We start from the raw sequence: 57,671 nt of genomic DNA on the forward strand, positions 1-57,671 counted from the left end.
GTCAACGAATGTTGCGGACACCTAATCAATTTCTTTGAAGTTTGTTCAGAGGGAGATTGGGAAAAAGCAGCAGAAATCCGTGCTCAGATCTCACATCTAGAGAAAGAAGCGGATGTTCTAAAACGTGAAATTCGTCTGAAACTTCCTCGCGGTTTGTTCCTGCCAGTCGATCGTACTGACATGCTTGAGCTACTGACTCAGCAAGACAAACTCGCCAACTTAGCAAAGGACATTGCAGGCCGTGTTTACGGTCGTAAGCTGATGATTCCTGAAGCACTCCAACCAAATTTCATTGCTTATGTTCAACGTTGTCTTGATGCGGCTAACCAAGCGCAAAACGTGATCAATGAGCTTGATGAGCTTCTTGAAACTGGATTCAAAGGGCGTGAAGTCACGCTGGTTGCAGAAATGATTAATCAATTGGATGTCATTGAAGATGACACTGATGCGATGCAAATCGGCCTGCGTCAGCAACTGATGACCATTGAGTCAGAGATGAACCCTATCGATGTCATGTTCTTGTACAAGATTCTTGAATGGGTAGGCGGCATTGCAGACCAGGCTCAGCGTGTAGGCGCGCGTCTGGAATTGATGCTATCTCGATCTTAATTTTTTAAGTCAACGAAACATAACGAAGAGCATTATCGACCCATCCTGTTTTGGCCAATAACAGTTTTCTGGCTAAGGCAGGATAACGTCTGTTTGATATTGCTCCGCTTGTTATAAATCAACTAGGTATTACGATGGATATCCTTGCGAACTACGGCACTGTCCTGATTATTGTTGCAGCTGTTTTTGGTTTTATGATGGCAATTGGTATTGGCGCGAACGACGTTGCCAATGCGATGGGCACATCGGTAGGCTCAAAAGCACTTACCGTAAAACAAGCGATCATCATTGCGATGATCTTCGAATTTGCGGGTGCATATCTTGCAGGCGGTGAAGTAACCGACACTATCCGTAAAGGTGTTATCGAAACATCTCTCTTTGCTCACCAACCAGATGTTCTTGTCTTCGGGATGATGTCTGCGCTCCTAGCAGCAGGTACATGGCTACTGTTGGCTTCTTACATGGGTTGGCCAGTATCGACCACGCACTCTATTATCGGTGCGATCATCGGTTTCGCCTGCGTTTCAGTCGGCACTGAAGCGGTAGACTGGAGCAGCGTACAAGGCATCGTGGGAAGCTGGATCATTACACCACTGATCTCTGGTTTCTTCGCTTACGTCATTTTCGTCAGCGCACAACGCCTGATTTTCGATACAGAAAAACCATTGATGAACGCCAAGCGTTTCGTACCTGTGTACATGTTTATTACCACCATGGTGATTGCACTGGTTACCATCAAGAAAGGGCTAAAACACGTTGGTCTGCACCTGAGCAGCACCGAAGCGTGGTTCTGGTCTGCCGGTGTTTCTGGCCTTGTTATGCTAGGCGGCTACCTCTACATCCAGAAGAAATTCGCTAACCGCGAAGACGATCATGGTTTCGCTGGCGTAGAAAGCATCTTCAGCGTTCTTATGGTCATCACCGCTTGTGCAATGGCATTCGCACACGGCTCAAACGACGTAGCAAACGCGATCGGTCCACTGTCTGCCGTTGTATCAACCATTGAGCACATGGGCGAAGTAACCGCGAAAAGCACTATCGCTTGGTGGATTCTTCCTCTTGGTGGTTTTGGTATTGTTGTGGGTCTTGCGACCATGGGCCACAAAGTAATGGCAACGGTGGGTACAGGTATCACTGAACTGACTCCAAGCCGTGGTTTTGCTGCTCAGCTTGCCACTGCCTCAACCGTTGTACTGGCTTCTGGTACTGGTTTACCAATTTCGACCACACAAACACTTGTGGGTGCGGTATTGGGTGTTGGTTTTGCACGCGGTATCGCAGCACTCAACCTAGGCGTGGTTCGTAATATCGTTGCTTCTTGGGTTGTAACACTACCTGCAGGTGCACTGCTTGCCGTGGTGTTCTACTACGCAATGCAAGCGATCTTCGGTTAATTTTCTCGTCATGAGAATGTAAGGCGCGCCGCGATTGTGTAAGCGCCTTGTCATATTTGACTCAAACGCACATTAAGGGAGGCTTTGCCTCCCTTCTTTGTTGCATGCGTCAGGGAAAGTTTTTACTATTCGTTAATCCGAATTTTTATCGCCGACTCTGATTAAATCGTTAAGGGATTTATTGTGAAAAAACTCATCGTCACGGTGTTACTGACTATTCTGGCTGTACCATCCGTTTTCGCCCAAGACCGCTACATCGCAGATGAACTGTTTACCTACATGCACTCTGGCCCAAATAACACGTTTCGTATTATTGGTAGCGTTGATGCGGGTAGCAAAGTAAAACTCCTTCAAACCAACAGCGAAACTGGCTATAGCGAAGTGGTCGATGAGCGAGGCCGCAAGGGCTGGGTTCAAGCAAAATTCATCACACGCCAAGAAAGTATGGCTGTGCGCCTTCCTCGTCTTGAGAAAGAGCTGAAAGAAGTAAAATCTCAATTGGCGAATGCGCGCCAAAATGCCGATACCGAAAAGGCAGGCTTGGTGGACTCCCTTGACACTCGCAACCAACAAATTTCAGATCTAGAGAAGAAATACAGCGAAATCAGTGATCAACTTGCTTCTGTACAAACAGAAAATCGCCAACTGCGTGCAAAACTCGACACACAAAAAGACGACCTACTGTTGAAATACTTCATGTACGGTGGTGGTGTGGCTGGCATTGGTCTTCTGTTCGGCTTGATTCTGCCTTACATGATCCCACGTCGTAAGAAGTCAAACTCAGGCTGGGCATAAACATCAAAACGGGCCGCATTCGCGGCCCGATTTCTTTCTCACTCTTCGGCTGATGAACCCTTGCAGTTCCTCTTTAGCCTTTCCATTCATAGAGCGCTGGAATTTCGATCTGCTCTCCTTGGAACTCAACAATCACCGACTGCGCTGAAATCTCCACCAGTTGAATCTGGTTATCGATCCACTCACCTTGATGGAACTCCGCACCATTAATCTTCAACCAGCGACGTTTCGGATCGCTCGAATACATGTGTGTCTGCAAATTGAGTGGCGGCAAGCGCCCATGCCATTTTTCCGCGCTCAGATCGAGCCTTGAAACCGTTGACTCTGCTTGCGGTGAGTTGTCAGTTTGTGTCTCCACCAGCAAGGCATTTTCGACTTTTTGCGCCAGCTCTGGCGATAAGCCTGACAGGTCGAGGTTTTCAAACAGTCGCTCGTCCTCTGTTTTCTTTTCTTCACTCGGAATTGATGGGCTCGCCACCAAAGTGGGGCTTGTTTGATCGGCCACGTTGATAACGTCGCCAGTTTCCGCCAACGGATATGTTCTGAGAAGGGGCGCGAGCGAGGGAAACTCAGGATAGCGCATCACCTGCTCTTCGCCTTGTTTCTCAGCCTGAGAGAGTTCTCGCCACGGCTCGGACAATGAGACCATGTGCTGCAAACGCGCCAAGGTACGCTGACCGGCGATGCCATCCTCGGTCATCGCTTGCCAACGTTGAAACCATTCCACTCGCTGCATCAGCTCTGCATTAAACTGCGTCGTCATTAACGGTTCATCATTGAGTGCTTTAGCGAGCAATTGGTCCAAAACTTCAATGGCCTCACCGTGCATACCCAGGCGCAATGTCTCTCTCAGAGGCATAGGCCATAGATCGGTGACTTCGCCCCGCCATAATGACATCAACTGTGGAACCGTGAAGGTGAGGCGTTGCTCGCCTGTAAGCAGAACGACGCGCTCTGAGTTGACTTCCAGCAAGACAACGTAAGCCCGTTGCCCTTCATGCTGCAGTGTCAGCAACAAAGGGTGTGGCGTTTGCTGCAACTCTTGCCAATTAAGCTGCCGAACTTGGCACTGGAAAATCGACGTGGATGGCTGTTCACATAAGGTATCGATGCGCGTTGCTCGATATCCCCATAATTTGTAAAGCTCTTCTAATCCTTGCGCTCGAGTGGTCATCCGCGCGACAGCTGACTCGCCGAGCCATTGTTCATCATTCACCAAGATTGCTGGCACTGAAGCTGGTACAGGCAACTCGGTTGCAGGCCTGTCTAGCTCGACCTGAGGCGCAGTGGAAACGACATTGTCAGTGGGGATCAAAGGCCAATAAGCGGCCATGGCCAACACTCCGGCAACGCAAACGGCCAGTACAGAGACTTTCCCCCAAGGGAAAGACAAACGGTTTGAGGTTTGCTGATAGATCTCAGCCTGAAATGCCATCACATTTTGGCAAGCACGCTCGACCGTCGCTTTAGTGATTTTTTTGTCGCCTTGGTGATAGCTCAATTGCAACGCTTTATCGCAAATCAAGTTAATCAGGCGGGGAATACCATGACTATACTGAGCAATCACTTTGGCGCTGGCGTGATCAAACAGGGTACGATTTCCCCCAGCGGTATGAATACGAAACGCAATGTAGTCTGCGGTTTCTTGAGGATTCAGTGGCAATAGGTGGTAACGGCCTGTAATGCGCTGAGCAAGTTGCCGCAATTGTGTGGTCTGCAGTAATTGTTGCAGTTCAGGTTGCCCCACCAACAACACTTTTAACAGCTTGCGTGTTTCCGTTTCCAGATTGGTCAATAAACGCAACTGCTCCAATACATCCGCCGCCAAATGTTGTGCTTCATCAATCACCAACAAGGTTTGGATATTTTGCTGATGATTTTCCAACAAAAACTGATAAATGCGTTGGTTGAGCTGTTTAAGGGAAGCGTTGGCCGTGTAGCTCAAGCCAAACTCATCACAAATGGCTTCAAGCAGTTCGACACTGGAAAAAGTTGGGTTGAGCAGCAAAGCGGCACAGGTTTGGCCGTCAAGGTTGGCCAACATTGATTTTGCGACTGTGGTTTTCCCCGTCCCCACTTCCCCAGTCAGCATGGCAAAACCGCCCCCATCCCCGAGGCCAGCCTGTAAATGTGTGATGGCTTCACGATGGCGCTGACTTAAATAGAGATAGCGGGAGTTGGGCACTATCGAGAAAGGCAGCTCAGAGAAACCAAAAAAATCCTTATACATACACAGACCAAATGCAAATACGTCAATTGAATAGAGAGCAAAGTACCATTGCTTGCTACAATGTCCAGTCAGATAAGCAAATATTCGAGGTCACACGCGTGGAAGTTTACTTAGTGGGTGGAGCGGTAAGAGACAAGTTATTGGGTATTCCCGTTTACGATCAAGATTGGGTTGTCGTCGGTGCAACTGCGGAACAAATGCTCAATGCTGGGTACTCTCCTGTCGGGAAAGATTTTCCAGTTTTCTTGCACCCCAAAACCAAACAAGAGTACGCGCTGGCTCGCACCGAGCGAAAAACAGGCCAAGGCTACAAAGGCTTTGAGTGCTTCTTCTCTCCTGATGTGGCTTTAGAAGAGGATCTCCTCAGACGCGACCTGACCATCAATGCCATTGCTATGGATAGCCAGGGCGTGCTTTATGACCCGTATGGTGGACAGCAAGATCTGCAGAATCGTATTTTGCGCCATGTGTCAGAGGCCTTTGTCGAAGATCCTCTGCGCGTGTTGCGAGTGGCTCGCTTTGCGGCCAAACTGGCACCACTCGGGTTTCGCGTGGCCGATGAAACCATGCAGTTGATGCAGTCCATTGTCGCTTCTGGCGAGCTGTCTGCACTGACCGCCGAGCGAGTTTGGCAAGAATGGCACAAATCGCTACTCACGCCTGCGCCACAGCAGTTTCTTGCTGTCTTGCGTCAGTGTGGTGCTTTGGCCGTGGTACTTCCCGAAATCGATGCTTTGTTTGGTGTCCCTCAGCCTGAAAAATGGCACCCAGAGATCGACACAGGCATACACACCTTGTTGGTCGCAGAACAAGCGGCGAAGCTGAGCTCGTCTGCAGTGGTGCGCTTTGCAGCCCAAGTGCACGACTTAGGCAAAGGCGTGACACCGCCAAGCGAATGGCCAAGCCACAAAATGCATTGCCATACCGGCCTTAAGTTGATTAAACAGTTGTGTGAACGCGTGCGCGTACCGAATGAGTTTCGCGATCTGGCTTTAATGGTGTGTGAGCAGCACTCCAACATCCATCGCGCAGCCGAGCTCAAGCCGCAAACCATGGTCAAAATCTTCAACAAACTGGATGTGTGGCGCAAAGCGGAGCGATTAAACGATATCCTCCTTTGTTGCCAAGCCGATCATGCGGGTCGCCAAGGTCTGCAAGATCACCCTTACCCTCAAGCAGAACGGATCCAGTTAGCGTATCAAGCCGCGCTCTCTGTCGAGGTGCAATCGATCATTCAGGATGGGTTCAAAGGGCCAGCCATTCGTGATGAACAGGAAAGAAGGCGCACTGAAGCGGTAAAAGCGGCGCTGCTCAACGCTTAAAAAACATAACGCCCACAGTTTCCTGTGGGCGCTATAGTGATTGTGCGATCAAGCAGCTCGAGATTAAGCCATTAACAGGTAAGCAAATAAGCCGACACCTAAGATCAATCGGTAGATCACAAACGGCGTCATTCCCATACGTGAAATCATCTTCAAGAACAGGTGAATACACAGATAGGCACTAATAAAGGAAGTGACAATACCGGTTAGCAAAAAGCCGACATGAACGGGCTCGCCACTGGTCACTAACTTCAAGCCAAGATAAGAACCCGCCAGCGTAATGATGGGAATCGACATCAGGAAAGAAAAGCGCGCGGCCGCTTCACGAGTAAAGCCCAAGTAAAGCGCAGCAGTAATAGTCGCCCCAGAGCGAGAAGTGCCGGGAATCATCGCCAATGCTTGCGCAATACCAATAAACAGAGCTTTCTTCCAACCCGCTTGGTATTCATCATCCAGCAAAGAGGCATTCTTATCGACCCACCAAAGCAACAGACCAAAAATAATGGTCGTTGTGGCAATCACATAGGCACTACGCAGATAAACTTCGATGACATCTTTCATCACCAAGCCAAAGATACAGGCTGGGATCGTCGCAATCACAATCATCCACGCCAACTTGGCTTCTTTACTTCGTTCTCCTTTAAAAATCGACGCGAACAAAGCAGCGAAGAGCGTGATCACCTCTTTACGGAAATAGATCACCACGGCGGCTAAGGTACCGACATGCACCGCCACATCAAAAGCTAACCCTTGATCTTCCCAGCCAAGAATGGCGGAAGGCAGGATCAAATGCGCCGAACTGGAAATCGGCAAAAACTCGGTCAGGCCTTGAATCAAAGCCAACACAAACGCTTCAAAATAACTCATGGTTTACTCAGTTTTTTATAATGAAAAATCAACCGCTTTCAATGTGTCGAGATCGCGTGCAGTTTGCCAAATCTCTTCCACGGTACGGCCATCACCTGGAATCACCAGATCCGGCTGCAAATCATAAAGCGGTTGTATGACAAAGGGATATTTAAAGATATCACTGCGAGGCAGTTCAGGCTTTTGGCTCGAAATGCATTCGCCGAACAGCACAATATCAAGATCCAGTGTTCGATCCTGATACTTCGCTGCATTTTCTTCTCGGCCCCATCGCAGTTCGATTTGGCGGAGCTGAGAAGCCAATTCCTCTAACGTCATAGACGTATTGAGACGAATGACAAAATTGAAAAAGGCATGGCTGTCGAAACCAACAGCGGCACATTCATATATCGGTGAGGCTTGTAAGGCTTCGCCAAGCAAAGTGAGCTCTTGCCAAGCGGCTCGTGCGTGCTTTTCTCGCTCAATATTGCTGCCTACGCCGATATAGACGGTGTTCATGCTTGGCCTCGCTCAATCACCACACCCACAGCGCGAGCTTGTGGAACAGCTCCCGGCTTAGCTAAGCGAATGCGAATCCAAGGCACTGAGAATTGAGTCATGATGAGCTCAGCCACTTCTTCCGCGACGCGTTCCACCAGTAAGAAACGACCGTTTTCAATGTGATTCAATACCGCCTCGCTCACTTGCGCATAATCCAACGCATCGGCCACATCATCACTTTTGCCTGCAGGACGATTGTCGTGCGCCATTTCGATATCCAACACCAATTTTTGCTTAATTTGCTGTTCCCAGTCGTAGACACCAATGGTGGTAATCACTTCCAACTGTTCAATAAACACTTTATCCAGCGCCATAATTTGTCCTTATAGAGGTCGGATACCCGAATGGGGTAAATTCATCGTATTATTTTTGCAATCGCGCTATGATAGCAACTACGCGAAAAATGAGCATTACTTTCCAATCATTTAGGGACTCACATGGACGCAATGGCAGTGACAATGACCATCATCGCCTACCTGCTGGGATCAATTTCCAGTGCGGTGCTGATTTGTCGTGTGCTGAGATTGCCCGATCCTCGAGGTGTGGGTTCAAACAACCCTGGTGCTACCAACGTGTTGCGCATCGGTGGCAAAGGTGCCGCCGCGGCCGTACTGCTGTGCGATATGCTCAAAGGGACCATTCCGGTTTGGAGTGGTTACTACCTCGGCATTGAACCCGTACTGCTTGGCGTGATCGCCATTGCGGCCTGCCTTGGTCATATGTACCCATTGTTCTTTCATTTCCAAGGTGGTAAAGGGGTGGCGACAGCGCTGGGAGCCATAGCACCTATCGGTTTGGATTTGACAGGGATGATCATGGCGACATGGCTGTTGGTCGCGATACTCTTCCGCTACTCTTCATTGGCCGCTTTGGTCACCGTTTTACTTGCCCCGATGTACACTTGGATGATCAAGCCCCAGTACACCTTGCCCGTAGGCATGCTCTGCTGCTTGATTGTGTTAAGACATCACCAAAATATCCGCCGTTTATTTACTGGTGAAGAACCCAAGATCGGTGAGAAAAAACTGCAAATGCCCAAGTCACAGTAAAGCGAAATAAGAGACGACGATAGACGTCAAAGGAATAGAAAATGGCCCCTCATGAGGCCATTATCGTTCGCTTACTTGGCGTAAACTGCCGCGAGAAACGTCTCAAGCATTTGGTTAACAAACTCAACCTGCTCTAAGTTACTGATGTGGCCAGCGTTAGGAATTTCCACCAATTGACTGCCGGTGATCACATCGTGCATCAAGTAAGATTCAAACACTGGGCGAGGTTTGTCCTGCTGACCAACGGCGATCAAGGTTGGCAAAGCAAATTTTTCCGCATCCTCAATCACATCGCGACGACCAAACACCATACGTCCAACTCTCGCCACTTCCACCGCACGTTCACCGGAAAGTGACGCTAAGCGTTGTTCGAAATCCGAAACCAATTGCGGGGTTTGCTCTTTCGCATCGTTGGCAAAAAACAGCGGCACAACTGCTTCCACAATCGGTGCTGGCACCATTTGGGTTTGCGCAATAGCATCCAACATGGCGAAGTATTTCTGATGTGTCACTTCCGGCTCTAGGCCAATGAAGGTGTCCATCATGACTAAAGAAGTCACGCGTGCTGGTGCTTGTGAAACCAGTTCCGCTCCCCACATCCCACCGACGGATAAACCGACAATAGAAAACGTCTCAATGTGTAGATGGTCCATCAACGCGAGCAGGTGTTGAGCGTAATCCACCAATGAATTGCAGTGAGTTGGTGCGGACTCAGATTCCCCATGCGCCCACAAATCCGGCACAATACAACGATAAGACTGACTTAAAAATTCAATTTGTGGCGCCCACATCTGGCTATCCCACAAATAGCTATGACCAAATAACAAGACCGGACCTTGACCCACATCTTGATAAGCCATGCTTTTGCCATCTATGACGAATGTTTTCATTATTTTTCCTAAAATCAGCAGAACCTAACATAGGCAACACAAGATGCCATTCAGTTCCATGTGAATAAAAAGCAGCAAAGTAAAAAAACGGCCGCCTAAGCGACCGTGATTATACTGAGTTTATTTCATCACTGGCGTCAATTGATCAATTGGCCAACGAGGTCGGGCCTCTACCGCAAGATCTGACACTTCATTGTTCTTCAAACGCTGCATACCTGCATACGCGATCATTGCACCATTATCAGTACAAAACTCGGTACGTGGATAATAGACATCCCCGCCCACTTTGTGCGCCAGTTTTTCTAGTTCAGCACGAAGACGACGGTTGGCACTCACCCCACCCGCAATCACAATACGTTTCATGCCCGTTTGTTCTAGTGCGCGCTTACATTTGATCGCCAGTGTAGCGCACACAGCCTCTTCAAAAGCGTACGCAATATCAGCACGTGTTTGTTCATCATCACCATTCGCCGCAATGGTATTCGCGGTAAAGGTTTTCAAACCAGAGAAGCTCATGTCCAAACCGGGTACATTGGTCATCGGACGCGGAAACTTAAAGCGACCCGGCGTCCCTTTTTCGGCCAATTTAGACAGCAATGGACCACCGGGATAATCTAGCCCCATGAGTTTCGCCGTCTTATCGAATGCTTCACCCGCCGCATCATCAATGGATTCGCCTAGAATTTTGTACTCACCAATGCCTTTCACTTCCACCATCATCGAGTGACCACCCGAGACCAACACCGCCACAAATGGAAACGGCGGTGGGTTGTCTTCAAGCATAGGTGCGAGCAAGTGACCTTCCATATGATGAACCGGAACGGCTGGCACTCCCCAAGCGTAAGCGAGGCTTCGACCGATCGTTGCCCCCACCAAAAGTGCCCCCACCAAACCTGGCCCTGCTGTGTAAGCAACACCATCAATATCTTTTGCTGTTAAATTGGCTTCTTTCAACGCCTCTTTAATAAGAGGAATGGTTTTCTTCACGTGGTCACGAGAAGCGAGCTCAGGCACGACACCGCCGTAATCGGCATGCAGTTTAATTTGGCTATATAATTTATGGGCCAGTAGGCCTTTTTCATCGTCATAAATGGCGATTCCTGTTTCATCACAGGAGGTTTCAATGCCGAGAATGCGCATAGTTTTCTCTGTATGCTCAGTGCTAATAGAAAATTTGCCGACATATTACCTCGCGCAGCCCAGACAAACAAATTTTGTACAGACAATAATCGACAAAAGGCTTTACAAAGGCGCAGGGATCGGATTAAAATTCCGCACCATTTTTGATCAAGCTGGTTAGAGACCAATCGCTAGTGATTTGTCTATTTATTGCCAGCGTTAACGAATAACCCCTGAGGTGAAAGGCATATGCCAGTAGTTAAAGTACGTGAAAACGAACCGTTCGACGTTGCTCTACGTCGTTTCAAGCGCTCTTGCGAAAAAGCAGGTATCCTTTCTGAAGTGCGTCGTCGTGAGCACTACGAAAAACCAACTACAGTTCGCAAACGCGCTAAAGCAGCAGCTCAAAAGCGTCACGCTAAGAAGCTAGCTCGCGAAAACGCTCGTCGCGTTCGCCTGTACTAATAACTGAGCTCCGGAAAGGAATTTAGTTATGGCTCTTATTGAACAACTCAAAGAAGAGCAAAAACTAGCGATGAAAGCCAAGGACAAACAGCGCCTTGGCACTATTCGTTTAGCCCTGTCTGCTATCAAGCAACGTGAAGTCGACGAACAGATCACTCTGAACGATGACGACATTCTTGCTGTGCTGACAAAAATGGTTAAACAACGTCGCGACTCTGTTACGCAATTTGAAGCAGCAGGTCGTCAAGACTTAGCTGATGCGGAAAAAGCAGAAATTACGGTGCTTGAAGAATTCATGCCTCAACCGCTGAATGAAGACGAAGTAGCCGCGCTGATCGACAGTGCGATTGCGGAATCTGGTGCAGCAGGCATGCAAGACATGGGTAAAGTAATGGCTGTTCTGAAACCGCAAATTCAAGGCCGTGCAGATATGGGTAAAGTAAGTGGTTTAGTTCGCGCTAAACTGGCTTAGTTCCCGCACCTGTTTGCAGCAAGCCGTGCTATCCTCTGGAACGCACGGCTTGTTTGTATCTACCCTTCTCTTTTTTATTAGGTTTTATGGCAGGACACATCCCACGCAGTTTTATTGATGATCTCCTTGCTCGACTTGATATCGTCGACATCATCGACCCACGGGTGAAACTTAAGAAAAAAGGCAAGAACTATGGGGCGTGCTGCCCATTCCACAACGAAAAAACCCCCTCTTTCAGCGTTAGCCAAGAAAAACAGTTCTACCATTGCTTCGGTTGCGGTGCACACGGCAATGCCATCGATTTTATGATGGAATTTGAACGATTGGAGTTTGTGGAAGCCATTGAGGAACTTGCCTCTTATCTTGGTCTCGACGTTCCACGCGAACAACGCTCAACCAACACTAAGTTTAGCCAAGCACCTCAAGCCAGCAGTAGCCAAAAGCGCAGCCTCTACGATTTAATGGCCAGCATTAGCCAGTTCTATCGCAATCAACTGAAGCTTTCTTCAGGCAAAATCGCGATCGATTACCTAAAAAATCGCGGCCTATCAGGCGAGATCGTACAGAAATTTGGCATTGGTTATATTGCCGATGAATGGGATTTGGTGCGTAAAAACTTTGGTCAGCATCCTGAAGCACAAGAGATGCTGGTCGCCGGTGGTATGTTGATCGAGAACGAAAAAGGTAATCGCTACGATCGCTTCCGTGGCCGTGTGATGTTCCCTATTCGCGATCGCCGTGGGCGTGTTATCGGATTTGGCGGGCGAGTGCTTGGGGATGGCACCCCAAAATATCTCAACTCACCAGAGACCCCAATCTTCCACAAAGGCAAAGAACTTTACGGCTTGTACGAAGTCCTACAGGCATATCGAGAGCCACCTCAAATTTTAGTGGTCGAAGGCTATATGGACGTTGTCGCGCTAGCCCAATATGGCGTAGATTATTCCGTCGCTTCCCTGGGAACGTCCACCACGGGTGATCATCTACAAGTGCTGTTTCGTCAAACCAGCACCGTCGTCTGTTGTTACGATGGTGACCGGGCAGGAAGAGAAGCCGCTTGGCGAGCCATGGAAAACGCATTGCCTTACTTAAATGATGGCCGACAATTGAAGTTCATGTTTTTACCTGATGGCGAAGATCCCGATTCGTATATTCGTCAATTTGGTAAAGCGCAGTTTGAGCAACAAGTGGCCAATGCCATGCCCTTGTCAGAGTTCATGTTCAGCTCGCTTGCGCAACAAGTTGACATGAGCAGCAAAGAAGGTATGGCGAAGCTCACAACCTTAGCGGTTCCTTTGATCGATAAAGTGCCAGGCGGCACTTTGCGTCTATACTTGAGGGAATTACTTGGCCGCCGTTTAGGCTTGGTGGATGAACGACAGCTGCAACAACTGATCGATCGCCAAGGCCAAACCGACAAAAAGCCACAGCCCCACCGTGAGCTAAAAAGAACACCCATGCGTGAAGTGGTCGCCCTATTAATTCAGCGTCCAAGCTTCTCGCAGCTGGTGCCGGATTTAACCCCGGTCAAACATTTAACCATACCCGGCTTGAGTTTATTGATAGAAGTGCTTGAAAGATGCCAAGCACGCCCCAATATAACCACAGGCCAATTGCTAGAAAGCTGGCGTGGCAGCCAGAATGAACAACTTCTGTCTCGTTTAGCAGGTTGGGAAATCCCCCTCGACGATGACAATGAAGAAGACATATTTTTAGACTCGCTGGACAAGATTCTTGCTCAGTGTGTTGAAAAGCAAATTGAGAACCTGCAGGCAAAAGATAGAAGCATCGGCTTATCAGCCGATGAAAGAAGGGAGCTTATGGCACTCATGCTAGATTTAAAAGCGTAACCCTGTTTAATTAGTCAGCAACAATTTTATTTGCTATAGTTAGTGGTTTGCATTTCGCATACTAATTCCTTCACCAGATTACGAAGTTGGATACCGTCTATGGATCATAATCCGCAGTCACAGCTAAAACTACTTGTCATCCGTGGCAAAGAGCAAGGCTATCTGACCTACGCCGAAGTAAATGACCACCTACCTGCTGAAATCGTAGATTCAGAACAGGTGGAAGATATCATTCAGATGATTAACGACATGGGTATCAAGGTAGTAGAAACTGCTCCTGATGCCGATGACCTAGCACTGAGTGATGAAACAAACATTACCGACGAAGATGCTGCCGAAGCAGCCGCTGCTGCGCTTTCAAGCGTAGAAAGCGAAATTGGTCGCACTACAGACCCAGTGCGCATGTACATGCGTGAAATGGGTACCGTTGAACTTCTAACTCGTGAAGGCGAAATCGACATCGCTAAACGAATTGAAGATGGTATCAACCAAGTACAGTCGTCTGTTGCTGAATACCCAGGAACCATTCCTTATATTCTTGAACAGTTCGACAAAGTACAAGCGGAAGAACTTCGCCTAACTGATCTTATCAGTGGTTTTGTTGATCCAAATGCAGATGAAACGGCAGCTCCAACCGCAACACACATCGGTTCAGAGCTTGCAGAATCTGATTTGGAAGATGAAGACAACACCGACATCGACGATGAAGACGAAGATGAAGACGAAGATGGCGATTCAAGCAGTGATTCAGAGGAAGATGTCGGCATCGACCCTGAAATGGCGCTAGAGAAGTTCACTCAGCTTCGTAACAGCTACCAGAATCTGCAACTTGCCGTGAATGAACATGGTCGAGAGAGTGCTCAAACAGCTCAAGCCCATGAACTGATGCTCGATGTGTTTAAAGAGTTTCGTCTAACACCGAAGCAGTTTGACCATTTGGTTAACGAACTTCGCACCGCCATGGATCGCGTTCGTACGCAAGAGCGCTTGATCATGAAGTCTGCGGTAGAAATCGCGAAAATGCCGAAGAAGTCGTTCATTGCACTCTTTACTGGCAACGAATCTAACGAAGAATGGTTAGATCAGATCCTCGCTTCTGACAAGCCATACGTAGAAAAGATCAAGCTGCACGAAGAAGACATTCGTCGTTCAATCGCCAAGCTAAGAGCAATTGAAGAAGAAACGTCGCTTTCAGTGAACAACATCAAAGACATCAGCCGTCGTATGTCTATCGGTGAAGCAAAAGCTCGCCGTGCGAAGAAAGAGATGGTTGAGGCGAACTTACGTCTCGTTATCTCTATCGCGAAGAAGTACACAAACCGTGGTTTACAGTTCTTGGATCTAATCCAAGAAGGTAACATCGGTCTGATGAAAGCGGTTGATAAATTTGAATACCGTCGTGGTTACAAGTTCTCGACCTACGCAACTTGGTGGATTCGTCAGGCAATCACGCGTTCAATCGCAGACCAAGCACGTACGATTCGTATTCCGGTACACATGATCGAAACGATCAACAAGCTAAACCGTATCTCTCGTCAAATGCTACAAGAGATGGGTCGAGAGCCGTTACCGGAAGAACTGGCAGAGCGTATGCAAATGCCAGAAGATAAGATCCGTAAAGTACTGAAAATTGCTAAAGAGCCAATCTCAATGGAGACGCCAATCGGTGACGATGAAGATTCGCATCTAGGTGATTTCATCGAAGATACCACGCTAGAGCTACCTCTTGATTCTGCAACGGCGACCAGCCTAAAAGCAGCGACAAAAGATGTTCTTGCAGGTCTAACACCTCGTGAAGCAAAAGTACTGCGTATGCGTTTTGGTATCGACATGAACACCGACCACACTCTAGAAGAAGTGGGCAAACAGTTCGACGTAACGCGTGAGCGTATTCGTCAGATCGAAGCAAAAGCACTGCGTAAACTGCGTCATCCAAGCCGCTCAGAAACTCTGCGTAGCTTCCTTGACGAGTAACGCATACTCTTCTCAAGCAAAAAGGTGAGCCATGGCTCACCTTTTTTGTAGTTTCCTTCGCTAAGTGAATAAAAACTAAGCGCAATTAGCCGTAGCTACGTCTAGACACCCCGCGCGAGTTCTCCTATAATCTTGGCTCTGATTTGGCCCCTTAGCTCAGTGGTTAGAGCAGTCGACTCATAATCGATTGGTCCCCAGTTCAAGTCTGGGAGGGGCCACCAAATTCTAGAAGGCTCGTAGAGACATCTACGGGCCTTTGTCTTTTCTAGTCCGGTCTATACCTGGTCTGTGAGTACTTCCGGTAAGCTTTGGTTCATTAGGCACTTCCCTTAATCAATCAGAAAGATAGTATTGAACCGTCGAAACCACACGAATGCGTTTAATATGTGGCGTGTTGTGATCTCTATCCATGATAGAAAACTGGCCTTGTGATGCTGTGCGGATTTTGCCAAGTGAACTATTGGAATCTTTGGCAAACTTCTCAGCCACCTCTCTCGCATTGTGAGTGGCTTCTTCGATCATTTCCGGCTTAATTTCGTTTAAGCGAGTGAAGCTGTAGACAATCGGGTTGTCGTAAGCATCTTGGTTGAAAACAATCCCCTTCTTGCCCAGTTGTCCAATAAGACTGATGGCTTGACGTACCGAATCAACTTTATTGCTGTACACCGTGATGGTTTGAATGGCGAGATAGCGATATTCCGCATTTGCTTCTCCCCCATATTGCTGAGCTTTCTTATCAATCACCGCAGGGGCAGACCATTGGACACTATCTGAAAGTTCACGTTTATTGAGAAAATCGGTGATTAACGTTGATTGCGTATCCACTTTGGTGAAAAGATCTTGGATGTCATTGCTGGCAACCGTAAAACGGATCGGCCAAATGACCGTATCAGCAGGATACTCTCTCTCCGATAACCCCTTAACCGTCACAATGCGATCCAGTGCTTTGTATTGAATGGCCGTTTGCTGAACTAGATAACCCAATACGCCTAAGCCGACAATTAGGGATACACCTAGAATCAACGCGGCTTGGGTTGTCATTTCTCTCATAACCTAACCTTTAAAAATTACCAAAACTTTCGAATCCTACAACATAGCGTAGTTAGTTCTTCAGTACTGAGACATGGCACTAATTAGATAAAGAAACGGGAACCGAATTCGGTTCCCGCTTTCCAGAGCAGCATAACAAAGGTTTATTGACGTTTGCGTTATATTATTTTGTCCCGCAGTTTCAACTTAACACCCAAACTTACATTTTGATGCAAAATTAGTATATTTTGTGAGCAGCGGATAATTTATTTCCATCATTTTACTTGTTGTTGCACGCACTTCTCGACTCATCTGTTAACCAAAGCGTCACAAAAGCGTCATTAAAGGCCAATCTTGCTGAAGCCTGACTGTCATCTCTTACGATTAGCATGAGGATCAGAAACCCAGATTCGAGGTCTTTATGGCAATCAACAGTCCTTTTCGTCTTCCACGTAAAACGCCTTTTGGCATTGGAGAAAATGTTGCTGAATGGATGACGGGGCTGAGCAAATTGGATAAGTTTTATGCTCAGCGTCCACCTCACTGTGACACTCAAACCTTTCTACGCTATACCCTTGAAGTTCTGGGTATTGATTATCAGATAGTCAAAGGCTCGCTTGCGAACGTCCCACAGATTGGCCCAACGGTGGTGGTGGCTAATCATCCGTTAGGCTGCGTTGAAGGGGTGATTCTTGCTGAACTCTTGCTGATGATGCGGGAGGATGTTCAGATCCTTGCCAACCAATATCTCAAAACCGTTCCTGAGTTGGATACGCTCTTTATTGGCGTGGATGTATTTGATTCCCAGCAGGCAGCAAAGTCCAACATGAAGGCGCTACGCGATGCAAACAAGCATCTCGCTCAAGGAGGGTTACTCTTAGTTTTTCCTGCCGGTGAGGTATCACAACTTGTTGATAGAAAGCAAAAACGCTTAGAAGATAAAGAGTGGAGTCGTTCTGTCAGCGCTCTGATCCGCAGACATAAAGCGCATGCTCTGCCTGTGTTTATCGACGGGCAGAACTCACAACGCTTTTATCTTGCAGGCAAGATTCACCCTCTCTTGCGCACGCTGATGTTAGGGCGTGAATTACTCAATAAGAAGCAGCAAGCGATTCCAATTGCCATTGGTCAGCCAATCAAATTCAAAGAAGTACAACATTTGACGGATGAGCAGCTAGTCAGTTATTTGCGTTTAAACACGTATTTACTCAGCGCTGAACCACCACTTCACCCCCCAATGGATCACGACACCAATCCCCCTCTAGCCCCGATTGCTGAGCCATTAGAAAAGCAAAAGTGGTTATTGGATCTGGCGATGCTCCCTGAAGATGCTTTATTGCTTCGCCAAGGTAATTTTAGTGTCTATTGCACCACTGCCAAATATATTCCTTCGATTCTGCATGAGATCGGCCGACAACGAGAGATCAATTTTCGCGCTGTAGGGGAAGGGACGGGTTATGCGATCGACATCGATCGTTTTGATCACCATTATCATCATCTGTTTGTCTGGGATGATGAAAACCAGCACCTGGTTGGGGCTTATCGCCTCGGTTTAGTGGACAAACTGCTGGAAAAATCTGGATTGGATGGGCTCTATTCGCGCACATTATTCGACTATGACGCACCCTTTCTTACCCAGTTAGGCCAGTCGATTGAGATGGGACGCTCTGTGATCACCTCCCCCTACCAGCGCAGCATGAATGCACTTTTGCTCCTGTGGAAGGGAATTGCGACCTTTGTCTCTCAACATCCGCAATACACGCATTTGTTTGGGCCGGTCAGCATCAGCAACGATTACAGCCCCACTGCAAGACAACTGCTCGCTCAATCCATGACGCTGCACCATTATGATGCTGCCAGCGCCGAGCTCGTCAAACCACTTAATCCCATTCCCGATCATCATCCCAAATGGAACACCAGCATGCTAACGGCACTTGGTGATTTGCAACTGCTGTCTCGAGTGATTTCTCGTATTGATGAAGGTAAAGGGGTGCCCGTTTTGCTAAGACAATACTTAGGGCTGAATGGCAAATTGGTGTGCTTTAATGTCGACCCTGCGTTTAACAATGCGTTGGATGGCATGATTGTGGTGGATCTGCGTGATGTGCCCGAAAAAACGCTAGGCAAATACATGACGCCAGCTAAAGCACGGCACTATCTCTCACTTCATCAAGCATGAATTGATGGCTTTTGGTCACGTATGCATTGCCATGTCGTGACCTAAGCAGCAGTTTTACAATCAGAGTAATCCTCTTAAAGCACGAGCGCCAGGCGGCCAAAGTACTGAGCAGGACCGTTAAATCACCGATACTCCGTGCATATTTTGTTCACTATGACAGATATTCGTCTTATCACAGTCCATTAGACTGTTTTTTATTCTATTGACGAAAAAATCATCTAATTTGAATCTGTTGGCAAACAACAACACAAACGAGGACGTCATGCCGACAATCAAGCCCAACCGCTCTTTTCTGAAACGTGCGATTATCGCTTCCACTGCCCTGCTCTCTTTTTCACTTTTTGCTGCAGAAGAAGTGTATCGCTTAAAACTGGCTGAAACTTGGGGCCCGAATACGCCGATACTCGGTGACGCATCAAAAAACATGGCTAAGCTCGCTGAAGAAATGTCAAACGGTCGTTTACAGATTCGCATCGATTCAGCCAACAAGCACAAAGCACCATTGGGTGTGTTTGATATGGTCAAGTCTGGTCAATATGATCTTGGCCACTCCAGCTCTTATTATTGGAAAGGGAAGGTCCCCAACACGCTCTATTTCTCTTCGATGCCCTTTGGCATGATCACCACGGAGCAGTACGCTTGGTTCTATTACGGTGGTGGTATGGAACTGATGCAAAAAGTTTATGCTCCGCACAATTTGCTCTCATTTCCTGGCGGAAACTCAGATATCCAAATGGGTGGCTGGTTTAAGAAAGAGATCAATTCCGTTGAAGATTTGAAAGGGTTGAAAATGCGTATCCCCGGTTTTGCGGGCGAAGTGCTGGCACGAGTTGGCGCTAAACCGACCAATATTGCGCCGGGAGAACTCTACACATCACTCGAACGTGGCACAATTGACGCATTGGAGTGGGTGGGTCCTGCGTTTGACTTGCGTATGGGTTTTCACAAAATCGCGCCCTACTACTATACCGCGTGGCATGAGCCGGGCTCAGAAACACAGTTTTTAGTGAATAAGAAGACCTGGGAGACATTACCCAAAGATCTGCAAGTGATCTTAGAAACCGCCTTCCGTGTGGCGGCGTTTGATATGTACAACCAAGCGATCGATGCCAATGCCAATAGCTGGGCAACCATGCAAAGCGAATACCCAGACATCAAGGTGCGCGATTTTCCGCCTGTTGTGTTACAAGCCATGCGACAAGCAACCAATGAGTTGTTAGAGGAAGAAGCAGCCAAAGATCCGCTCGCGAAAGAGATCATCACTTCACAAGAAAACTACCTGAAGAAAGTGCGTGCTTGGACGGCGATCTCCGCCAAAGCGTATTTGGATACTAACCCGCAGTAGCTCACTCAACCCAGCCCAAAAGAAGCACCAAGCGTGCTTCTTTTCTTCACTGTATTCTGTCAAAAAATTACAGCCAAACCAAAACAGTGACCTTTATCACCACATCCGACAAAGCCACTCAAAATACAATTGTGACAAAAATCACTCAAAAATCTTAATTAGAGCTCAAAAAGAAGATTTTAATGATCAGTGTCACAATTTATTTTTATTTCAAATTTAACAAAACGAGACAAAGATCAACAACAAAAGATTTGACAAATAACCAAAGCGCAATTTGTTATTAACTTACAACTCAATAAAGTGAGAAAAATCACGTAAAAAACGCTTGCGAATGGAAAAATCAGGAGGGGGATCACGAAAAACCCGCTATCAGTTCTAATAGAAAAATATGTGGTAGATTGATTGAGAACTAAGCAATCAAACGGTTTTGGCGAACCGTTACTACAACATTCATCAGAACATCAAACGGGGAATTCGTATGATATCACCAGATGCAAAGATCAAGATACAAAATTTTGGTCGTTTCTTGTCTAACATGGTTATGCCCAACATCGGGGCATTTATTGCGTGGGGCTTTATTACTGCCCTATTTATTCCGACTGGCTGGCTGCCAAATGAAACGCTGGCGGCAATGGTTGGACCAATGATCACTTATCTACTGCCACTGCTCATCGGTTATACCGGTGGTAAGCTTGTCGGCGGAGACCGAGGTGCGGTTGTCGGTGCGATTACCACAATGGGTGTGATTGTCGGCACTGACATCCCGATGTTCATGGGGGCAATGATGGTCGGCCCTATGGGTGGTTGGGCGATCAAACGATTCGACAATTACATTGATGGCAAAGTCAAAAGTGGCTTTGAGATGTTGGTGAACAACTTCTCTGCCGGCATTATTGGCATGCTGTGTGCGATTCTCGCCTTCTTCTTTATCGGGCCATTTGTCAAAGTCCTTTCTGGCGGGTTAGCGGCTGGCGTCAACTTCCTGGTCTCTGCGCACCTCCTTCCTTTGACCTCTGTTTTTGTTGAGCCTGCGAAGATCTTGTTCCTCAACAATGCCATTAACCACGGTATTTTTTCTCCACTGGGCATCCAACAGGCTTCAGAAGCTGGCCAATCGATTTTCTTCCTCATTGAAGCAAACCCTGGTCCTGGACTCGGTATTCTTCTCGCCTACATGGTGTTTGGTAAAGGTACAGCACGTCAGACGGCAGGTGGTGCTTCGATCATCCATTTCTTTGGTGGGATCCACGAAATCTATTTCCCTTATATTTTGATGAATCCACGCCTGATCCTTGCCGCAATCGCGGGTGGTATGACTGGGGTATTTGTCCTGACGGTATTCAATGCTGGGATTGTTTCACCCGCCTCTCCAGGTTCTATTTTCGCGATTCTCCTAATGACGCAAAAAGCCTCTATCCTCGGCGTATTAGCGTCCATTGCTTCAGCAACCGGTGTCTCTTTTGCTGTCGCTGCATTACTGATGAAAACACAAACATCGACAGAAGAGGAAGGCGACGAAGCTGCATTGGAAAAAGCCACTTCACAGATGAAGAACATGAAATCGGCGTCAAAAGGGCGTGCTAATGTCACCAACCAAAACAAAAGTGATGTAGACCTAGCAACCGTGCACAGCATTATTGTGGCGTGCGATGCAGGAATGGGCTCCAGTGCCATGGGGGCGAGCATGCTGCGTAAAAAAATTCAGGATGCGGGGCTCAACATCCATGTGACTAACCTTGCAATTAACAGCTTACCAGAGAGCGCCGACATTGTGATTACGCATAAAGATCTTACGGATCGTGCACGTAAGCACGCACCGAATGCTTACCACATTTCACTAACCAACTTCCTAGACAGTGAAATGTACAATCAACTCGTGACCAAGCTGTTTGCAGCGCAACAGCTGTCAGCAGCAAATGATGACAACGTCGTCAAAGTGTCTGTATTAGCTGCCAACGACGATACATTTGAAGCGCAACCACCCTCAGTCTTTCAAATCCAGCGTGAAAACATTCACCTAGGCCTGAAAGCGAATAGCAAAGAAGAAGCCATTCGTTTCGCTGGCAACAAACTGGTTGAGCTTGGCTACGCAGAACCTGAATATATAGAGGCGATGTTTGAACGCGAAGCCCTCGTCCCCACCTATCTTGGCGAATCCATTGCCGTGCCACATGGCACCGTGGAAGCGAAAGATCGCGTGAAAAAAACAGGCATTGTCATTTGCCAATACCCATCGGGTATCCAATTTACTGACGACAAAGACGATGTGGCCAAACTTGTGATTGGTATTGCAGCCAAGAACGATGAACACATCCAAGTGATTACCACTATTACCAACGCCCTTGATGAACCAGAAGCGATTGAGAGGCTCACCAGCACTGAAGATATCGAAGAAATTCTAGACATCCTCGGTGGAAAACAAGCCGCTTAATTCGTTCAACTTTTTGCTCCTGAGCAAAATCGAGGTCAACTGCTCCCCTATACGGTTGGCCTCACCCTAAGTTCATCATGCATTTTAAATTGGTAGGTAAGTATTATGAAAAACGCAGTACATTTTGGTGCCGGTAACATTGGTCGCGGCTTTATTGGTAAATTGTTGGCTGATGCCAATGTTGCAGTGACGTTCGCTGATGTCGATGCTCCTTTGGTTGATCAGTTGAGCCACAAGCAAGAGTACAAAGTCAAAGTGGTCGGCAGTGAATGCCAAATTGATACCGTTACCCATGTCACCGCTGTTAATTCGGCCAGTGAAGAGGTGATTGATCGCATCGTCCAGACGGATTTAGTCACCACCGCAGTGGGACCGAATGTGTTGGATATCATAGCCAAAACCATTGCCCAAGGGATTGCAAAACGCTTTGCCGCTGGCAATCTGGCACCACTTAATATTATTGCTTGCGAGAATATGGTTCGTGGCACAACTCACTTAAAAGGGGAAGTGTACAAACATCTCGATGCATCCTTACACGCCCAAGCTGACGAGCTTGTTGGCTTTGTTGACTCCGCAGTGGATCGCATTGTGCCCCCAGCAGAAGCCGCTAACGATGATCCTCTGGAAGTCACCGTTGAAAGCTTCAGTGAATGGATTGTCGATGAGCAGCAATTTAAAGGCGAAGTGCCATCCATTGCCGGGATGGAAAAGACCCATAACCTCATGGCTTTTGTTGAACGCAAACTGTTTACCTTAAATACTGGCCATTGCATTACTGCGTACTTAGGTTGCTTACAAGGCCACCGAACTATTCGAGAAGCGATTGAAAATCCAGCCATTCGTGACCAAGTCAAACAGGCAATGATGGAAAGTGGTGAAGTGCTGATTCGTCGCTACGGTTTTGATCGTGAGATGCACCAAGCCTACATCGAGAAGATCTTGGCGCGTTTTGCCAATCCATTCTTAGTGGATGAAGTGGACCGCGTTGGTCGCCAACCTATTCGCAAACTTGGTATGAATGATAGATTAATCAAACCATTACTGGGTACAATTGAGTTCGGCACGGCAAATCAGCATCTCTTAAAAGGCATCGCTGCCGCGTTAAAATATCAAAATGACAGTGATCCACAGGCCGTGGAATTACAGCGCTCACTGCAGCAAGTTGGCGTGAAAAAAACGTTGGCAAAATACACAAGCCTTGCAGAGGACAGTGTTGAGGTTGCAAAGATTGAAACTCTTTACAACCAACTTTAATCAGTAGGGGGAGCTATGCTCCCCTCAAATATAAAAAAGATATATTGATTCAGTTTATGGCAGAGCATACAAACGAAAGTGACATCATTGAACGATTAAATCACGCCCCCAGTGTACGCGGTTTTTTTGTTGAGACCGTCGACATCCTTACCGAGGCCGTCGATGGCTTGGTACAACGAATTTTTCGCAAAGATAATTTTGCGGTGCAATCTGTCGTTGGGCCGCTTTTGCAGGACTCTGGTCCATTAGGTGATGTTTCTGTACGCTTAAAACTGCTCTTTGGTTTAGGCGTGTTATCAGATCATCACTATCACGATATTGAAGACATCATTAAGCTCAAAAACAAACTCAACAGTGATAGCACAGAATACGAGTTTACCGATCCCCAAATACTCGAACCGATTAAGAAACTTCATCTCGTGCAGAAAATGGGCATGGTGCAACTTGAAGTCGATGACCCTGATGACGATATCGAGCTGAGTTTTTATCAGCTTCAACTGCAAAGAAAGCAACAAATCATCCGCTCTGGTCTCTCACTCGCCATTGTCGAAATCTGTCATGAATTGGGCAAGGACAGCCCATTTTAGTCTTATCTCTTTTAAACCGACTTCCCTTTCCTCTGCACCTCTGCGTTAAAACAAAAAAGCCGAGGTGACAACACCTCGGCTCATCGCATTCTTTCAAAACGATTATTCTACCGTGACCGCTTTCGCTAGGTTACGAGGTTGGTCAACGTCCGTTCCTTTGATCAACGCCACGTAGTACGAGAGCAATTGCATTGGAATGGTGTAGTAGATTGCTGCAGTGATTTCACTCACGTGAGGCATAGTGATGATCTTCATGGTTTCATCGCCCTCGAACCCTGCGTCCGCATCCGCAAATACATACAAAAGACCACCGCGTGCACGCACTTCTTCAACGTTAGATTTTAACTTCTCGAGAAGATCGTTACTTGGCGCGACTACCACCACAGGCATGTCTGCATCAATCAACGCAAGAGGACCGTGTTTAAGCTCACCCGCCGCGTACGCTTCAGCGTGAATGTAAGAGATTTCTTTCAGTTTCAAAGACGCTTCCATTGCAATGGGATAGAACTCACCACGACCAAGGAACAAGGTGTGGTGCTTATCTGCAAAATCTGTCGCCAAGGCTTCAATGTCTTTTTCAAAAGAGAGTGCTGCGTTGATTTGCTTAGGTAACGCGTGCAACGCTTCTACGATCTCTTTTTCCTTTTCTTTACTGATACGGCCTTGTTGTTTACCCAGCGCCGTCACCAGCATAAGTAGAGCGGCCAATTGGGTTGTAAACGCCTTGGTAGAAGCGACACCAATCTCCACCCCTGCACGAGTCATAAAGGCAAAGTCAGATTCACGGACCAAAGATGACCCCGCCACGTTACAGATGGTCATGGCCGCCATATACCCTTTTTCTTTTGCTAGTCGCAAAGCTGCAAGAGTATCCGCCGTTTCACCCGATTGAGATAACGTAATAAGCAGGCTGTTTGGACGAGTCACAAACTTGCGGTAGCGAAATTCCGAAGCAATTTCCACATCACAGCTCACACCAGCAATGTCTTCGAACCAGTAACGCGCTGTCATGCCCGCATTGTAAGAGGTACCACATGCGACGATCTGAACGTGCTCAACTTTGCTTAGGATCTCAGCTGCATTAACACCAATGGCTTCAGTCACCACGGAATCTGCGGTAATACGCCCTTCCATGGTGTTGATCAGTGCCGTCGGCTGCTCGTAAATTTCTTTTTGCATGAAGTGACGGTATTGACCTTTATCACCCGCATCATGCTCAGCGTTTGATTCGGCAATCTCACGCTCAACACGCTCACCCGATGCATCATATACCGCAACCTCACGGCGCGTAATTTCTGCAACGTCCCCTTCTTCTAGGTACATAAAGCGGCGAGTTACGTTAAGCAGTGCCAGTTGGTCGGAAGCAAGGAAGTTTTCACCCACACCAAAACCAATCACAATCGGACTACCAGAACGAGCCACCACGATGCGCGAAGGATCGTTACGATCCAAGACAACCGTGCCGTAAGCACCTTCCAATTGTTTAACGGTTTTTTGTACGGCTTCAAGTAATGACGCTGCGGTACGCAATTCCCACTCAACCAAGTGAGCAATCACTTCAGTATCCGTTTGAGATTCAAACACATAGCCACGAGATTGCAACAACTCACGTAGCGTTTCATGGTTTTCAATAATGCCGTTATGTACCACGCTGATGTCGCCCGACTGATGTGGGTGCGCGTTGATCTCAGAAGGCTCACCATGAGTCGCCCAACGCGTGTGCGCGATCCCCGTCCCACCAACGACCTCGGCTTGATCCACAGCATCCGCCAATTCTTGTACTTTACCCAAGCGACGAATTCGAGTTAGGTTGGATTGGCTATCAACCACTGCAACACCCGCAGAGTCATAACCGCGGTATTCTAAACGACGTAGACCTTCAACCAAGATCTCTGCGACATCACGCTGTGCAACAGCACCAACGATTCCACACATGTTTTATCTCCATTTTTATTTTTTGCTTCCTCGTACTTCGCAAGCAAAAGTCGTTACGAGGAAAAAGATTAGGCACAGATGACGCGCACGCCATTGGCTTCCATTTCGGCTTTGTGTTCTGGCAGCAAGTCATTGTTGGTGATCAGAATATCGATCATCTCCCACGCCAGTTCGAGATTCGGGATTTTGCGCCCCACCTTATCGGACTCAACCATGACGATCACTTCTCGTGAGACTTCCGCCATCACTTTGCTCAGGCCGACAAGTTCATTAAATGTGGTGGTCCCACGGGTCAGGTCAACACCATCTGCGCCGATGAAGAGCTGATCAAAGTCGTACGATCGCAACACCGATTCGGCCACTTTTCCTTGGAAGGATTCAGAATGGTTGTCCCAAGTTCCGCCAGTCATTAAAAGCGTAGGTTCACTTTCCAGCTCGTTCAACGCGTTGGCTACGTGCAATGAGTTGGTCATCACCACCAAACCGCGTTTGCTGTTGAGTTGCTGAATAAGCGCCCCGGTTGTGCTACCGCTGTCGATCACGATACGGTTGTGGTCTCGAATCAGCTCCGCCGCTTTCTCTGCGAGTTTTAGCTTTCGATCCGAAACGTTTTGACTCATTTCTTCATGAATCACTTCTTTGGGGATCGCAATCGCGCCACCGTAGCGGCGCAACAATTGGCCATTCTTTTCTAATGACGCCAAATCCTTTCGAATCGTGACTTCTGAGGTGTCAAATTTATGAGCGAGCTCGTCAACACTGACCTCTCCTTTCTCATTAACCAGTTTAGAAATACTGTGTCTTCTCAGCTGAGTGTTTCGTTTCGACATTTAACTTTTAACTTTAAGTTTCGAATTGAAAGAAATTATAGTTGAAGTGAAACTTTTTAGTCCATTTATTTCGATCCAAAAAATTAATAAATAGCGCTGAAACCTTGTCCTAAGACAATTCTTAGACAGTGATATTGACTGAATTCAGTGGTAGAATTCGCCTCCGAAAAGAAAATTTATTACAGAATTGACCGTTATTTTTTTGCAACTTTCTTCATATAAAGTGGATAAAGTCACAAAAATAGAGAATTTTGAATTATTGAGTTGGTCATAAAATGACTAAACTTGATGAAAGACTTTCAACCCTGATGTCATTAAGTTTTTTGTAGATAGGCCCGCTGAGAAGCTAAAAAAAGTGGGACATGTAAAGGCATTAGGCTACAAACACCGACTTTCAAATTGTAACTATATTGACCGGAGAGTATCTTCCATGAAAAAGACCAAAATCGTATGTACGATTGGCCCAAAAACTGAGTCTGTAGAGAAACTGACTGAACTAGTCAACTCAGGTATGAACGTAATGCGCCTGAACTTTTCTCACGGTGACTACGTAGAGCACGGCACTCGTATCGCGAACTTCCGCCAAGTAATGGAAAACACAGGTAAGCAACTTGCTATCTTACTAGACACTAAAGGTCCAGAAATCCGCACTATCAAACTAGAAAACGGCGACGACGTTGATCTAGTAGCTGGTCAAGAATTCACTTTCACGACTGATACTTCTGTTGTTGGTAACAAAGACATCGTAGCAGTAACTTACCCAGGTTTTGCTGCGGATCTATCTGCTGGTAACACTATCCTAGTTGACGATGGTCTAATCGAGATGGAAGTTATCGCAACGACTGCGACTGAAGTTAAGTGTAAAGTACTGAACAACGGTGCTCTAGGCGAAAACAAAGGTGTTAACCTACCAGGCGTTTCTGTAAACCTACCTGCACTATCTGAAAAAGACAAAAACGACCTTAAATTTGGTTGTGAGCAAGGCGTTGACTTCGTTGCAGCATCTTTCATCCGTAAAGCATCTGACGTAAAAGAAATCCGTGAAGTTCTAGCAGCAAACGGCGGCGCGAACATTCAGATCATTTCTAAGATTGAAAACCAAGAAGGTGTTGATAACTTCGACGAAATCCTAGAGCTTTCTGACGGTATCATGGTTGCTCGTGGTGACCTAGGTGTAGAAATCCCTGCAGAAGAAGTTATCTTCGCACAGAAGATGATGATCGAAAAATGTAACCGCGCACGTAAAGTGGTTATCACTGCAACTCAAATGCTAGATTCTATGATCAAGAACCCACGTCCAACTCGTGCTGAAGCGGGTGACGTTGCGAACGCAATCATGGATGGTACTGATGCAGTCATGCTTTCTGGCGAAACAGCGAAAGGTAAATACCCTGTTGAAGCGGTAACTATCATGGCGCAAATCGCTAACCGTACTGATTCTGTACTAAAAGCAGAGCTAGGCTCTCGTCTAGACAGCCCACGCCTACGTATCACTGAAGCGGTATGTAAAGGTGCAGTAGACACAGCTGAGAAACTAGCAGCACCACTGATCATCGTTGCAACTGAAGGTGGTAAGTCTGCACGCTCTGTACGTAAGTACTTCCCAACTGCAAACATTCTTGCGCTAACGACGAACAAGAAGACAGCAGCTCAACTTGTACTGACTAAAGGTGTTACACCTGTTGTTGTTGATTCAATCGACAACACGGATGCGTTCTACGTAACCGGTAAAGAGCTTGCTCTTGAATCTGGCCTAGGTAGCAAAGGCGACATCGTTGTGATGGTATCTGGTGCTCTTGTTGCATCTGGTACAACGAATACTGCGTCAGTACACGTACTATAAGAATTCGTTACAATTTGTAAAAAATAAAAAGAGGGCCTCGGCCCTCTTTTTTTATGAAACGGCTTGCGATAACAATCAGTACGCTATATTATCAACCAGAATTGCGTACCGTTAAAATAATCACATTCTTACTAAATAAAATATATTGTTATCAATGAGGTTTTCTTGTGTCTAGCCCGACCCTAACTGACAAAGTATCAAAAATGATCTGCCAGGATATTCTTCATGGCGAGCTGAAACCAGGACAAAAATTAGTCGTTGCGGATCTAAAAGACAAGTACAACGTTGGGGCATCACCAATCCGCGAAGCACTCGTGCAGCTCTCTTGGAGCAAATACGTCAAGCTTGAACCACAAAAAGGCTGTTGGGTTGCCCCAGTCTGCGAAAACGAACTGCGCGATCTTTATGAAAGCCTACGCGTCGTGGCTCCTGTTTTGCTGAAAAAAGCAATCGCTTGCGGAAATGAAAACTGGGAACTTGAAGTACTAACGGCTTATCACAAACTTTCTCGTGCTCAGAATTTAGACACCACACCAGATTGGGCAGAATGGGAAGAGCGCCACAACCATTTCCACACCACGTTACTTGCAGGCGCTGAAGCAAGAAACATGTTTGATTTCTTTAGAGATCTCGCCAATCAGATTAAACGCTACCGCTATTTTGCTCTCTCTCAACATCAAGGTAATAAGCACTCTCTGTTTGATATTGAAGAGCATGAGATGATCATGAAACTTGCTTTGGCAAAAAATTCCGAAGAAGCGGCACGCCTTTTAGACAGCCATCTTGATAGTTCGATGAAAATGATTGAATCCGCTATCCAAGCCGCTTAATTTCATTTTGCAGAAACAAAAAAATCGGGGATATTCCCCGATTTTTTATTTGAGTGATACCCAAACGACTTGAAGTGACAGCTTCAAGCTGCTGCGTTTGCATCTACCAACCAAAAAACTCTTTGTGATGTGTGTTGAGCAAAAGGATCAACAATAAGAAGTAAATTGCGCTCAATTTAAATCCAAGTACCACTAGGGTTCCAATGGTCAATCTAACTAAAAAATGGTTTAACATACTCTGCCTCTAGCGCCCGAACTGAATATTTCCTTATAAACACGCAACGCGCGACGTTTCCGTTCAAGACAAGGGCAAACTGCACTGGACCGATCTTACTGTTTATCACCACCAAATATGACAGTAATCACAGCAAACTCACTTAGGGGTGACAGTTTACTTAATAACCATTTTAGTTCAATTTTGCTCACATATTAGACTTTAGTCTAACTGTATATATCTCGTTACAATTCCATCGTAGCGGATTAAGCGAGATCTTCATCGTTGTAGCAGAGGGAGACTTTGTTGCGACCAGAGCTTTTAGAGTCGTACAAGGCAATATCAGCACACTTATAACTGAGGGTGCTGTTGGAGGTGAGTTCGGTATAGCCCACGCTAATCGTGACATCGACTTGTTTGGAAATCGACACTGCGACACGCAGACGATTTAACACCACTTCCGCGGCGGAAACGGTGGTATGTGGCATGATGATGGCAAACTCTTCACCACCAACGCGCGCTAAGACATCGGTGTTTCTCAAGCCATTTTGAAGAATCTTAGCCACTTCGCGTATCACACGATCACCTTCATCATGGCCTTGCTCATCATTCACTCGCTTAAAATAATCTATATCGACTAAGGCTAAACATGCCATAGGCGTCGCTGGATAGCGCTCGATCAAGCTGGTATGTTGAGCAAGCTGCTGTTCAAATTTACGTCGGTTCCAGATTTGTGTCAGTTCATCACGCTCACTTAAGTTTCTCAAACGTTCCTCAAGTTCTTTGCGCGCACTGATATCCACCAGCGAAGTAATGTAGTAGCTCACTTGATTGAGAGAGTTTTTCACCGCCTGAATACGCATGATCACTGTGATGATGTGGTTGAGCTTGGTTTGGCAACGGATCTCCCCTTCCCATACCTCGTTCTTTTGTAACTCGCTCCATGCTTTGATCACGGTTTCTAATTCGTCATTCAAAAAGATCAGTTGTTGAGCACTTTTCCCTTCAATCTTATCTCCCTGATGACCAAACATCACTTCGAATTCATGATTCACAAGAATGATGCGGTGAGAAGTGTCTGAAATCATCACGGCGGTCATGCCATTCAAAGCCGCCCTGGCCAATTTACTTTCCAAATTGCGCTGGCGATAGTGCAGTACAATCGTCAGAGAAGGCAGTGCGACAACTAGGATCAAACACAACACAAAGAGTGCTTCACGCGTAAGATCATTCACGGCAATTTTCGAGCGTTCCATTAACTGCTGCTGATCCATATCGATCAGCAAGTAGAGATCCCTGTCTTGGCCAAAGCTAACACTGTTATGAACCACTAAATCCTGCTCATCGTAGCTGTAACCCGCTTTCTGGTGTCTAAACTGCAGCCAAGCTTGCGGATATTGATCACTGAAACGAAAGGCCGCGCGCTCTGGCAGCAAGTCACCAAACTGCTTTTCTTCTTCCTCACTGATGACGAAGTAGCCACGATCATTGACGATCTCAATGTCAAAATCTTTTACGGGTGAGTAATTCAACCGATCGGCGATGTAATCCACATTCAGATTTAGCGCCAAATACCCTTCGCGCTCACCACGTATCGTGACTGGAGTAAAAATAGAAATAACCGGCACATAAGGTTTAATTAATTGCTCATCTCGCGTGTCTAACGTGATTCCCCATGCCCCGATCTCGCTATTTTCGAGTGTCTTGGCATAGACAAAATAGGCTTCGCTTGCATCGTTTTGCATCTTCGCCGCAGGGAAAAAGTAATTACGGCTTACGTCGTAATTGAGGCGCAACTGCTCCATCCCTTCCGTGTCCAACAAGCGGATTTCGGTATACCACTTTTGATTGACCACCACAGATTCCCACAAAGACATTAACGCCCTTTCCGATTGAGGGTTGGGATCAACGACGAAATCCGTCAAGGTTTGGTTATAAGTCAGTAGTTGTAATACCGAGGCAACTTGATCATACAGGTTGTTGTATTCGCGCTCGGTGTAGGAGAGCTGATTAAGAGCTTCTTTCGCGGTGTTTTCAATATTGGCGTCGAGCAGATCTTGGTATTTATCCTGATAGTAGATAGCAATGAGTGCAGCGAAAAAAGCGCTGGTCAAAATGAGAATGCCGAGTAACTTTCTGATTTTCACTCGTAAATTTTACCTATCAGGGAGAAGAATACCGCGGGAGTATAGCATAGATAGTAGTCAATTTAATCGCCATCAGGCACTACAGATTGATTGTAGAATCACAATAATAATGACCACCTATCGGTGGCCATTACATCATGATGAGAGATAGCTTACGCTTTTAGCGCTCTTTCTCCGCGAGCAATGCCGACCACACCGCTGCGCGCAACTTCAATCACTTCCGTGACTTCAGAAATGGCCTGAATGAAAGCATCCAGTTTTTCGCTGGTACCTGCAAGTTGCACCGTGTACTGCGAGGCCGTAACGTCGACAATCTGACCTCGGAAAATATCCGCAGTACGTTTCACTTCTGCACGAGCAAAACCACTGGCTTTCACTTTCACCATCATCAGTTCACGTTCGATATGATCGAACTCCGTCACCTCTTGGACTTTCAGCACATCAATCAGTTTATGTAACTGCTTTTGAATCTGCTCTAACTGCATCTCGTCGGTCATCGTGGTAATGTTCAAACGAGACAAGGTTTCATCGTCCGTTGGTGAAACGGTCAACGATTCAATGTTATAGCCACGCTGAGAGAACAGCCCTACCACACGAGACAAGGCACCCGGTTGGTTTTCCATTAACAACGAAATAATGTGTCTCATATTAAGTTCTCTCCGTTTTGCTTAGCCACATTTTGTCCATGCCTTCGCCTTTGATTTGCATCGGGTAGACGTGCTCAGTTTCATCCACATTGATATCGACAAACACCAAGCGATCTTTCATGTCGAGGGCGCGTTTAAGCTCTGACTCGAGTTGATCGGGGGTTTCAATGCGAATACCTACATGGCCATAAGCTTCTGCAATGGCTGCAAAATCAGGAACAGAACTCATGTATGAGTTAGAGTGGCGACCTTGATAGATAATGTCTTGCCACTGCTTCACCATTCCAAGGAAACGGTTATTCAAGTTAATAATTTTGACCGGAATGTCATATTGCATCGCAGTCGACAGTTCTTGAATGTTCATTTGGATACTGCCATCCCCCGTCACCACCACCACTTCTTCTTCTGGCATGGCGAATTTCACCCCCATACCAGCGGGCAGACCAAAGCCCATCGTGCCTAGACCACCAGAATTGATCCAACGGCGCGGTTTGTTGAACGGGTAGTAAAGCGCAGCAAACATTTGATGCTGGCCAACATCTGATGCAACGTAAGCATCCCCATTGGTCAGCTTATGCAGTGTCTCGATCACTTGCTGTGGCTTAATGCGCTCCGAAGAGGTGTCGTAGGCGAGGCAATCTCGTGCTTTCCAGCCTTCAATTTCATCCCACCAGCTCGCTAAGGCTTGCGTATCGTTTTCAGCGCCTTGCTCTTCAAGAAGTGTCACCATGGTCTCAAGCACTTGCTCCGCTGACCCCACGATGGGTAGGTCAACTTTGACGTTTTTCGAGATCGAAGAAGGGTCGATGTCGATGTGCATGATCTTCGCATTAGGGCAGTATTTTTCTAAGTTGTTGGTGGTACGGTCATCAAAACGTACCCCAACACCAAAAATAAGATCGGCGTTATGCATCGCCATATTGGCTTCATATTTACCATGCATGCCGAGCATGCCTAGAGCGTTTTTGTGGGTCCCCGGGAAAGCACCGAGCCCCATTAGTGTGCTTACAACGGGCAAATTTAATGTTTCAGCCAGCTTGAGGATCGACTCATGCGCACCTGAGATAATCGCACCACCACCGATATAAAGAACGGGCTTCTTCGCTTCAAGTAATGCCTTTAGCGCTTTCTTTATTTGACCTTTATGGCCCGAAGTGGTTGGTTTGTATGACCGCATGCTGATTGACTTAGGATATTCATAAGGCAGTTTGATCAGCGGGTTCATCACATCTTTTGGTAAGTCAATCACCACAGGGCCAGGGCGGCCTGTCGTGGCAATGTAAAATGCTTTCTTGATGGTCTCAGGAATGTCTTCCGCACGCTTAACGAGGAAACTATGTTTAACCACAGGGCGAGAAACACCAACGATATCGCACTCTTGGAAAGCATCATTACCAATTAAGCTATTGGGTACGTTTCCTGAAATAACGATCATCGGGATGGAATCCATGTAAGCCGTGGCAATTCCGGTGATGGTGTTCGTTGCGCCTGGTCCTGAACAAACTAGGACAACGCCAGGTTTGCCTGTGGCACGAGCATAACCATCAGCCATGTGGGTCGCGGCTTGTTCATGACGAACTAATACATGCTTGATTTGTTCAGTTTTGGCGTGAAGAGCATCATAAATATCCAGTACTGAACCACCGGGATAACCAAAAATTTGCTCTACGTTTTCTTCGATCAGAGATTGAACAACCATCTCTGCGCCTGACAACATTGCTGTCATAGTGCTTCTCCTTAGCCAGTTTCCATTAAATAAGGTCAATCTAATGGGCTGGTTTTACATAGTTTAGGGCTTATTTGTAGCCTAATTCGAAAAAACTTCATTTTTGCTATGTCCTGCCTTTGTCATAACAAAGAGCAAGGTAACGCAACAAATGTAACTTTTTATTATCAGCAGGTCTAATGAGAGATAGATCGAAATTTAAACAAGATGCTATTTATTAGCACTTAATAAGGAATAAATCGCGGATAGAGGTCGTTAATCAGGATGATCACCATATTGCTTCGTTAAAAAAAGAACTAAAATTCACACCTCATCTAATTCTAACGGTGAGAATGCTGTTTTAGACAATACAAAGCAACGCTTGCCTACAGGCGTCAAAGACGGAAAAACCTCACTGGTGTTTCACACTCAGTGAGGTTCATCAAGGATCAATGTGACGTCAATGTTCGACAGAAAAGCTTATTTTTCTTTCTTTTCTGAATACATTTCTTCGATTTCGTCTTGATACTTGTCGTTGATCACCTTACGGCGCAATTTCTGCGTTGGCGTCAACTCACCTTCATCCATAGAAAACGCTTTTGGTAGCAACTTGAACTTCTTCACTTGTTCAAATTTCGCCAGCTCTTTCTGCAGATCGTTAACGCGCTTCTCCAGCATTTCAACAACTTGGTGATGCTTAATCAGTTCAACGCGATCGTGATACTTAATATTGAGCTCTTTGGCGTACTCTTCCAAAGAGTCAAAACAAGGCACTATCAACGCTGAAACGAATTTGCGTGTATCAGCAATCACCGCGATTTGCTCAATAAAATGATCTTTACCAATCGCACCTTCAATCATCTGCGGGGCAATGTATTTTCCTCCAGACGTTTTCATCAGCTCTTTGATACGATCGGTAATGAACAGGTTGCCGTGCTCATCAATGTGACCCGCGTCGCCCGTTTTAAGGAAACCGTGTTCATCAAACGTTTTCTCCGTTTCTTCTGGGAGCTTGTAGTAACCACGCATCACCATCGGACCACGAACCAAAATTTCGTTGTTTTCGCCAATCTTTACTTGTGCGCCCGGCATCGACATGCCGATAGAATCAGGGTTAAAGCACTTGTCATCCCAGCATGAAATCGTTGCTGTGGTTTCGGTCATGCCGTAGCCCAGCTTCACGTTGATACCAATCGCATGGAAGAAACGACCAATGGTTTCATCCAGTTTTGCACCACCACATGGCATAAAGTTGATGTTGCCACCCAGCAGGGCACGCAGTTTTGACAACACCAGCTTATCCGCCAACGCATGGGCTTTTTTCAGCATCAATGAAGGCTGGCGACCTTCTTGGTGACACACGGACATCTTCGCGCCCATGTTCACCGCCCAGGTAAACATGATTTTGCGCATCAGCGGCGCACGAGAGACTTTCTCATGGATGGCAGAGAAGATCTTCTCGTAAAAGCGCGGCACGGCGCACATCACTGTTGGCTTGATATCACTCAGAGCGTCACGAACTTGCATGGTATCTTGCAAATAACAGTTCGTACCGCCTTTATAAAGAACGTAAAAGGTCCAAGCGCGCTCAAAAACGTGTGATAACGGCAAGAAACAAAGCGAAACGTCGTTTTCTGTCAGGCTTAAGCGTCGATCATGTCCCTCTAATTGAGCGGCAATGTTGGCATAATCTAACATCACCCCTTTCGGCTGCCCCGTGGTGCCAGAGGTATAGATTAGCGTCAGCAAATCCTCAAAATTTGCCTGTTCTAAACGTCGTTCGAGCTCAGCACGGGCCTCTTGTTGACCTTGTTGAATGAAGGCTTTCCAATGGATCGCAAAGTGATGTTCGCCTAAATCAATATCGTCTGACATGGCGACAATCAGGTTCAGTTGCTCACACTCATCGAAGATTTTCACTGCGGCGTCAAATTGTGGCTGTTCACCCACAAACAGAACTTTAACGTCGGCATTTTGCAGAATATAAGCCGCTTGAGCTGCCGTATTGGTTGGATAAATCGGGACCGTGACAGCACGTAATTGTAGGGCCGCAAAATCGGCCACCGTCCACTGCGGCATGTTATTAGAAAAGATAGCGATCTTATCTTGGACTTCAATGCCCTGCGCAAGCAACGCTAGGGATAATTCATCAATTTGCTGACCAAATTGCTTCCAGCTAATACCTTGCCAAACTGCACCAACTTTATGCTTGAGCGCAACTCGCTCCGCACCTTGTGCAATCTGCTTACGAATTCGTTTTACGATGTGAAAATCTAAATTGGCCATGTCTCTTACCTTTGGCTTACACATGTAAGCTCTATTTGCGGGCACAGTGTAGCGGTGGGAACAAAAAACGCAACTGATGAGGGTCAAACTTATGCTCAATTAGAGAGAATCATCAATAACAAGATAAAAAAATGCCCTCATGGCCAAGGCTCAATGAGGGCATCCAATTTGTAACAGGCCGTGTCGGTTATACCGCAGCAACCACTTCGCCACATGTCACCATCAGCAGATCACGCAGCCAAATGTGGCCTTTGTCTTTTTCTGATGATTCGTGCCAGCTTAAGAAACCGCTGATTTCACGATTTTCAAATGGGAAGTCAAGAATCTGTAGCTGCGCGTTGTTTGCCGCATTTTCCACAATCCAGCGAGGAGCGATCGTCACAAGCTCAGATTGACCAACCACATACAGAACGTTGCTCAAGCTTGTGCCTTCGAAATACGCTGCCACATCCAGATCGCGATACGCTTGCTCAGAGAAGCTGCGTTGGCCGTGAATGCGAGACAGTTTCGCGTGACGCTCTTGCATCAACTGCGCTTCTGTCACTTTACCTTGAATACGAGGATGCTGCTTAGACGTCACAACCACGAGTTCATCTTTGAAGATCTCTGTGCTTGAGAAGCCTTGCTCGTCAAAACGTGCGTAATCAATCACAAAGTCGATTTCTTGATAGCGCATACGCTCAGAGAGCATGCGATCAAACTCTGCATCCAAATGCAATTGTACATTAGGCGCTTTGTTATGAATGTCTGCCATAATGCGTGGTGCAAAACGCATATCACATGGGCTGCAAATCGCCAGTTTGAACAGACGAGTTGAAGACTCAGGCTGGAATACAGAACTTGGTAATTCATTGCGGATCAATTGCAGCGCTTGGCGGACTGGACCAAATAATTGACGAGCACGCTGGGTCGGTTGAATACCACGCCCTTGACGCATGAAAAGCTCATCATTAAACATCACTTTTAAGCGAGCAACCGCGTTGCTCACTGCAGGCTGTGACATGCCTAAATTATGTGCTGCGCGAGTAATATTTTGCTCTTGCATAACGGCATCAAATACCGTCAGTAGGTTGAGATCCACTCCGCGTAAAGTACTTTCCATTCGATAGCTGGCAATCGCGCTCATCGCATCTTTTTTATCTAACATCTAGTGCGCCTCTCGTGTAACGGTCAACAAATTTGAATTTGATAGTCAGGAATAGATAACCTGTATTTCTTATATTTATCGCCCTCATCACTCTCAGGGCGCAGCTCACTATCATTGAATTCATTGATGTTTAGCAACTAGATTGATAATTAATCACAATATTTTAGCCAATTATCATTTTTGTTGATTAAAAACATATATTTAAGTAAAACCTAAAAAACTATAAAAAACAGAAATACCCTCATAAGTAGCAATTATTGAGCTAAGTGATGTCTCATCACTTAACCCCCTTAAAGCATTTGCTGCAACTATTGTTTGACCACAAAACCCAACAATCTCGTCAATATTAGCGCTATGAAATTGACACGTAACTGGGAAAGTCGACTTGTTGCCATAGTTGCTCACACAGCGATTGATGACATGACCAGTCTCCTTTGAGTATCCATTCGACGATCGCTGGCGCTACTTGAGGATAAGTGACTTTTTCCGCCAACGCGTCTTGCAACCAACGCCGCACAACCTGACTGTCCAAGGTGTCCATCACCGTCGCTAAGCCAAGAGTTTCTAAGGTCGCCACGTTGCTTTGTTGCTCAAATTGCCCTTCAAGTGGTTTCACTAATAATTTTTTACCTAAGGTCAACGCTTCTGAAGGAAGCTCAAAACCACCATTCGCGATCACCCCTTTACAACGATGTAAATCTAATTGAAATGAATGATGATCGAGCGCACGGAGTGAAATATTGCCTTCCATTTCTTCCGCGAGTACATCTGGGTGATAACAGATGAATGACTGCGATTTAAAACGCCACAACAACTCGCAAATGGATTCCAACTGTTCAAAGGGTAAATAAACCAGAATCGCATCGATTTGCTCGGTTTGGTAACAAAGCGTGTGAACAATCGGCGGTAAGATCGGTTGATCAAAATGGTACCAATGCAAACCTAAATGAATGTTAGCAGGAGCAAAATGACGCAGTACTTGCTTATCGAGCCATGATGCCCCCCGCAATGGCACAGAATAACGAAACGCATTTTGATGACTAAGCCCAATGCAGGGCTTGTTTTGTCGTTTAGCAGCCCACGCCGAAACGGGCTCGAAGTCACTGATCACCAAATCATACTGACTAAGATCTTGCTGCTGCACTTCTTGCTTCAGAGTCAATAAACTGTTTTCGAGCGCAGTTTGCCAATAATCCACACGGCCATTTTTCGTCGCAAAGGTGAGCCCTCGACACGTTTTGTACTGGCCAAAGGCTTCCATGGAGAAATAGCGCTTCGGGTCTCGACCAGAAAAAAGAAAATCCACTTGGCAATGCTGCGCCGCAAAAGCGTTTGCCATTGCCCGAGCACGGGCGATATGACCATTCCCCGTGCCTTGTACGCCATACAGAATTTTCATAGGCTCACTCCATCACAAGAATCAAGGCCAAAGTGGCACAGGCATGACCGAGCAGAGCACCAATCACAATGTCACTAAAAAAATGCACGCCCAGTAAAATGCGTGACAACCCGATCAGGGTCGCCCAGCTAAACGCAAACCATGTCAACTCTGGGAAGAAGTAACTTGTGATGGTGGCCATGACAAACCCTGCGGCGGTGTGACCAGAGGGCAAACTGTAGCGATCTGAAGGGGTGATAAAAGCGGGCAAATAGGCACTGTACTCTTCTGGGCGACGGCGCTTGAAACTGTTTTTGAGCCCCCAATAAATGGGCAACTCGATGACAAAGGCCAGCAAACCACAGAGCAAAAACCACGTTCCTAGTGAAGGAATAGCCAGCCATGCGGCCAGTCCAATCAAGGCGTAAAGGTGCCCATCGCCACTGTGGGAAATCGCTTTGCTGATGGTTGCCACTTGGTAATTGAATCTATGTTTTAAGCAAAAGCTAGAAAGCGCAAAGTCAAAGTCTGCAATACGTTGTATCGGCAGACGCAGCGTGTTGATCGATTTCATTGTTGCCATCCTGAATGTCGTTCTCCTGCTACTAAGCTAGGAAACCAGAGTGACAATCCCATGAAAGGAATTTGGCGATTTAGTGACAACGCCCAGAATCCTTGATAAGGCTTGGGCGATCAAGAAGATAGCGAGAGGGACAAAGGAAGAGGAGAAGAACGAAGAGAGCACGAACAGAGTGCTCTCTTTGCGATCAATAAAGAGAAGAAATCGCCATCGCGAAAATTAACTGGGATCGATTGACTGTATATACCAAATGTTTTTGTCTTTTCGACATGCCATCAAATTGCCTGAGCGAGCCTGATTGGCACCATTGAGCTGATACTGTAAATCACGACATTGATAACTGCCTGTCCACAATATTTTTTGGCTTGCTGATCGGGTTTTCGGCGTTAATGCTGCATTGGGCTTCACCGATAAAATGTCACGCGGTTCGATACGGCTTTGCACATAACCTTGATGTACATAGCCTTCAATCATTCCCTGTCTCTCGACTAACAACCAAGGTGCGCCGGGGACTTTTGCCAACGCGATGAAGACATCTCCCGTTTGCAGCTGCCCTACTTTATTTGATTTCGCAGATGGAGCTGAGCGTAGGTTAACCACCGTGGTGGCACTGAATGGCAAATCCAGTAGAGACAGTTCCCCTTTTAATGTTACTCCGGGGTAAACGTCAGTCCCGACAAGAAACGTTTTGGTTTTAGGATCAGAAGAAGCAATACGCCATTGTGACGCCTTCAACCCTTCTTTCTCCTCCCCACCAGCCATTTCAGAACTCTCGCTTTCCAACAAAGTCGCCATTGCGGTTAGGAAGGTTTTCTGTTCCTGAGAGCTCAACGTCAACTCAAGCTGCTGTTGTAATACTTCTGCATTTTTAGATAATTGTGCCGAAGAGACACTGCTTACTTTTCTTTCGGTACTGGTTGATTGACAGCCAAGTAACGTCCAGCAGCTCAATGTTAACACTGCATACCAAGCCGATTTATTAGACATTATCTTCTCCCTTCTCTTCATCACTTAAACTCTTGTTCCATCGAGCGCTAAGCGCCAGCCAACCCGGAATAATCGGTACACCTTCATTTTCTTAGTGCCCAATAGTGCTAGGCGAACACCGTTTCGGGCAAGTATTAGAAAAGTATGAAAGCAAACGCTTTAGCAGTGATGTCACATTACGTAGCGACAACTCGTTAACTCTCTCACTTAATCTTTGCTATCCAATAATCGCCGAGAGCAGAAATGCCACAGACAACGACGTCACTAGAGGGCTCTGACGTTGTTTTTTCCAACAAATCGTATTTTTATCGCTCAACTGATCGGATATGAATAAAAAATCAACTTTAGGGTTGACGCGCCACACTGAGTGCGGTACTAATCTGTTAACTTAATTTTGTGGAATGCTTAACAAGATGACAGCACATTTTTCTTTCCTACTGAACCTCCTCCTCATCGTGACAAGATCGCGCGGGTAGGCTGTGGAAGAAAAATAAACCACACAGAATAACAACTAGCCCGCACATCGATGCGGGCTTTTTTATATCCAAACACAACATTGACCAGAAGAAATCGATTAACTATCGAGAAAAGGAAGCGAACATGAACGATCAGGTAATTATATTCGACACCACGTTACGTGATGGCGAACAAGCGTTATCAGCGAGCCTAACGGTAAAAGAGAAGTTGCAGATTGCTTATGCGCTTGAACGACTTGGCGTTGATGTGATCGAAGCAGGCTTCCCGGTTTCTTCTCCTGGTGATTTTGAGTCCGTACAAACCATCGCTCGTAATATTAAAAACAGCCGCGTATGTGCCCTTTCTCGCGCCGTAGAAAAAGACATTGATGCCGCCGCTGAAGCCTTGAAAGTGGCAGAAGCATTTCGTATCCACACTTTTATTTCCACCTCGACCATTCACGTGCAAGACAAATTACGTCGTAGCTACGATGATGTCGTTGAAATGGGCGTTAGAGCAGTAAAACATGCTCGCAAATACACGGACGATGTGGAATTTTCTTGCGAAGATGCCGGACGTACGCCTATCGACAATCTTTGCCGCATGGTAGAAGCCGCGATAAATGCGGGCGCGCGTACCATCAATATCCCAGACACCGTGGGCTACACCGTACCAAGCGAATTTGGCGGCATTATCCAAACCCTATTTAACCGCGTACCGAACATCGACAAAGCGATCATTTCAGTTCACTGTCACGATGATTTAGGCATGTCTGTCGCCAACTCCATTGCTGCTGTTCAAGCTGGAGCTCGTCAGGTCGAAGGGACAATCAATGGCATTGGTGAACGAGCGGGTAACTGCTCTCTAGAAGAGATCGCCATGATCATCAAAACTCGTCAAGAGTTACTAGGGGTTCGAACAGGCATCAACCACGAAGAAATCCATCGTACCAGTAAGTTGGTCAGCCAACTTTGCAACATGCCAATCCAAGCCAATAAAGCCATTGTCGGTGCCAATGCCTTTAGCCACTCTTCCGGTATCCACCAAGATGGCATGCTAAAGAATAAGAACACTTACGAAATCATGACGCCTGAGTCGATTGGCCTGAAGAACCAAGCGCTGAACCTAACCAGTCGCAGTGGCCGTGCTGCGGTGAAGAGCCACATGGATGCCATGGGCTATAAGGAAGATGAGTACAACTTAGATGCGCTATACCAAGATTTCCTAAAACTAGCGGATCGCAAAGGACAAGTCTTCGACTATGACCTAGAAGCACTGATGCACTTCTCTAACCTGCGCGAAGAAGATGATTATTACAAGCTGAACTACCTAAGCGTGCAATCAGGCAGCGTGATGGCGACCACCAGCATTAAACTGTTGTGTGGCGATGAAGAGAAATGCGAAGCAGCCGTTGGTAATGGTCCTGTCGATGCGTTATACCAATGTATCTACCGTCTGACGGGCTACGACATCGTATTGGACAAGTTCGATCTCACTGCCAAAGGGGAAGGTGAAGACGGCTTAGGCCAAGCAGACATTATCGCCAATTACAAAGGCCGTAAGTACCACGGTACGGGTATCTCAACGGATATCGTTGAAGCATCAGGTCAGGCATTGCTGCACGTTATCAACAGCATTCATCGTGCCGACGAAATTGCCGAAATGAAACAGAAAAAGATCGCAACCGTATAACTGTATTCCGAGCACTTCATTGTGCTTGGAACGCCCATAATTCACTGCAACACAGCACAATAAAATTCAATAATTAAAGGATTAACATGACAGACAAAACTTACAAAATCGCCGTTTTACCTGGCGATGGTATTGGCCCAGAAGTAATGGCTCAAGCACACAAAGTGCTGGATGCGATTGAGAAAAAACACGCGATTCACTTCGAACGTGAAGAGCACGACGTTGGTGGTATTGCGATAGATAATCATGGCTGCCCACTCCCCCAAAGCACGGTGACCGCATGTGAAGAGTCAGACGCGGTGCTGTTTGGTTCAGTAGGCGGCCCTAAGTGGGAACATTTGCCACCTAACGACCAACCAGAGCGTGGCGCGCTCCTACCGCTACGTAAGCACTTCCAGCTGTTTTGCAACCTTCGCCCTGCTCAAATTCACAGTGGCTTAGAAGCATTTTCACCATTGCGTGCCGACATCTCGGGCCGTGGTTTTGATATTGTCGTCGTGCGTGAGCTAACGGGTGGTATCTATTTCGGTCAACCCAAAGGCCGTGAAGGTGAAGGCGCCAACGAAAAAGCGTACGACACAGAAATTTATCACCGCTTTGAAATTGAACGCATTGCGAAGATTGCCTTCGAGTCGGCTCGCCTACGCCGCAAGAAAGTGTGCTCTATCGACAAAGCCAATGTACTGCAAAGTTCTATCTTATGGCGTGAAGTCGTCGAAGAGCTCGCTAAAGACTACCCAGATGTTGAGCTATCGCATATGTACATCGACAACGCAACGATGCAGTTGATCAAAGATCCTGCGCAGTTTGACGTCATGCTTTGTTCTAACATCTTTGGCGACATTATTTCGGACGAGTGTGCAATGATCACGGGTTCCATGGGCATGTTGCCATCAGCAAGCCTAAACGAAAGCAAATTCGGCCTGTATGAACCTGCAGGTGGCAGTGCGCCTGACATCGCAGGGAAAAACATCGCTAACCCGGTCGCGCAAATCCTTTCAGCCGCTCTCATGCTACGTTATAGCCTTGGTGAAGAGGCCGCAGCACAAGACATTGAAAACGCGGTTTCTCAAGCGCTAGCCGCCGGTGAACTGACTGCCGATCTTGCCGGTGACAAACCAGCACTATCGACCGCTGAAATGGGCGATAAGATCGCACAATACATTCTAAATTCATAAAAACACGGAAGTTCGAGCAATGGGCAAAACACTATACGAAAAAGTTTATGAAGCACACGTCGCGGTTGCCGCAGAAGGTGAGACGCCGATCCTATATATCGACCGTCATTTAGTGCATGAAGTGACTTCTCCACAAGCGTTTGATGGCTTACGTGAAAAGGGGCGCCAAGTGCGTCAAGTGAGCAAAACGTTCGCGACCATGGATCATAACGTATCCACCACCACCAAAGACATAAATGCGTCTGGTGAAATGGCCCGTATTCAGATGGAAACCCTGATCAAAAACTGTCAGGAATTCGGCGTCACCTTGTACGACATCAACCATAAATATCAAGGCATTGTGCATGTTATGGGGCCAGAATTGGGCATCACTTTACCAGGCATGACCATTGTCTGTGGTGATTCTCACACCGCAACACACGGTGCGTTTGGTTCGCTGGCATTTGGTATTGGTACTTCTGAAGTCGAGCACGTGCTGGCAACACAAACCCTTAAGCAAGCGCGCGCCAAAACCATGAAAATCGAAGTTCAAGGCAAAGTCGCTGACGGTATCACCGCCAAGGACATCGTCCTTGCCATCATTGGCAAAACCACCGCAGCGGGTGGAACGGGCTATGTGGTGGAGTTCTGTGGTGAAGCAATTACAGACCTTTCCATGGAAGGCCGCATGACCGTGTGCAATATGGCAATTGAGTTGGGTGCCAAAGCAGGCTTGATCGCACCAGACCAGACCACCTTCGACTACATCAAAGGTCGTAAATTCGCGCCAACTGGCGCAGATTGGGATGCGGCGGTTGAATACTGGAAAACACTCAAAACCGATGAAGACGCTAAATTTGATGCCGTGGTGACGCTAAACGCTGCCGATATCAAACCTCAAGTGACTTGGGGCACGAACCCAGGCCAGGTGATTGCCGTGGATGAGCCCATTCCAGCACCAGAAAGCTTCAGCGATCCCGTTGAAAAAGCGTCCGCTGAAAAAGCACTGGCGTACATGGGACTGGAAGCAGGTAAATCGCTGTCCGAATACAAAGTCGACAAAGTCTTTGTCGGCTCTTGCACAAACTCACGTATCGAAGATATGCGCGCCGCCGCTGTCGTCGCCAAAGGGCGCAAAGTGGCATCACACGTTCAAGCGCTGATTGTTCCGGGGTCTGAGCAAGTCAAAGCGCAAGCCGAAGCCGAAGGTTTGGATGTCATTTTCAAAGAAGCGGGTTTTGAATGGCGCCTACCTGGTTGCTCTATGTGCCTGGCAATGAACAATGATCGTCTAGGGCCACATGAGCGCTGTGCGTCAACGTCAAACCGTAACTTTGAAGGCCGCCAAGGTCGTGATGGTCGTACGCATCTAGTCAGTCCAGCCATGGCTGCCGCGGCGGCAATTGCTGGTCATTTTGTTGATATTCGAGATTGGAAATAAGGGGAACACACATGCAAGGTTTTAAACAACACACCGGTTTGGTGGTTCCTCTTGATGCGGCGAACGTGGATACCGATGCGATCATTCCCAAGCAGTTTCTACAAAAAGTCTCTCGCTTAGGTTTTGGCAAACACCTCTTCCATGATTGGCGTTTTCTTGATGATGCGGGCGAACAACCCAATCCAGAATTTGTCATGAACCACGCGCGTTACCAAGGTGCCTCTATCCTGCTGGCACGAGAGAACTTCGGTTGTGGCTCTTCACGTGAGCACGCCCCTTGGGCACTGGCTGACTATGGCATTCGTGCGATGATTGCACCGAGTTTTGCCGATATTTTCTACAGCAACTCGATCAATAACCAAATGGTGCCTGTTCGTTTAACCGAACAAGAAGTCGATGAACTGTTCCAATATGTGCAAGCGACGGAAGGGGCACAAATCGAAGTGGATCTTGAAGCGTTGAAAGTGCGCGCAAATGACAAAGAATACTCATTTGGGATCGATGACTTTCGCCGTCACTGTTTGTTGAATGGTTTAGACCACATTGGTTTGACCCTACAACATGAGGACAAGATCGCCGCTTTTGAAGCAGATATTCCCGCGTTTCTGCGCTAATTTCTGCATTGAGTTAGATAACAATGGGAATAGCATGCTATTCCCATTTTGTTTGCTGGCGATGAAATTGATCGTCGTTTGTCACGGTCCTATATCAAACTAAAACACTATGCTTTGTAGAGGATATTCCCCGATGCGACGATATTTACTGCTGATTTTCACCTTATTTTCTGTTGCGAGTTACGCGGCACCAAAGTCGGATCTTTGGCCATATTGGCAACCATCCGACGAGCAAAGCACCATCAAAGTGTCTCATCAAGCTTGGCAAACACTACTCGATCACTATTTGATTCGCCAAGGCGAAAATACACTTTTTCGCTATGCCCAAGTGTCGACACAAGACCATCAGGCCCTTAAGCAATACCTTGCTACGCTGGCTAAGCAAAATCCGCTGACGCTCAACCGCGCAGAGCAATATGCCTATTGGGTGAATCTCTACAATGCGATTACCGTTGATCTTATCCTCGACAATTATCCGCTCAAGTCTATTACCAAGTTAGGCGGTTTGTTTAGCTTTGGACCGTGGAATGAAGAAGTCATCACCATCAATAGTAAGCCGTTAACGCTCAACGACATCGAACATCGTATCTTGCGCCCTATCTGGAATGATCCACGCACCCATTATGCGGTCAACTGCGCCAGCCTAGGTTGTCCTAACCTGCAACCACAAGCCTTTACAACCGATAACACACCAGCTTTGCTCGATGCGGCAGCGAAAGAGTTTATCAATAGTGCCAAAGGCGTATCACGACAAGGTAATAAAGCGCAGCTCTCTTCCATATACGATTGGTTTGCGGATGATTTTGGTGGAAAAGCGGGATTATTTTCCCACATTGGCCGCTATGCGCCACAGTATCAAGATTTTTCTGGTCAAATCGAGTACGACTATGACTGGAATCTCAACCAAGCCCAATAAACGCAGAAAGGCCGATATACGGCCTTTCTCTCTTTATATGAATGAGAACAAACAGGCGATCTCATCGTCCTGTTTTTTTGTTGGCTACTTGAAGCCTTTTTCTTTCTTAATAAGATCGTAAGCACTTTGAATTTCTTGCGATTTTTCTTTCGCCATATTCATCATTTCTGGCGGTAGACCTTTTGCCATCAATTTATCAGGGTGGTGCTCATTCATTAACTTACGATAAGCGCGCTTCACCTCTTTGCCATCGGCATTGGCGTCAATGCCCAAGATCTTATAGGCATCCGCGAGACGGTCAGTTTGCGACGCTTGCTGCCAGCCACCGTGAGAAGATGAGTGATGAGATTGATGCTGTTGTCCCCCAAATCCGCCCTGACGTTGGAAACGAAATGCCGCTTCTTGCATCTGCAAACGACGCTCGAGCTGTTCAGACGAAAATCCTAAACCTCGCGCAATCTTGTGCAATACATTTCGTTCACTTGGATGCACATCGCCATCGGCAAAAGCCGCAGAGATCTGTAATTCCAAAAAGAACTGCAATAAATCAAAACGGCCACTAGTGGCAATTTTAACTCTCTCTAAGACTTGTTCCAGAGGGAAATCACGTTCTTTACCTTCACGAAACGCATCTTGCGCTGCTCTGCGCTGTTCGCCATGCAAGCTCATTCGATCCATCATTGCACTGGCAAGTTGGATCTCTTCCTTGGTGACTTGGCCTTTTGCTTTAGCTACATGCCCCATAACAGCAAAAGCGGACTTAAAAAACTCCTCTTGTCGCTGAGCTTGACTTGGTCCTTGGCCAAAACCTGCGGTTTTAAAGCCCGCTTGACTCAAGCGTCGTGCTTTGTCGAACTGGTGACCAATAAATAAACCGAACAGCGCCCCAAACACCCCGCCGAACAAAAAACCAAAAAAGGCACCAAGAATTTTGCCAAAAATCTGCATTTGTGAGTTCTCTATCTATGAATTTTTCCCGTCATTGACGGTCATATAGTGCTGGAAGCACGGATTTCCTTTATGATAAGGCAATCATTTTTTCACCATGGCCATCATAGAGCCATCGAGCAGCAGTGACATAGGATAGTTCCTTTAATGCAACATTTCTCCCGGACATTTTTAGCGGCTTCAATTGCCACCGCTCTGTTTGCCCCCTACGCTCAAGCTGAAGCGATATTAAACAACAGTGTGCAGGAAATGCCCACTACAGATCAATGCTTGGTCGACGCTGAAAAAAATGATGCGAATGCTGAAATCGTGATTCAAGCGGATAACCTGCAAGCCATCAATGGTGACAAAGCCATTTACTCGGGCGATGTTGAAGTCACTCAAGGCAACAAAAAAATTACGGCAGAATCGGTCACCTTGCATCAACAAGAAAACATTGTTGTGGCAGAAGGTAATGTCACTTTCAATGATGGCGAAGTCAAAGCAAGCTCTAGCAAAGTCACCAATAATATGACGTCAGAGACCTTCTCGCTAGAAAATACTGAATATCAGTTTCTTTGCCAGCAAGGACGAGGCCAAGCTGCCTACATCGCAAAAACAGGCCAAGCGGTTTACGAATTAGAAGATGGCTCTATCACCTCTTGTCCTGCGGATGACAACGCATGGCGTTTGGTCGCATCCAGTATTGAAGTTGATCAAAATGAAGAAACCGCAACGTTCTACCACCCACGGTTTGAAGTGCTCGACGTACCGGTTTTTTATGCTCCCTACCTTACTCTACCGATCGGCAATACTCGTAAAACGGGTTTTCTTTTCCCATCAGTGAACTATGGTTCTAGCGATGGTTTAGAAATCGAAGTTCCTTTCTACTGGAACATTGCACCTAACTACGATTTAACGCTCACTACACTCTACATGCAACAGCGTGGGGTGAAGCAAGATGCTGACTTCCGCTATCTAAGCGATGGCTGGGGGGCTGGTGAACTCAAAGGTGAATACTTACCTGGGGATGAAAAATACAACGATGAAGATCGTTGGGGTTATCAGTACAAACATGATGGCATCATCAATAAGCAGTGGTTGGTTTCTCTCGACTACTCTCAAGTCAGTGATATCGATTACTTCCGGGACTTGAGCTCCGATCTAGGTAACCGAGAAGACGGTCAACTGATGCAACAAGGCAAAGTGGCTTACCGCTCAGACTTTTGGGATATGTCGCTGCAAGTGCGAGATTTCCAAATCTTATTGCAAGATAACAATCAACCTTATCGACTGCTGCCGCAGGTGAAGTTCAACTTTTACACTCCACTGCTTGGCAATTATCTCAACTTTGACGTTAAAAGTGAGTTAACGCAATTTGACATTCAAGATGCCTCGAAACCGAATGCACTGCGTGCGCACGTAGAGCCAGGTTTAACCATTCCCCTCTCGACCAGTTGGGCAACATGGACGACCGAAGCACGTCTTTTAGCCACCTACTATCAGCAAGATCTTGATAGATTAACCGACCCAACGCTGAAGTCTCAGTTGGATGAAACCGTTGCGCGTGTCATTCCTGAATACCGCTCTCATGCTCGTATTTATCTTGAGCGTGAAGCGAAACTCTTTGAAGGCTACACGCAAAGTTTGGAGCCACAAATTCAGTACCTCTATGTACCGGAAGAAGAACAGGGCAATATCTACAACTACGATACGACGCTGCTACAAACCGATTATTACGGCCTCTTCCGCAGTCGTAAGTACAGTAGTATCGACAAAATCGCCGCAGCAAACCAACTGAGTTATGGTGCCAGTACTCGCTTCTTTGACGATGAGTACAAAGAGCGTTTGAACATCTCTTTCGGTCAAATTTACTACATTGACAAGAAAACCAAATTGACTGGTAACCAAGAAGAAACGTCAAACTATTCCTCTTGGGCCGTAGAGACCGATTTCAACTACGAAGACTTTTTGTTCTATCACGGAGGCATCCAATACGACATCGATCTCAATGCGATGCAGTTGGCCAACAGCACCTTGGAATACCAGTTTACCGATGGCTTTATTCAAGGTAATTATCGCTATGTCACCAAAGATTACATCGAAGATACCATCAGCTTTGATGAGTTAGACAAGATTACCCGCAAAGGCATTTCACAAGCGGGGATTGTTGGGGCCTACAATATTAATCGCCATTGGTCTGCGAGCGGTCAGTATTATTACGATTTGACCGAAGAGATCGACTTGGAATGGATGGCTAGTTTGCGTTACCAATCAGATTGTTGGTATATCGGTTTTACTTACACCAACCAATTAGTGAAATGGCGCAATGATGTGGTCGGCGGCGATAGTAACAATCCGGTCTACGATACCAACATTAGCGTAAACTTTGGTATTCAAGGTTTTGCTACTAAGAACAAAGCAGAAACTGCTGCAAAAGAATTGGATAGCACAGATAACGCGATTACCTACGGTCGCCCTTTCTATCTGAATAATTAGTACTTTTGATGACCTTATCGAAAGAGACAAAACGTTATATGGATTACAAAATGAACATTTGGAAAACCCTTTTACTTGGCATGCTGGTCACTGGCAGCGCCGTTTCTGCTCCTGTTGAGCTAGATAAGGTCGCCGTGATCGTCAACGATGGTGTGATCTTACAAAGTGATATTGATACCGCGACCAAAACCTTGCGCGCTAACGCGAAAAAAAGCGGACAAGCCCTACCCGATGCTGACGTGCTAAACGAACAAATCGTCGATAAATTGATCATCGATACACTGCAAACACAAGAAGCCGACCGCATTGGCGTGCGCATTGATGATACACGTCTCAATCAAGCAATTGAGGAAATCGCACGCAACAATAATCAAACCATCGACGAACTCTCGGCGGCCATTGCCAGCGAAGGAGTGAGTTACGCAGAGTTTCGCGAACAAATTCGTAAAGAGATGGCGGCATCTGAAGCACGAAATGCCTTGGTGAGACGTCGTATCAATATTTTGCCGGCAGAAGTGGATAACCTCGCTGAACTGCTATCGAAAGAAACCAACGCTAGCGTTGAGTATCGTATTGGTCACATTCAGTTGCGTTTTACTGATGGGCAAGACAAATCGGCCTTGGAAGCACAAGCGAAAGAGCTAGTTGAAAAGCTCAAGCAAGGGGCTGATTTCAGCACCATGGCTTACACTTATTCCAAAGGACCAAAAGCACTGCAAGGCGGTGATTGGGGTTGGATGCGTAAAGAAGAGATGCCAACCATTTTTGCTGACCAAATCAAGATGCAAAATAAAGGCAGCATCATTGGTCCATTCCGCAGTGGTGTTGGTTTTCATATTTTAAAAATTGAAGACGTAAAAGGGTTGGAAACCGTTGCGGTCACCGAGGTGAATGCACGACATATTCTGTTAAAACCAACGGTCATTTTGAGCGATGAAGGTGCTCAGCGCGAACTGAATGAGTTCATCCGTCGAATTCGCGCAGGTGAAGCAACCTTTGGTGAGTTGGCGCAGCAATACAGCCAAGACCCAGGTTCCGCAGCACAAGACGGTGAGTTGGGCTATCAAACACCCGACCTCTATGTGCCCGAGTTTAAGCACCAAGTTGAAACATTGCCGGTAGGAACCATCAGTGAACCCTTTAAGACCGTGCATGGCTGGCATATTGTTGAAGTGCTTGACCGCCGTGAAGTCGACCGCACCGACTCTGCGATGAAAAATAAGGCCTATCGCATCCTCTTTAATCGTAAATTCAACGAGGAAGTCGGCGCTTGGATGCAAGAGCTTCGAGCAGGTGCGTTTGTCGAAATCATCAACGAGGAAGAAAACGATGGTTAAACGCTTAGTGGTGACAGCTGGAGAACCCGCTGGCATTGGTCCCGATCTTGTTCTCGCTTTATCAAAAGAGCATTGGCCACACCAGTTAGTGGTGTGTGCAGATAAAAAAATGCTCGCCCAACGTGCAGAGCAATTGGGGATTAACGTTACCCTGCTTGATTATGATGCTTCAACTGCCCCCTCCCCCCAACAAGCGGGGACATTAGTGGTCGAGCATATCGATATGCCGAGCACTTGTGTGGCAGGGCAGCTCAATGAAGAGAATGGTCATTATGTATTAAAAACGCTGGAAAGAGCCGCTTTAGGCTGTATGAAAAGCGAATTTGATGCTATTGTCACCGGCCCTGTTCACAAGGGGGTGATTAACCGAGCTGGGGTTGCTTTTAGCGGCCATACCGAGTTTTTTGCCGAGCTATCAAACACGCCTCTTGTGGTCATGATGTTAGCCACCGAAGGCTTAAGAGTAGCGCTTGTCACGACACATATTCCATTGGCGTATGTGTCGAAAGCGGTCACTGCAGAGCGATTGCTGAAGATCATCGATATTTTGCATCGCGACTTAGTAGAAAAATTCGCCATTGCCGAGCCTAAGATTTACGTGTGTGGACTAAACCCGCACGCAGGAGAGGACGGATGCTTAGGCCGTGAAGAGATTGAAACCATCACGCCGACGCTGGAAAAAATTCGTCAAGAAAAAGGAATCCATCTGCTAGGCCCATTGCCAGCAGACACCATTTTCAATGAAAAATATTTAAACGATGCCGATGCTGTTCTAGGAATGTATCACGACCAAGTCTTGCCTGTGTTGAAATACAAGGGATTTGGTCAGTCGGTCAACATTACTCTTGGTCTACCCTTTATAAGAACATCGGTAGATCACGGAACTGCACTCGATTTAGCCGGGACTGGCCAAGCGGATACAGGGAGCTTCCGAACAGCACTTCAGCATGCGATAGAACTGGTAGAGAAAAAACAATGAGAAATGATGTCCATATGGGGCACAAAGCGCGTAAACGCTTTGGTCAGAACTTCCTTAACGATCCATACATTATTGATGGTATCGTCTCGGCCATTAACCCAAGACCGGGACAAAACCTGGTTGAAATCGGTCCTGGTTTAGGCGCGATTACCGAGCCAGTTGGCCGCGAAGTGGACAAATTCACCGTTATCGAACTTGACCGAGATTTGGCGGAGCGCCTTCGTACTCATCCAGAATTGGCAGACAAACTGACGATTCATGAAGGGGATGCGATGCGTTTTGATTTCACTCAATTAGTGAAACCAAACAATAAGTTACGTATTTTTGGTAACCTACCTTACAACATTTCAACACCGCTGATGTTCCACCTATTTGAATTTCATAAAGACATTCAAGACATGCACTTTATGTTGCAAAAAGAAGTGGTGAACCGCCTTGCTGCAGGTCCGGGTAGCAAAGCCTATGGTCGTCTAACGGTGATGGCACAATACTACTGTAAAGTGGTACCCGTGTTGGAAGTACCACCAACCGCCTTTGTACCACCACCGAAAGTCGACTCAGCAGTGGTTCGCCTCGTTCCTTACGAGACATTACCTCACCCAGCAAATAACCTACAATGGCTAGAACGCGTCTGCCGCGAAGGCTTTAACCAACGCCGCAAAACCGTGCGTAACTGTTATAAGTCGCTGATGAGTGAGCAAGTTCTTGAAGAACTCGGGGTAAACCCTGGCATGCGTCCAGAGAATCTGACGCTGCAGCAATTTGTGGCGATGGCAAACTGGCTGGATGCTAACCATAAATAAATCTATCGGTATGAGAGTGAGCATAGACTCACTCTCTGCTTTTCCAACACGGAGTCAGCATGGACGTATCTCAACCCCGTATCCAAATTCAAGTTCACACCAAATACGTCGAAGAACAATCCAATCCTGAACTTGCTCGCTATATCTTCGCTTACATCATTACCATTAAAAACCACAGTTCAGAGAGCGTGCAACTGCTTAGTCGACGCTGGTTGATCACCGATGCCAATGGCAAACAGATCTCTGTCGAAGGCGATGGCGTCGTCGGCCAACAACCGTTTATCGACGCTGGTGATGAGTACACTTACAGCAGTGGCACCGCATTAGACACCCCAGTTGGCGTCATGCAAGGTCAATACATCATGCACGACGCTCAAGGCAAAGAATTTGTCGTCGAAATTGAACCTTTCCGCCTCGCGGTTCCCAACATTCTTAACTGATTTGAGGCAATAATTTGGCAAACTATATTGTTGGAGACATCCAAGGCTGTTTTGATGAATTGATGCTGCTATTAGCGCAGTGCCAGTTCGATAAAAACCAGGATACACTCTGGGTCGCTGGTGATTTGGTCGCGCGCGGACCAAAGTCATTAGAAACACTGAGATTTATCAAATCACTCGGCAACAGTGCCAAAGTGGTTCTGGGTAACCACGATCTCCATCTCATGGCCGTATCTCTGGGGATTCGCAATAACAAAGCCAAAGACAAAACAGCGCCAATTTTTGCAAGTGAAGATGGTAATGAACTCCTCCACTGGCTGCGCCAGCAACCGCTTCTTGCAGAACATCCCGAATTTGTCGTTTGCCACGCAGGCATCTCGCCTCAATGGGATCTTGCGACAGCACGTTTGTGTGCCGAGGAAGTAGAAAGCCTGCTGCGCAGCGAAAATTACCGCTGGCTGATTGAGAACATGTACTGTAACCAACCCGATCTCTGGCAGGACAATCTCTCCGGTTTGGATCGCTACCGTTACATCATCAATGCCTTTACACGCATGCGCTTTTGCTTTGCCGATGGGCGTTTGGATATGGATTGCAAACTGCCACCATCAGAAGTGAAAGAAAGCGAACTGATGCCTTGGTTTACACTGCCACAGCGTAGAGCACTTGATAAACCCGTTTTATTTGGTCATTGGGCGGCTTTAGAAGGCTATATCAGCGAAGAAGTGATTGGACTAGATACAGGCTGCGTTTGGAATGGCAGCCTGACTATGATCCGCTGGGAAGACAAACAAGTATTTAGTCAGAAGGCACTAGAAAACTAGAAAACTAGAAAACTAGAAAACTAGAAAACTAGAAAACTAGAAAACTAGCAATTAACTCTTTCTAAAATAACAAAATCCATCGCGTAGCGATTTTTCTCATCAGCAGAATAGTGTTCGCGATGGCTCTCGCACCATTGCTCCCCCCAATCAGGAAACTGAGTATCGCCATCAATAGTGGCATCGATAAACGTCAGATAGAGTTTGTCTGCTTTTGGTAAACACTCAGCGTAAATTGAACCGCCACCGATGATCATCACTTCATCTGCATCCCCCGCTAACGCTAAAGCATGCGCAATCGAGTTGGCCATAGTGACCCCCTCAATAACCAAGCTTTCGTCACGACTAATCACTATATTCAATCGCCCTGGCAACGGACGTCCGATCGAATCATACGTTTTACGCCCCATCACGATCGGTTTCCCCATCGTGCAGCGTTTGAACCAAGCAAAATCTGCGGGAAGATGCCAAGGCATCTGGTTATCTTTACCAATGATTCTTTGCTTTGCCATCGCGGCAATCATACTGATGATCATCTCTCTTCCTTACACTATTGGTCTGCGGCGGTAGAATAACAGCCCAGGAACGGCAAGGCCAACCGCCAGTCCCGCAATGATGAACATCGCTTTTAAAAAGTTTTCCATACAAACCGCCACCAACTCTGGGGTATAGCCAAGATGATTGATCTCCACCATTGCGATCATGGCTTTAAAAGTGAATACGCCGGGAACCATTGGAATCAATGCCGCGACAGTAAACACCTTCGGGTGCGCTAACAAACGCCGTGACCAGTACACACCAATCATCCCGACTAACGTAGCCGCAAAAAACGTCGCCCATTCAATCGGAATGCCAAATTTCATCATTAAATATCGACTGCCATGACCAATGGCTCCGCCGAGCGCACAATAAATTAACGCTCTCGGTGGCACATTGAACACCAATTCAAACCCAACCGCAGGAATCGCGGCAAAAAACATATCGTTGAGTAAACCGACTAGCAATTCCATTAGCTCGACCATCCCCAAATACCCGTTACACTCATCGCCGCGACAATCCCTAAGCTGGTCGCCAACGTCAGTAAACTCGCCATAACGAAGCGAGCAATCCCCATATTGATATGGCCTTTAAGCATATCAGCAACCGAGTTAATCAATGGAAAACCAGGAACCAGCATTAACACAGAAGACGCCATCACCACCGTCGGCAAGTTGCCAATTTCAAGAATGACCGCTTGTGCAGAGATAAGGGTGGTCACGAACGCCGTTGCAGCAAAGTTCAAAAGTGGGTTGAAATGACGATGTCCGATTTCTTGACGAACGATCATGCCGCAAGCCGAAGCCAAAAATGTCATAGCAAACACGGCCCAATCTCCCCCCGCTAAACGAGCAAAAGAGGCGCAAGAGATGCCGATCATAAACACCACCAACCAGCGGTTGTAACGCTCTGGACTGATATTATTCAGTTTTCTCTGAGCCATCATCGGATCAAGCACCCCTTTTTCCATCATGATGCAAATCCGCTGAATCTCGGTGACCGCTTTCATATTGATACCACGATCGACGCAGCTGCGCGTGGTGGTAATGCAGTGACCATCCATCACAGTGGTGACAACCAATGCGTTGGCAGAGAGCGCCACTTCGACTTCACTGACGCCAGATGCAATACCAATGCGGCGCATAATATCGCCCACCAAGGTACTTTCCGCTCCATGCGCTAATAACATCTGCCCCCGCTTGTGCGACCAGCCGAGAGATGGCTCGCTGTGTTGATGCCATAACAACTTCCTAATTCCTTTTAATCGGACCTGTTAATTGAAACAAAAGGCAAAAGCGCCTCGAAAAACAAATATTCTGCCCGAAAAAAATCGGACTAAACATGATTTAGATGCAAAAAAGCCGCAAATAATATTGCGGCTTTTAATTGTAATATCTCGATTACTCACGAACGTAGATAACGTGACCGTCATCTTCTTCATCGTCCCAGTCATCCCAGTCGTCGTCATCATCTTCAGTGATAACTTCGCCTTGATTTGCATCTGGGTGGTAATCCCACATGAAGTTCACTTTCTCTTCTTCAGAGACTTCTTGCTCTTCACGTGGCAACTGTTCCATAAAGTCAGCGAGTTTGTAACAAAGCTCTTTAGTACCCTGGCGATTCACCGCTGAGATCTTGAAGTATTGCTCTTCCCAGCCTAGCGCATCAATCACTTCTTGAATGATCTCATCCGCTTGCTCTTCACTAACAAGATCCACCTTGTTAAATACTAACCAACGAGGTTTATTGGCCAATTTCTCGCTGTATTGCTCTAACTCATCAATGATGGTCAGCGCATTTTGTACAGGATCCGATTGATCAATTGGGAAAATATCGATCATATGCAGCAGTACACGACAACGTTCTAAGTGTTTAAGGAAACGAATCCCCAAACCAGCGCCATCAGCTGCACCTTCAATCAACCCTGGAATATCAGCAACAACAAAGCTTTTCTCAGGAACAACACTCACAACACCGAGACTTGGGATCAAGGTAGTAAACGGGTAATCCGCGACTTTCGGTTTCGCTGCAAAGACAGCGCGGATAAAGGTTGATTTACCAGCATTCGGCAAACCTAACATACCCACATCAGCCAATAGCAATAGCTCCAAACGCAGTTCGC

The 57,671-nt window shown here is 46.8% G+C and carries 48 protein-coding genes, 1 tRNA gene and 1 pseudogene (2 of these 50 only partly in view); 28 read left to right on the forward strand and 22 right to left on the reverse strand.

Going from position 1 to position 57,671, the window contains the following annotated elements; all coding sequences use genetic code 11:
- The 3 genes from VV1_RS02995 to VV1_RS03005 form a co-directional block, all read left to right on the forward strand.
- A protein-coding gene (locus VV1_RS02995; protein ID WP_026050476.1) for a TIGR00153 family protein crosses the window boundary here: on the forward strand, positions 1-609 show its 3' portion. The gene continues 72 nt to the left of window position 1, outside the view; the window shows 609 of its 681 coding nt (coding positions 73-681); the start codon falls outside the window, past its left edge; its stop codon occupies positions 607-609.
- 134 nt (positions 610-743) lie between these two features.
- Positions 744-2,003 (forward strand): inorganic phosphate transporter, encoded by a 1,260-nt coding sequence (locus tag VV1_RS03000; protein WP_011078702.1) that lies wholly within the window; start codon positions 744-746, stop codon positions 2,001-2,003.
- A 183-nt stretch (positions 2,004-2,186) separates the two neighbouring features.
- Positions 2,187-2,798 (forward strand): TIGR04211 family SH3 domain-containing protein, encoded by a 612-nt coding sequence (locus tag VV1_RS03005; RefSeq protein ID WP_011078703.1) that lies wholly within the window; start codon positions 2,187-2,189, stop codon positions 2,796-2,798.
- A 73-nt stretch (positions 2,799-2,871) separates the two neighbouring features.
- Here the strand turns inward: VV1_RS03005 and VV1_RS03010 are convergent, their stop codons facing one another.
- Entirely contained in the window at positions 2,872-5,028 is a 2,157-nt protein-coding gene (locus VV1_RS03010; protein WP_011078704.1) for an AAA family ATPase, read from the reverse strand.
- 98 nt (positions 5,029-5,126) lie between these two features.
- On the opposite strand from VV1_RS03010, the gene VV1_RS03015 reads away from it, so the two are divergent.
- The gene (locus VV1_RS03015; protein WP_043921075.1) at positions 5,127-6,350 is read left to right on the forward strand and encodes a multifunctional CCA addition/repair protein; all 1,224 of its coding nucleotides are present in this window, start codon (positions 5,127-5,129) and stop codon (positions 6,348-6,350) included.
- Between the two features lie 63 nt (positions 6,351-6,413).
- Here the strand turns inward: VV1_RS03015 and VV1_RS03020 are convergent, their stop codons facing one another.
- From VV1_RS03020 to folB, 3 genes are read right to left on the reverse strand one after another with little or no spacing between them, the layout of a single operon-like run.
- Entirely contained in the window at positions 6,414-7,217 is an 804-nt protein-coding gene (locus VV1_RS03020; RefSeq protein ID WP_011078706.1) for an undecaprenyl-diphosphate phosphatase, read from the reverse strand.
- Between the two features lie 15 nt (positions 7,218-7,232).
- Positions 7,233-7,715 carry a 2-amino-4-hydroxy-6-hydroxymethyldihydropteridine diphosphokinase gene (gene folK / locus VV1_RS03025; protein ID WP_011078707.1) on the reverse strand — a complete coding sequence of 161 codons (483 nt, stop codon included), beginning with the start codon at positions 7,713-7,715 and terminating at the stop codon, positions 7,233-7,235.
- Positions 7,712-8,071 (reverse strand): bifunctional dihydroneopterin aldolase/7,8-dihydroneopterin epimerase, encoded by a 360-nt coding sequence (gene folB / locus VV1_RS03030; protein WP_011078708.1) that lies wholly within the window; start codon positions 8,069-8,071, stop codon positions 7,712-7,714. Before folB ends, folK begins: the two co-directional genes overlap by 4 nt.
- Positions 8,072-8,194: 123 nt before the next feature.
- On the opposite strand from folB, the gene plsY reads away from it, so the two are divergent.
- Complete coding sequence (plsY, locus tag VV1_RS03035) at positions 8,195-8,806, forward strand: glycerol-3-phosphate 1-O-acyltransferase PlsY (RefSeq protein ID WP_011078709.1); 612 nt, start codon at positions 8,195-8,197, stop codon at positions 8,804-8,806.
- Between the two features lie 71 nt (positions 8,807-8,877).
- Here the strand turns inward: plsY and VV1_RS03040 are convergent, their stop codons facing one another.
- Positions 8,878-9,696 (reverse strand): alpha/beta fold hydrolase, encoded by an 819-nt coding sequence (locus VV1_RS03040; RefSeq protein ID WP_011078710.1) that lies wholly within the window; start codon positions 9,694-9,696, stop codon positions 8,878-8,880.
- 120 nt (positions 9,697-9,816) lie between these two features.
- Entirely contained in the window at positions 9,817-10,836 is a 1,020-nt protein-coding gene (tsaD, locus tag VV1_RS03045) for a tRNA (adenosine(37)-N6)-threonylcarbamoyltransferase complex transferase subunit TsaD (protein WP_011078711.1), read from the reverse strand.
- Between the two features lie 228 nt (positions 10,837-11,064).
- Here tsaD and rpsU point away from each other — a divergent pair, with 228 nt between their 5' ends.
- From rpsU to VV1_RS03070, 5 genes are all read left to right on the forward strand, one after another.
- A complete protein-coding gene (gene rpsU, locus VV1_RS03050) occupies positions 11,065-11,280 on the forward strand; it encodes a 30S ribosomal protein S21 (RefSeq protein ID WP_001145625.1) in 216 nt (71 codons plus the stop codon).
- A gap of 28 nt (positions 11,281-11,308) precedes the next feature.
- A complete protein-coding gene (locus VV1_RS03055; RefSeq protein WP_011078712.1) occupies positions 11,309-11,752 on the forward strand; it encodes a GatB/YqeY domain-containing protein in 444 nt (147 codons plus the stop codon).
- A gap of 86 nt (positions 11,753-11,838) precedes the next feature.
- Positions 11,839-13,602: a DNA primase gene (gene dnaG / locus VV1_RS03060; RefSeq protein WP_011078713.1), complete on the forward strand. Its 1,764-nt coding sequence runs from the start codon at positions 11,839-11,841 to the stop codon at positions 13,600-13,602.
- A gap of 99 nt (positions 13,603-13,701) precedes the next feature.
- Positions 13,702-15,576, forward strand: a complete 1,875-nt coding sequence (gene rpoD / locus VV1_RS03065; RefSeq protein ID WP_011078714.1) for an RNA polymerase sigma factor RpoD — start codon at positions 13,702-13,704, stop codon at positions 15,574-15,576.
- Between the two features lie 145 nt (positions 15,577-15,721).
- Positions 15,722-15,797 (forward strand) — tRNA-Ile (locus VV1_RS03070).
- Between the two features lie 112 nt (positions 15,798-15,909).
- Here VV1_RS03070 and VV1_RS03075 read toward each other — a convergent pair.
- Positions 15,910-16,626: an SIMPL domain-containing protein gene (locus VV1_RS03075; RefSeq protein ID WP_011078715.1), complete on the reverse strand. Its 717-nt coding sequence runs from the start codon at positions 16,624-16,626 to the stop codon at positions 15,910-15,912.
- A 400-nt stretch (positions 16,627-17,026) separates the two neighbouring features.
- Here VV1_RS03075 and VV1_RS03080 point away from each other — a divergent pair, with 400 nt between their 5' ends.
- The 5 genes from VV1_RS03080 (at position 17,027) to VV1_RS03100 (ending at position 24,401) form a co-directional block, all read left to right on the forward strand.
- Positions 17,027-18,784 carry a bifunctional lysophospholipid acyltransferase family protein/GNAT family N-acetyltransferase gene (locus VV1_RS03080; protein ID WP_011078716.1) on the forward strand — a complete coding sequence of 586 codons (1,758 nt, stop codon included), beginning with the start codon at positions 17,027-17,029 and terminating at the stop codon, positions 18,782-18,784.
- 262 nt (positions 18,785-19,046) lie between these two features.
- Positions 19,047-20,129 (forward strand): TRAP transporter substrate-binding protein, encoded by a 1,083-nt coding sequence (locus tag VV1_RS03085; protein WP_011078717.1) that lies wholly within the window; start codon positions 19,047-19,049, stop codon positions 20,127-20,129.
- A 478-nt stretch (positions 20,130-20,607) separates the two neighbouring features.
- Entirely contained in the window at positions 20,608-22,560 is a 1,953-nt protein-coding gene (locus tag VV1_RS03090; RefSeq protein ID WP_011078718.1) for a PTS mannitol transporter subunit IICBA, read from the forward strand.
- Positions 22,561-22,665: 105 nt separating this feature from the next.
- Complete coding sequence (locus tag VV1_RS03095) at positions 22,666-23,814, forward strand: mannitol-1-phosphate 5-dehydrogenase (RefSeq protein ID WP_011078719.1); 1,149 nt, start codon at positions 22,666-22,668, stop codon at positions 23,812-23,814.
- Between the two features lie 56 nt (positions 23,815-23,870).
- A complete protein-coding gene (locus VV1_RS03100; RefSeq protein WP_011078720.1) occupies positions 23,871-24,401 on the forward strand; it encodes an MltR family transcriptional regulator in 531 nt (176 codons plus the stop codon).
- Positions 24,402-24,503: 102 nt separating this feature from the next.
- Here VV1_RS03100 and glmS read toward each other — a convergent pair whose 3' ends face one another.
- Positions 24,504-26,336: a glutamine--fructose-6-phosphate transaminase (isomerizing) gene (gene glmS, locus VV1_RS03105; protein WP_011078721.1), complete on the reverse strand. Its 1,833-nt coding sequence runs from the start codon at positions 26,334-26,336 to the stop codon at positions 24,504-24,506.
- Positions 26,337-26,404: 68 nt separating this feature from the next.
- Positions 26,405-27,166, reverse strand: a complete 762-nt coding sequence (locus VV1_RS03110; RefSeq protein WP_011078722.1) for a DeoR/GlpR family DNA-binding transcription regulator — start codon at positions 27,164-27,166, stop codon at positions 26,405-26,407.
- 430 nt (positions 27,167-27,596) lie between these two features.
- Between VV1_RS03110 and pykF the strand changes: the two genes are divergently transcribed.
- Together pykF and VV1_RS03120 are read left to right on the forward strand one after the other, a co-directional pair.
- Positions 27,597-29,009 (forward strand): pyruvate kinase PykF, encoded by a 1,413-nt coding sequence (pykF, locus tag VV1_RS03115; protein ID WP_011078723.1) that lies wholly within the window; start codon positions 27,597-27,599, stop codon positions 29,007-29,009.
- Between the two features lie 167 nt (positions 29,010-29,176).
- Positions 29,177-29,839, forward strand: coding sequence for a GntR family transcriptional regulator (locus VV1_RS03120; protein ID WP_011078724.1), 663 nt, complete (start codon positions 29,177-29,179; stop codon positions 29,837-29,839).
- A gap of 480 nt (positions 29,840-30,319) precedes the next feature.
- Here VV1_RS03120 and VV1_RS03130 read toward each other — a convergent pair whose 3' ends face one another.
- From VV1_RS03130 to VV1_RS03165, 8 genes are all read right to left on the reverse strand, one after another.
- Positions 30,320-32,200: a sensor domain-containing diguanylate cyclase gene (locus tag VV1_RS03130; RefSeq protein WP_011078725.1), complete on the reverse strand. Its 1,881-nt coding sequence runs from the start codon at positions 32,198-32,200 to the stop codon at positions 30,320-30,322.
- A gap of 152 nt (positions 32,201-32,352) precedes the next feature.
- The gene (ilvN, locus tag VV1_RS03135) at positions 32,353-32,847 is read right to left on the reverse strand and encodes an acetolactate synthase small subunit (RefSeq protein WP_011078726.1); all 495 of its coding nucleotides are present in this window, start codon (positions 32,845-32,847) and stop codon (positions 32,353-32,355) included.
- Between the two features lies 1 nt (position 32,848).
- Positions 32,849-34,573, reverse strand: a complete 1,725-nt coding sequence (locus VV1_RS03140; RefSeq protein WP_011078727.1) for an acetolactate synthase 3 large subunit — start codon at positions 34,571-34,573, stop codon at positions 32,849-32,851.
- A 459-nt stretch (positions 34,574-35,032) separates the two neighbouring features.
- Positions 35,033-36,838, reverse strand: a complete 1,806-nt coding sequence (locus tag VV1_RS03145; RefSeq protein ID WP_011078728.1) for an AMP-dependent synthetase/ligase — start codon at positions 36,836-36,838, stop codon at positions 35,033-35,035.
- A gap of 187 nt (positions 36,839-37,025) precedes the next feature.
- Complete coding sequence (gene leuO / locus VV1_RS03150; RefSeq protein WP_011078729.1) at positions 37,026-37,985, reverse strand: transcriptional regulator LeuO; 960 nt, start codon at positions 37,983-37,985, stop codon at positions 37,026-37,028.
- 352 nt (positions 37,986-38,337) lie between these two features.
- Positions 38,338-39,384, reverse strand: a complete 1,047-nt coding sequence (locus VV1_RS03155; protein WP_011078730.1) for an MJ1255/VC2487 family glycosyltransferase — start codon at positions 39,382-39,384, stop codon at positions 38,338-38,340.
- A gap of 4 nt (positions 39,385-39,388) precedes the next feature.
- A complete protein-coding gene (locus VV1_RS03160; RefSeq protein ID WP_173652404.1) occupies positions 39,389-39,937 on the reverse strand; it encodes a phosphatase PAP2 family protein in 549 nt (182 codons plus the stop codon).
- A gap of 225 nt (positions 39,938-40,162) precedes the next feature.
- Entirely contained in the window at positions 40,163-40,930 is a 768-nt protein-coding gene (locus VV1_RS03165) for an SH3 domain-containing protein (protein ID WP_011078732.1), read from the reverse strand.
- Positions 40,931-41,530: 600 nt separating this feature from the next.
- Here VV1_RS03165 and leuA point away from each other — a divergent pair.
- From leuA to VV1_RS03190, 5 genes are all read left to right on the forward strand, one after another.
- Positions 41,531-43,078 carry a 2-isopropylmalate synthase gene (gene leuA / locus VV1_RS03170; protein ID WP_011078733.1) on the forward strand — a complete coding sequence of 516 codons (1,548 nt, stop codon included), beginning with the start codon at positions 41,531-41,533 and terminating at the stop codon, positions 43,076-43,078.
- An 86-nt stretch (positions 43,079-43,164) separates the two neighbouring features.
- Positions 43,165-44,256 carry a 3-isopropylmalate dehydrogenase gene (gene leuB / locus VV1_RS03175; protein WP_011078734.1) on the forward strand — a complete coding sequence of 364 codons (1,092 nt, stop codon included), beginning with the start codon at positions 43,165-43,167 and terminating at the stop codon, positions 44,254-44,256.
- A 19-nt stretch (positions 44,257-44,275) separates the two neighbouring features.
- Positions 44,276-45,676, forward strand: a complete 1,401-nt coding sequence (gene leuC, locus VV1_RS03180; protein ID WP_011078735.1) for a 3-isopropylmalate dehydratase large subunit — start codon at positions 44,276-44,278, stop codon at positions 45,674-45,676.
- Positions 45,677-45,687: 11 nt separating this feature from the next.
- Positions 45,688-46,290 (forward strand): 3-isopropylmalate dehydratase small subunit, encoded by a 603-nt coding sequence (gene leuD, locus VV1_RS03185; RefSeq protein ID WP_011078736.1) that lies wholly within the window; start codon positions 45,688-45,690, stop codon positions 46,288-46,290.
- A 133-nt stretch (positions 46,291-46,423) separates the two neighbouring features.
- Positions 46,424-47,206: a DUF547 domain-containing protein gene (locus tag VV1_RS03190; RefSeq protein WP_011078737.1), complete on the forward strand. Its 783-nt coding sequence runs from the start codon at positions 46,424-46,426 to the stop codon at positions 47,204-47,206.
- Between the two features lie 84 nt (positions 47,207-47,290).
- On the opposite strand, the gene djlA is transcribed toward VV1_RS03190, so the two are convergent.
- Complete coding sequence (gene djlA / locus VV1_RS03195) at positions 47,291-48,154, reverse strand: co-chaperone DjlA (RefSeq protein WP_011078738.1); 864 nt, start codon at positions 48,152-48,154, stop codon at positions 47,291-47,293.
- Positions 48,155-48,301: 147 nt separating this feature from the next.
- Between djlA and lptD the strand changes: the two genes are divergently transcribed.
- From lptD to apaH, 6 genes are read left to right on the forward strand one after another with little or no spacing between them, the layout of a single operon-like run.
- Positions 48,302-50,632: an LPS assembly protein LptD gene (gene lptD, locus VV1_RS03200; RefSeq protein WP_011078739.1), complete on the forward strand. Its 2,331-nt coding sequence runs from the start codon at positions 48,302-48,304 to the stop codon at positions 50,630-50,632.
- A 50-nt stretch (positions 50,633-50,682) separates the two neighbouring features.
- Positions 50,683-51,969: a peptidylprolyl isomerase SurA gene (surA, locus tag VV1_RS03205; RefSeq protein WP_011078740.1), complete on the forward strand. Its 1,287-nt coding sequence runs from the start codon at positions 50,683-50,685 to the stop codon at positions 51,967-51,969.
- Positions 51,962-52,948: a 4-hydroxythreonine-4-phosphate dehydrogenase PdxA gene (pdxA, locus tag VV1_RS03210; RefSeq protein WP_011078741.1), complete on the forward strand. Its 987-nt coding sequence runs from the start codon at positions 51,962-51,964 to the stop codon at positions 52,946-52,948. The genes surA and pdxA overlap by 8 nt, the downstream gene beginning before the upstream one ends.
- Complete coding sequence (gene rsmA / locus VV1_RS03215; RefSeq protein WP_011078742.1) at positions 52,945-53,751, forward strand: 16S rRNA (adenine(1518)-N(6)/adenine(1519)-N(6))-dimethyltransferase RsmA; 807 nt, start codon at positions 52,945-52,947, stop codon at positions 53,749-53,751. The genes pdxA and rsmA overlap by 4 nt, the downstream gene beginning before the upstream one ends.
- Positions 53,752-53,810: 59 nt before the next feature.
- A complete protein-coding gene (apaG, locus tag VV1_RS03220) occupies positions 53,811-54,191 on the forward strand; it encodes a Co2+/Mg2+ efflux protein ApaG (RefSeq protein ID WP_011078743.1) in 381 nt (126 codons plus the stop codon).
- A gap of 14 nt (positions 54,192-54,205) precedes the next feature.
- Complete coding sequence (gene apaH / locus VV1_RS03225; RefSeq protein ID WP_011078744.1) at positions 54,206-55,015, forward strand: bis(5'-nucleosyl)-tetraphosphatase (symmetrical) ApaH; 810 nt, start codon at positions 54,206-54,208, stop codon at positions 55,013-55,015.
- Positions 55,016-55,059: 44 nt separating this feature from the next.
- On the opposite strand, the gene folA is transcribed toward apaH, so the two are convergent.
- The 4 genes and pseudogenes from folA to cgtA all read right to left on the reverse strand — a co-directional run.
- Entirely contained in the window at positions 55,060-55,548 is a 489-nt protein-coding gene (gene folA / locus VV1_RS03230) for a type 3 dihydrofolate reductase (protein ID WP_011078745.1), read from the reverse strand.
- A 9-nt stretch (positions 55,549-55,557) separates the two neighbouring features.
- On the reverse strand, positions 55,558-56,034 hold the full coding sequence (locus VV1_RS03235) for a threonine/serine exporter family protein (protein WP_011078746.1): 477 nt from the start codon (positions 56,032-56,034) through the stop codon (positions 55,558-55,560).
- Positions 56,022-56,790 (reverse strand): annotated as a pseudogene (locus VV1_RS03240) (threonine/serine exporter family protein). Before VV1_RS03240 ends, VV1_RS03235 begins: the two are co-directional and overlap by 13 nt.
- Before the next feature lie 159 nt (positions 56,791-56,949).
- Positions 56,950-57,671 carry the 3' portion of an Obg family GTPase CgtA gene (gene cgtA / locus VV1_RS03245; RefSeq protein ID WP_011078748.1) on the reverse strand. 448 nt of this gene lie beyond the right edge of the window, so 722 of the gene's 1,170 nt are visible here — the last part of the coding sequence; its start codon lies off the right edge, out of view; the stop codon is at positions 56,950-56,952.

Origin of the sequence: Vibrio vulnificus CMCP6, from assembly GCF_000039765.1 — a bacterium.
GTDB lineage: Bacteria > Pseudomonadota > Gammaproteobacteria > Enterobacterales > Vibrionaceae > Vibrio > Vibrio vulnificus_B.

Bases quoted from the DNA above. Each gene is read 5' to 3' on its own strand.
- VV1_RS03000 (WP_011078702.1), top strand. From the start codon at position 744: ATGGATATCCTTGCGAACTACGGCACTGTCCTGATTATTGTTGCAGCT.
- VV1_RS03010 (WP_011078704.1), bottom strand. From the start codon at position 5,028: ATGTATAAGGATTTTTTTGGTTTCTCTGAGCTGCCTTTCTCGATAGTG.
- VV1_RS03020 (WP_011078706.1), bottom strand. From the start codon at position 7,217: ATGAGTTATTTTGAAGCGTTTGTGTTGGCTTTGATTCAAGGCCTGACC.
- folK (WP_011078707.1), bottom strand. From the start codon at position 7,715: ATGAACACCGTCTATATCGGCGTAGGCAGCAATATTGAGCGAGAAAAG.
- folB (WP_011078708.1), bottom strand. From the start codon at position 8,071: ATGGCGCTGGATAAAGTGTTTATTGAACAGTTGGAAGTGATTACCACC.
- plsY (WP_011078709.1), top strand. From the start codon at position 8,195: ATGGACGCAATGGCAGTGACAATGACCATCATCGCCTACCTGCTGGGA.
- VV1_RS03040 (WP_011078710.1), bottom strand. From the start codon at position 9,696: ATGAAAACATTCGTCATAGATGGCAAAAGCATGGCTTATCAAGATGTG.
- tsaD (WP_011078711.1), bottom strand. From the start codon at position 10,836: ATGCGCATTCTCGGCATTGAAACCTCCTGTGATGAAACAGGAATCGCC.
- rpsU (WP_001145625.1), top strand. From the start codon at position 11,065: ATGCCAGTAGTTAAAGTACGTGAAAACGAACCGTTCGACGTTGCTCTA.
- VV1_RS03055 (WP_011078712.1), top strand. From the start codon at position 11,309: ATGGCTCTTATTGAACAACTCAAAGAAGAGCAAAAACTAGCGATGAAA.
- dnaG (WP_011078713.1), top strand. From the start codon at position 11,839: ATGGCAGGACACATCCCACGCAGTTTTATTGATGATCTCCTTGCTCGA.
- rpoD (WP_011078714.1), top strand. From the start codon at position 13,702: ATGGATCATAATCCGCAGTCACAGCTAAAACTACTTGTCATCCGTGGC.
- VV1_RS03075 (WP_011078715.1), bottom strand. From the start codon at position 16,626: ATGAGAGAAATGACAACCCAAGCCGCGTTGATTCTAGGTGTATCCCTA.
- VV1_RS03080 (WP_011078716.1), top strand. From the start codon at position 17,027: ATGGCAATCAACAGTCCTTTTCGTCTTCCACGTAAAACGCCTTTTGGC.
- VV1_RS03085 (WP_011078717.1), top strand. From the start codon at position 19,047: ATGCCGACAATCAAGCCCAACCGCTCTTTTCTGAAACGTGCGATTATC.
- VV1_RS03090 (WP_011078718.1), top strand. From the start codon at position 20,608: ATGATATCACCAGATGCAAAGATCAAGATACAAAATTTTGGTCGTTTC.
- VV1_RS03095 (WP_011078719.1), top strand. From the start codon at position 22,666: ATGAAAAACGCAGTACATTTTGGTGCCGGTAACATTGGTCGCGGCTTT.
- VV1_RS03100 (WP_011078720.1), top strand. From the start codon at position 23,871: ATGGCAGAGCATACAAACGAAAGTGACATCATTGAACGATTAAATCAC.
- glmS (WP_011078721.1), bottom strand. From the start codon at position 26,336: ATGTGTGGAATCGTTGGTGCTGTTGCACAGCGTGATGTCGCAGAGATC.
- VV1_RS03110 (WP_011078722.1), bottom strand. From the start codon at position 27,166: ATGTCGAAACGAAACACTCAGCTGAGAAGACACAGTATTTCTAAACTG.
- pykF (WP_011078723.1), top strand. From the start codon at position 27,597: ATGAAAAAGACCAAAATCGTATGTACGATTGGCCCAAAAACTGAGTCT.
- ilvN (WP_011078726.1), bottom strand. From the start codon at position 32,847: ATGAGACACATTATTTCGTTGTTAATGGAAAACCAACCGGGTGCCTTG.
- VV1_RS03140 (WP_011078727.1), bottom strand. From the start codon at position 34,573: ATGACAGCAATGTTGTCAGGCGCAGAGATGGTTGTTCAATCTCTGATC.
- VV1_RS03145 (WP_011078728.1), bottom strand. From the start codon at position 36,838: ATGGCCAATTTAGATTTTCACATCGTAAAACGAATTCGTAAGCAGATT.
- leuO (WP_011078729.1), bottom strand. From the start codon at position 37,985: ATGTTAGATAAAAAAGATGCGATGAGCGCGATTGCCAGCTATCGAATG.
- VV1_RS03155 (WP_011078730.1), bottom strand. From the start codon at position 39,384: ATGAAAATTCTGTATGGCGTACAAGGCACGGGGAATGGTCATATCGCC.
- VV1_RS03160 (WP_173652404.1), bottom strand. From the start codon at position 39,937: ATGAAATCGATCAACACGCTGCGTCTGCCGATACAACGTATTGCAGAC.
- VV1_RS03165 (WP_011078732.1), bottom strand. From the start codon at position 40,930: ATGTCTAATAAATCGGCTTGGTATGCAGTGTTAACATTGAGCTGCTGG.
- leuA (WP_011078733.1), top strand. From the start codon at position 41,531: ATGAACGATCAGGTAATTATATTCGACACCACGTTACGTGATGGCGAA.
- leuB (WP_011078734.1), top strand. From the start codon at position 43,165: ATGACAGACAAAACTTACAAAATCGCCGTTTTACCTGGCGATGGTATT.
- leuC (WP_011078735.1), top strand. From the start codon at position 44,276: ATGGGCAAAACACTATACGAAAAAGTTTATGAAGCACACGTCGCGGTT.
- leuD (WP_011078736.1), top strand. From the start codon at position 45,688: ATGCAAGGTTTTAAACAACACACCGGTTTGGTGGTTCCTCTTGATGCG.
- VV1_RS03190 (WP_011078737.1), top strand. From the start codon at position 46,424: ATGCGACGATATTTACTGCTGATTTTCACCTTATTTTCTGTTGCGAGT.
- djlA (WP_011078738.1), bottom strand. From the start codon at position 48,154: ATGCAGATTTTTGGCAAAATTCTTGGTGCCTTTTTTGGTTTTTTGTTC.
- lptD (WP_011078739.1), top strand. From the start codon at position 48,302: ATGCAACATTTCTCCCGGACATTTTTAGCGGCTTCAATTGCCACCGCT.
- surA (WP_011078740.1), top strand. From the start codon at position 50,683: ATGAACATTTGGAAAACCCTTTTACTTGGCATGCTGGTCACTGGCAGC.
- pdxA (WP_011078741.1), top strand. From the start codon at position 51,962: ATGGTTAAACGCTTAGTGGTGACAGCTGGAGAACCCGCTGGCATTGGT.
- rsmA (WP_011078742.1), top strand. From the start codon at position 52,945: ATGAGAAATGATGTCCATATGGGGCACAAAGCGCGTAAACGCTTTGGT.
- apaG (WP_011078743.1), top strand. From the start codon at position 53,811: ATGGACGTATCTCAACCCCGTATCCAAATTCAAGTTCACACCAAATAC.
- folA (WP_011078745.1), bottom strand. From the start codon at position 55,548: ATGATCATCAGTATGATTGCCGCGATGGCAAAGCAAAGAATCATTGGT.
- VV1_RS03235 (WP_011078746.1), bottom strand. From the start codon at position 56,034: ATGGTCGAGCTAATGGAATTGCTAGTCGGTTTACTCAACGATATGTTT.